Origin of the sequence: Okeania sp. SIO2C9 (assembly GCF_010672455.1) — a bacterium.
Lineage (GTDB): Bacteria > Cyanobacteriota > Cyanobacteriia > Cyanobacteriales > Microcoleaceae > Okeania.
Genome location: NZ_JAAHGO010000048.1, coordinates 1 through 57671 on the forward strand (window position 1 = coordinate 1; position 57671 = coordinate 57671).

Below are 57671 nucleotides of genomic sequence, written 5' to 3' on the forward strand. Positions count from 1 at the left end.
AGTAGACGATCACAGGTTGTTGATCATCTCTGATCACAGGACTTGTATACCCGGGTGTTTCTGTTTCCCATTCCACTGTTCCTCTCAATACTGTCAATGGTTGAGTTGGATCTGGTGGTAAACCCCCTCGACCTGTAATTACAAATGAACTACCTTCTTTTTCAGCCTGAGTAGGGGCACATATATTTTTGGCCACTAATGATTGAGCATCTATGACCGTAGCAGATAATCTAACTATTCCTTGAGTGGGGTCTACTTGAGTATTAAGTTCAACTGTGCCATCAATGCCCAAAGTTGAGGTAGCAGTAATTTGGCTATTATGATCAAGAAAGACCCCTTCTGCGTTGATAGAAATATTACCACCTTGACCTTCTACAGCATTAGCACTAATGTTGCTATTGTCAGCCCCAATAAATCGTGCATCAATATTAATATCTCCACCTGTGGCAACCTCTGTAGCGTTGGTGGTAATTGCACTGTTATTTTTTAAATCAATATCTGAAGCTTGTATAGTAATGTTACCCTGGTCTCCAGCTGTAGTTTCCGCACTAAGAGTACCATTGTTGAGTTCAATAGATTGAGCATTAATATTGAGGGAACCCGCTACCCCACGACCAGAACTACTAACAGTAACGATCGCTTGGTCTTCTACTCTTAAATTCGGTGTATTAATATTGATAGACCCAGCATTGCCATTATTAAGGGTACGAGCAGTAATGCTGCTGGGGTCACCAGAAATTGAATTTACTCGAGATAGAGTAATATTTTCAGTGGCACTAACCGTTAAATTTCCTGCCTTACCATCTCCAAAGGTACTAGCGCTGACTTCAGCTCCATCTAGAATTGTCAACCGTTCTGTTTCTATGAATGCGTTGCCTCCATCTCCACTACCTACTCCCAGAGACAAATTTCTTAAATCTTCTACACTAGCAAGAATACTACTAGCAACTCCACCATCTTCAGCACGACCAATGAGTTCAATGTCTGTTGCTCGTACTGTTAAGTCTCCACTACTACCGACACCAGATGTACCCGCTCTGACTTGAGCACCATTTCTTAAACTCAAGCGTTCAGTGTCAACAGTTAAATTTCCCCCGTCACCTGTAGCTCCATCAAACACCGAAGTAAACAAGCTACTAGGAAGTTGACCGCTAGGAATAGTACCACTCATGTCAATTTCTGTTGCTCGTACTGTTAAATCCCCACTTTGACCTACACCAAATGTTCCAGTACCTATTAACCCTCCATCTTCTAACTGTAGACTTTGGGTATGAATTGCTAAATTTCCACCATTTCCTGTTGCTCCGGATAAAACAGTTGTTAACAAACTACTAGGAACTTGGCCGTTTATACCTTGAACTAGAGGAACTAGAGGTGATATTTCTGGCAATAAATTTTCACTGCTAGCATTACCGAATAGCTCTATTTCTTTTGCATTTACTGTAATGTTTCCTCCTTGACCAGAACTGAAAACAGCAGCTTGAACTACTGCTCCGTCTCGTAGTATTAGACGTTGGGTATCTATTGTTAAGTTGCCACCATCCCCCGTAGAACCTAATGCAACTTGACTGTTTATACCACTAGAAAACTGACCATCTGGTGAAATACCCACCGCCTCTATTTCAGTGGCATTAATTTCTATATTTCCTCCCTTACCTTCACTGGAAGTAGATGCTAAAATTGAACCTCCATTTGTCAACATTAGATTTTGAGTATTAATAGTTAAATTTCCTCCATCTCCATTCCTAATTATTACCGCACTCTCATTGCTATCAGCAGTAATGGAACTGTTATTTACCTCAATATCGGTAGCATTAATTTCTATATTTCCACCTTTACCTTCCCCTTGAGTACGAGCGCTAATGGTGGCTCCACCTTCAAGAGTCAGACGGTCTGTTGTAATCAATATTTGGCCTCCGTCACCACTACCAATACCCGATGGATCTATAGGTGATAAGTCTTCAACTGCAGCTTGAATAATGCTAGGTAAGATAAAAAGATCGTTGGCAAAACTACCTTGTAAGTTAATTTCTTTTGCTGTTATGGTTACGTCTCCACTATCTCCTACACCAGACGTACCAGCTCTTACTTGTCCTCCATTTTGTAGAGTTAGAGACTGAGTATCAATAATCAGATTTCCACCTTTACCTGTAGCACCTAATAAAACCGAAGTAAAAAAGCTACTTGGCAGAAAAGCATCTTCAGAAGTACCAATAACTTCTATTTCCCTTGCCTTAACTCCCAGTTCTCCACTATCTCCGACACCAAATGTACCAGTTCCTATTTGCGCTCCGTTGCTTAATACTATGCGTCCGCTATTAACTGTTAATTTGCCACTATTTCCTGTAGCTTCCGGTATAACTAGAGCTAAAATTGCACTGGGAAATTGACCGTTTAGAGATTCTAACAGGAGTTGTTGCTGAGGAACAGTACTTTGAGATACAATAGTACCGGAGGCTTCTATTTCAGTGGCATTGACAGTTAAATTTCCTCCTTGTCCTGCACCAAAAACGTTGGCTGCCAGTTGTCCCCCATTGAAAAGCTTGAGGTTTTGAGTATTAATTGTTAGGTCTCCGCCTTTGCCTGTTGCTCCTGGTAATACATCTGTAAATATGCCACTGAGATTTTGACCATCTGCTGATATACCCATAACCTCTATTTCATTGGCGTTTACTGTCAGCTCTCCGCTTGTACCTGTGCCAAATGTAGCTGTACTTATCTGTCCTCCAGTTGTGAGTATTAAATGTGGAGTATTAGTTGTAATGCTTGCGCCACTGCCAGTTGCAGCAAATCCTACATCAGCGTCCACAAAGCTATCTGTTACTTCTAATAATTCGGAAGATATCAATGAAATGCTACCTCCTGGTTCATTACCTAAAGTATTAGCGATAATAGTTGAACCTGCTGTTATGGCCACTTGTCTACCTTGGAGTTGAATATCACCACTACCTTCTCCACTTACATCTACAACAGCACCATTTTTAATTTGTATATTCTCAAAGTTTTCTACTTCTGAATAATTAAGAGTATAATTATTGGTGTTTTCTAATCTTACTAAACTATTATTTCCAACGCTGCCTATTTCTATTCTTCCTTGTTCTGTTGTCAGTTTTCCACTGTCAATAATTACCCCTCTTCCTATTAATCCTAAAGTTTCTCCAGATGGTACTTGTAGACCAATTTCTTCTGTGGTTGATTGACTGACAATATTTCCTTGACACAGGGGACAGGATGCCCGCGCTACAGAAATTTGATTGAAAAATAGAGCTGAAGGTTCTACTGATAATAAGTTACTATTTTGAGGATTAGTAACACTAAATAATCCATTTTCTCCTAACCTAATTTCGTCAGCTGTTGTCGCAATAAATGAACCACGAATATCTAAGCTGGCATTAGGACCAAAAAATATTCCATTAGGATTGACTAAAAATAAATTTGCTTCTCCCAATACTCCTAATTTTCCTAATATATTGCTAGCATTCTCACCTGTAATTCTAGTTAATATATTTTCAATTCCTGCTGGATTTGTGAAGTAAACACTTCGATTTTCTCCAACGTTAAATTCTTGGAAACTATGAAATAAATTTGAACCTCTAATTGCTCCACCTTCTATCTGTTTTTTTAATTGATCTATGGAGTTAATAACTGAATTTTCTTTCCCTAGTGTTTGGTCGGGAATTATTTGAGTATTTCCCTGATTTTGGCAAAATAAACTAGATACAATCAGCCATATTCCTGATGTTGAACTAAGCAAAATTGGTAGAGATTTTAATTTCATAATTATTATTAAATATTAATCTATTACATCTTTATATCCCACATTCCGCACCATAAAATGTAGTATAGAATAAGGAGTCAGGAGTCAGGAGACAGCAATTCTGGAGAAAATCATAGCTGCCGTGATTGAGTAATAAATCAAGCAAGTATTTATGCGTAAATTTTTTACTCAGAATTTGATGAACGAAAAAAGTAATTGAGATGATTTGCATAGTATAAATACCTGCCAAGCTATGGATTTATATACTACTTTTGATATTACAAGTTGAAGTGCGTACTGTGGGTTATATAAAATGCGGTCATTTATAAATAGGGTTTGCTTATGGAAGTCTTTTTCTTGAGGTAGGGAGTAGGGGGTAGGGAGTAGGGAAAAAAAGATTAATTTTAAAACTGTACCTCACGCTTCCTAAAAAGTGCTGTAAGAGTAATTCTTTGAATGGCAAGACTAGATATTGTCTTTACTTAGATTAACCGAAAAGCACTTTTCTTTCTCCTGACTCCTGAATCCTGACTCCTGACTCCTGAATCCTGACTCCTCCGTCGTTATTCCCCTAATACATAACAACCTGGGTGAATTAATTGTAAACTACCTGTATTTACAGTGGGGGAAGTAGCTGTCAGGATAATATTACCCGATGTATTAATAATCCAACCCTGAGCTTGAAGAATTTCTGGTGATTTTTTACTCTGTTGTCTCTGGTAAACTAATACAGTTTGTTGCTTTATCTCTGATGATGTAGTTTTTTTCGCGCCAGTTTCCCAATCTACTACCCCTCTCAATACTGTTAAAGCTTGAGTAGGATTTGGTGGTAGACCCCCTCGACCTGTAATGACAAAGCTACTGCCTGCTATTCGATTTTGATTTGGCAAACATAGATTTTGTGCTACCACAGACTCCGCATCCACAACTTCAGGAGATAATGTCACCACCCCTTGAGTGGGGTCTACTTGAGTGTTGACATTAATGGTGCCATCAATTCCTAATGCTGAACTAGCAGTCAAATTGCTGCTGTTGTCAAAAAATAATCCCTCAGCTGTAATATTAATATTACCACCTTGACCTTCAACCGCATTAGCATTAATTTGGCTACCATCTCTACCTATAATAAACTTAGTATCAATAGTAATATTACCTCCCGTAGCATCTCCCCTAGCACTGGTAGTAATCGAACTGTTATTTTCTAAACTGATATTTGAGGAGTCAATCGTAATATTACCTTGGTCTCCAGCATTAGTTTCTGCTGCCAGAGTACCATTGTTCAATTCAATTGATGGAGCATTAACATTCAGCGAACCTGCTACACCTTCACCGGAACTACTAACAGTAACTATACCAAGGTCTTCTACCCTGAGTAGGGGTGTATTGAGTATAACTGAACCCGCATCACCATTATCTGTTGCACGAGAAGCGACCGCGCTTTCTGGACTACCGCCGATTTCTATTTCTCTATCAGTTATCATCATTCCCAATTCTTCTCTTTCATTAACATTGGGATCTATACCTGATATCAAGACACGATCACTGGCACTTACTTCTATTGTACCTGCATTACCACTGCCAAAACTAGAGGTAATAACTTGGCCGCCTGCCGTGAGATTTAAAGTGCTGACATTTAGAGAAATATTACCTCCGTCAAAATCACTGTTACTTCTTGCCGTAATTAATGCTCCATTATCAATATTCAGGATAGGAGTAGTAATTTCTATACTACCACCCTCTCCAGTTGCACCTGACTCTGTACCAGCAGTAATAGCACTAGAATCACCAGAAATGGAACTAAACCCAGAGACAGTAATGTTATTATTGGCTCGAATAGCAATGCTTCCTGCTGTTCCATCTGCCTCAGTTACAGCGTCAACTATCCCTCCATCCCGGATGATTAAACTATCAGTTTCAATAGATATGTTGCCACCGTTACCACTACTTCTAGATCCATCTAATTCTTGCACACTAGCAGATATAGTGCTAGGAAAAATACCATCTTCAGAACGGCCAGTTACTTCTATTTCCTTAGCCTTAATATTAAGTTCTCCAGCATCACCTGCACCAATAGTAAAAACGCCTACTAATGCTCCATCCTGTATACTTAAGCTCTGAGTTTCAACGGTGAGGTCACCTCCATCCCCAGTTGATTCTGCTTGAACTGAGGCAAATAATCCGCTACTGAACCCATCCTCTATACCAATAAGTTCAATTTCTTTTGCTCGCACTATTAAGCTTCCTGTCTGACCTTCTTCAAAGGTAGATGTAGCTATTTGAGATCCATCTTTTAAGCTAAGACTTTGAGTCTCAATGGTTAAAGTTCCTCCTTTTCCTGTTGCTACTCTTCCTTCTACCTCTGATGCTTGAACACCACTAGCTATCAAATTGGTCAATAGAAAACCTTCTTCATCTACTCGAAAATCTCTAGCTTCAATATATGTTGCGTGTATTGTTAAGTTTCCAGCATTACCTTCACCAAAAGTTTCTGCTGCAATTAGTGAACCATCCCTGAGAATCAAACGCTGAGTTTCAATATCAATGTTACCCCCATTTGCTGTAGATTCTTCCCTGACATCACTCAAAATATCACTACTAACTACTTCCACTACTTCTGAAGCCGTAATTTCTATATTTCCTCCTGGTTCCGATCCATTCGTACTTCCTGCAATTTCAGAAAGTTCTGTAACAATAATACGTCTGCCTTGAATTGAAATATCACCACCACCCTCATCTCCTCGAGTATCAATAACAGCAGAAACTATATTGACATCTTGAAAATTATCAACCTCTGAATAGTCCAAATCATAACCTTTATCTGTTGGATTTAACCTGACAACAGAGTTATTCCCTATACTCCCTAACTCTACCCTTCCTTGTGGGACTGTGATTATCCCCCCATCTATTTCTACATCTCCTCCTACCAAAGCTAGAGTTTGCTCCCCTTGCAACTCCAAACCCACTTCTTCCTGTATTGATTGATTAATAATTGCTCCTCTAGCTTGAGTCTCCAGTTGATTTGAGAATAAGGCTGAGGGTTCTACTGATAATAAATTACTTGTATGAGGTGCTGTGGCACTGAAGAGTCCATTTTGTCCCAGTCTAATTTCGTTAGCAGTTGTGGCAATAAATGAACCCCGAATATCTAAACTGGCATTAGGCCCAAAGAAAATGCCCTGGGGATTGACCAAAAATAAATTGGCCCCGCCATCTACTCCCAATTTGCCTAAAATACTACTGGGGTTGTTACCTGTAATTCTAGTCAGGATATTTTCTATACCGTTAGGATTGATAAAATAAACGCTTCTACCTTCTCTGATATTAAATTCTTGAAAACTATGGAATAAATTTGAGCCACGAATAGCTCCTCCTTCAATTTGGTCTTTGAGTTGATCGATGGAATTGACAATAGAACTTTCTTCACCAAGGGTGTTATCTGGAACTATCTGAGCATTTGTCTGAGCTTTCCAGTTACTGAAAAAATTCCACAAGAAAAAAGTTAGTGATACTACGAAGAGGGACGAATGGGATTTCACAACTAATTACCAATTTATTTAAGATTTATGATTTTGTAGACAAAACCTATACTATCTAAAATTTCAGTAGGTTGATTCATTAATTGATAATGGATAATGGATAATTGATAGTTACCTCGGGTTTTAACCGCTACGGAATTGAATATCAGGAGATATTATTTCTTTTCTTGGTCGATGGTCGGACAGCGCAGGTTTCGGAGCAATCCCACCCAACGGGGAAGCTGCGAAGAGAGAACTCCGTTCCGCTGACGCGAAACGCGACAGCGTTGCGTTACGCCAGTTTTGCGAAGCAAAAGCAAACGACCGCTGTCTTGATCCATTGGATATGGCGCAGGTTTCGGAGCCATCCCATCCTAACGGACTGCTCCGCAAACGACCGCTTTTTCCCTTATCCAAGGGGAGGCTTCAAGGCGCGAATTATTTAATTATTAATTATTAATTATTAATTATTCGGTAAAGGGCAGCATAACCAAAAAACATAAAAGACGACGGGAGGAAAGTTCCCGGAAGATTTATCCCCTGGTTGAATAACGACGCGCGGGTAATAAAGCGGAGTCAAAGTCTGTTATAATGGTTGGAATATGAGTAAGAACAAGGTTTGTGGCCATGACAAGATCGCGCTTTGCGGTGAGACTCCGGCGGACAGGAGACGGGAAATTAATTTCCTACGACGGCTGAATGCGAGCGCATTCCGCAGGAAAAGCAAGTAATGCAGCACTCAGCAGTTATTTATTGCTCCAATATCTTGAGTAAAACCACTCTGAAAGTAAGCTCACAGCTAAATTTTTGATTTACGCCCAGGAGTCTAGAAGTTTGTTGACAGACTTTAAGCAAATGCGGATTTATGAGGGGCTGCGTGCGGAATTTACTTCCGCACTTTAAACGCCCCGTCCCATTTGCGGTGGATTTCCCACAGAATCCAGGGTGTTTCAACCCCTGGAGATGTCAAAATATGTCCAATTTCTTATACCTTAATTGAGCGATCGCAACCTCAATTAATAAATAGTTGTCCTTTCAAATTTTTTCCAGCAAGAGCGATCAAAAAAGAGGGATATATATTGTTGTAAAATATTTATCTATTCCGGATAGATTGCATATAGTATCGTAGTTATAGATAAGTTCAATTAATTATGGATGGCCCATATTTACCCACTTACAAAGAAGAAGGTTGAAAGCTCCTCGCCTTTAGGTAGGAGATGAAAACAAAGGTGCGGGATTTATTCCGCCGAAGTGATAGAATTAAATGGTGAGGCCTGGGTTCATCTGCACCTGGAACTGTCCTAGCACGGAGAAATCCCGGCATTTAAGAAACAACGGTTGATACAGTCAACGGCAGTATGACTACATCAGTGCAAACAATGGCAGGACAGGAAGTGTACCATTTTGGCATAGTGATAGAACCTCCCGAAAGCTAAAAAAAGTAAGCACAATCTGTATGAGTTAATCTGAATACAAGTGAGTGTTTAGGGGCGTTTTGACTCGTCCCACCCGGATAAATCTCTGGGTAACAGTTAAGAAGAAGCGAGCAATGTGTATTTATACCGTTGCGTAGTATCCTCTGAGAATCCCTGTCTCTTTAGAGCAGGGAAAAGTCAAAGATTGTCAGTAGCTAGTTAATATTACTGAGAATATGAATTTTTTTTTAAATACTCACGCTAATTAGGGTTTTAACTGATTATTAGTGGGATATGATAGAGGTAACGGTAAATTATAAGTTAAAATATAAATACGATATGTAGTTAAATGCTATCTAGCCTAGTATACAACAGTATATAAACCTAGATTAAGTTAGAAGAGTTACTTAGGAGAAGGACAATGACAGATAAACAAAAAAAACCAAACCCAACACGAGAAAGTACATGGAAAAAGACTACTGCTGACAAGCCGCCAACATTGGAAAAGCTAACTGACAAGGATTTAGATTCTGTAGCTGGTGGTGGTAGTCGTCGTGGTCGTCGTGGTCGTTAATTAATGTAGTGCCTAATATCCCTGTGTGTGGTCATTTAAGTAATGACAGTAGTAGTGCAATTGATCACAGAAATTTAGTATTAACTGTAGGTATACCACTAAGAGTAAAAAAATGACATACCATCTTATTCTACCTAAAAAAATCTCATCTTTTTAAAGATAGCGATTACTAACTAGAATATCTAGAGACGCAACTATTAACCAAAAACCTTGTTAAACCTATCCATTTCCTTGATTTTTTAGTGCCCAAAATCTCAAAAATAGTCCTAAATCTGGTACAATGTAGGAAACAATGCCTTTTGGAAACAGTTCGGTAGATTTTAGCTGCCAGGCGAAGTTAGCTCGGATACCAGCACTACCCTTCTGAAAACAATTCTTCTGTTATCACTCGTAGAAGAAAGGTCTCGGACGCGCTAGTCCTTTAAGGATTAGCTTTGCGGGCAACAGCCTTTACCGTTACGGTAATGCCATACTATTATTAGAGATGTTCAGTGATGAATAGATTTGATAAGGTTAAATGTTGCACCTAATGTAATCAGCTATCTTTTAATAATTTCAAAGTTTAATAATAACTACTACAGCTAGAGTTGAAAATTTTCCTCTAGCCTGTTTTATGTGTGTTAACTCAAATTATAGCTCTACTTTTGTCAATTTTGGGCTTCATTCTTCAAGCCTACCTAATAATTACTTCCACTATCCCAGTATAACACCAAATTCTATCGCTGTAAAGAAGATTGATATAAACTATCAAGTTGTTCTATAACAGACTGAGGTTTGAAAGTAAAACGGATGTAAAAAGTCTTTGAAGCTTCTTTTACTTTTAAGACCTTTCCATAAATATGCTCGCTCATAAACGATTTATTGTTAGGATTTAATAAATTAAGCTGGATATTACTATGAGCTAATGGTAGTGAATCTTCTGAAGCATATCTGTTAATCTCTATCTCTGCTCCTCTGTGAGAAAGCTTAACTAATTTTCCCTTAAACACAGTATCACTAATATGTTTACCTTCTACAATTAAATAAAAAATAGGAATTGGTTGCTCTATAGGTAATAGAATTTCCTTTTCTTTCGGCAAAGAAAGATTATATTTACCACTAATTCCTCCCACTTCATAAATATTAATTGGATTACTAATACCTTTAGGCTTAATTTCCTTCGTACTATCTATCCTTAATTGTGAGGTACCGACCGCTGCCCTAGTAGCATTAGAAATCAGAATTTGATTTCCAGTGGCATAGCTTTCTATTCGAAAAGCCAAATTAACTTCCCAACCAATAGCAGTATATTCAGTATGTTCTTCAGAGCCAATATTTCCTACTACAGCATCCCCTGTATGAATACCAATACCCATTTCTAAAGTTGGCAACCCTAGAACTTTGATTTTTTGATTAATAGATTTCATTTCTAACTGCATTGCCAATGCACAGGCCACAGCCCTCTGCGCATCATCTTCCCTAGGTATGGGAGCGCCGAATAAAACCATTATTCCATCACCAAGTAGCTTGTCAATACTACCACCATATTTAGTGATGATTTTTAATATATCTTTGAGATAAATATTAATAATTTCTACAACACTTTCTGGGGATAGTTGCTCAGAAAAGGCCGTAAACCCTCTTAAATCAGAAGTTAATACAGTTATACATTGCCTCTTACCTCCTATTTTTAAACCCTCTTTACTTTCCAATAAATTCTTGACTATTTCATTGGAGTGATAACGAGCAAAAGTTTTTCTAATCAGACTAGCAGTGCCAGCAACATAACCTGTAATGGCAAATGAAGAAACTACTATTGCTAATAAAGGAGGCACTACAGGAAGCCACCATCCCCAAATAAACATAATATAAGTGCTAATAAAAATGATTGCAGTTTCTAGGGTTAGGTGCTTCAATAAAGTTAGTGACAAGAATTTTTTTGTTTGATTTCGCCACTGCCATGTAACTGTGGTTCCAACTCCAGACCAGATAAAAATCCATAACCATTCCTGGGGTTCAGACCAAGTTTTGATTAAGGGGCGTTCATTTAGGGCAGCACTAATAATTTGACTAATAAAATTTGCTTGTAGTTCTACTCCTGTCATTGGTCTTGGTAGAGCTAACAAATGACTACTATAGGGTGTATAGAATAGATCATTGAAGCTTTCTCCTACTGCTCCAATCAGAATTATGCGATCGCGTCCCCAGTCTGGAGGGACTTGGTTGTCAAGAATATCTGTCAGAGAAACTTTTTCAAAATGGCCACTTGGCCCTCGATAGTTAATTAATAACTGATATCCACGGGCATCGGTTCTCACATAACCACCTTCATTTTGTTGAAAAGGAGGGAAAATCTGATTTCCCACGCGCCAGTGATCGGTTCCCTCTACTATTTCTGCTGTAATATTTTCCTTTTCTAAATAAAGCAATGCTAAATGCAGGCCAAAACTATAAATAATTTCCCCATATTGATTATCTAAATAAAATAAGCCTCGCCGAGTTCTATTATCTGCATCGATAGGCGTATCATTTGCTCCTGCTTGTCCTTTTTCTTGTAAAACAGATGGTGGTCCTACTCCTTCTCCTCTATCATCCTCTACTACTTTTTGGATGCCAACTAGATTAGGAGTATTTTGAAATACTTTAACTAATTCTCGATCACCAGGGGGTACAGGTAAATTTCGGTAAAGATCTAAACCAATAGCTCTGGGTTCCATTGCTTTGAGTTTTTTGAGCACCTTGGCCAGAGTTTCATCAGGAATTATTCCCTGACCTACTCTGAGTATATCCGCTTCATCAATACCAACAATTACGATACGTTTGTCCCTTGGAGGTAAAGGTCTATTTCTCATATAGAAGTCGTATGTACCCAACTCCCATAGCTGTAATATTCCAGTTAAGCGTAGTAATATTACCAATATAGTTACGCAGGGAGCAGTTATCCACACCCCGCGCCACTGCCAAATTAATGATGTAGCTGTTGATCCACGAGAATCATAATGAGATTTCACTAATGGTTTCTCAATATGTTTAACTTTTAGGTAATCTAACAATTTATACTATCTTTGAGCAGGTTGTATTTCCTGACAACAGTCAAAGATTTTACTATCAGCATAGTCCTCTAACCCAACTGATTTTAACAGTTCTTTCCAGGCATTAGGATAAGCAACACGAGATTTTTCTAAAGTTGTAATTGTTTCGCTCCAAACTGATGATTCAGCATAGAGTTTAGCTTGCTCTAGTGGTTTTTCCTGCAGTTCTTTTAATTTAGCTTCTATTTCTGGCTTGAGAGGAGTACGTCTTAGCCATCCATTAATATAATAATCTAAAGCACGCTCCTCTGGATCGCAAATTATGCCAAAGTGCCAAACATAAGTGTTATTAGTTTCTAATTCAACTGTTTTTGGCAAACTTACTTTGACAATTCCAGGGGACTCAGGCAGAGATACACCTACTTTATATATTGGTTCTCTGATTCTATTTGTCCAATCAAATAAAGCAAATTCTGCCTTCCGTTTACTACTTTGAGGAACATAAAGGTAAACAGTTGGGTTAGGACTAACTGTTGTACCAATATTATTTTCTGGTACTACAGCAGTGAGGTTGCTTAATTCTTGCTGAATTATTGGATTACAAGGACCGCGAGACCCAGCTCCTCTAGTTCTCGATGGCGCACCTCTTGAAGTTGTTGGTGGAAATGTTACTGCCTGTAATTGTGGGCTTGATTCCACCTTAGTTTTTGCAGTTTGAGGGTGATTGACTGGAGGAGCTGAAACTAAAAGACCTACTAAAGAAAGTCCTAAAAAGTTTCGTACAAACATGATAAAGAATCACCACCGTATAAACTCAAGTTATATAGCTATTGGTATTTTTAGCTATTCTATTTTATTATAACATATAGTTTTTTTTCATTGTCGATAATTAATAGAAAAACGAACTTACAATTAAGTTTGTATAGAATGATTAAGAAAAAAAGGGAACTGCTAATTATTTAGGGATGGTAGTTAAAAAATTCAGACTTTTAGTATGGCTAGACAGAGTTTTATTCTCGCGTTTTCAAACTATAATTTTGATTCTTGAGTTTTAGCAAAAACCATCTTATTACTTTTGAATATTCACGATTATCTGTTCACATTTAATCAGATGCAGATGTTATACCAAGCGTGATAAATGTTTGCTACCAATATTAAGGTTGTTTCTAGTAGTTAGTAGTTAGTAGGAATAGTTTCAAGATCATTTTTTATTGTAAAAAAATCCATTTTTATCAAAGATAAATCTTACTTAAAGCATTTTGTTGCGCCAATTATTTGTAACATTTTTTTTCACGCTTTTTATTAGATTATATTCACTCTAATCGAAAACATACTGTAGATTTTTTTTGCAGAAAATTAACGTTTAAAGCCTCTCCTTTAAAGGAGTAAACAAGCGGTAGTTAGTGTAGCTTCCTCGCCATATCCAATCAAACAAGAGAAGAAAAATTTTTCATTATTAATCTATCCGCTTTCAAGGAGAGGTAATTATTAATTATTAATTGTTAATTATTAATTGTTGAACTATCTTCTCCCTGGTTTAAGGCTGTTATTACTGCCTGCTGACTAATATTTTGATAAACTTTCTTAAAATAATCCTTGATAGTATCAGCAGATTTACCCAAAGGAAGAGGTCCTAAAACATCTAAAACGGTCTCATTACTTGGGGGTGGTGTAATTACTACTAGGGAAGAATCTAGCTGTTTATCGTATTCCCAAAATTGCTCAAAATTTGTATATTCTTGAGTTGCTGAAGTTGGAGTTTTTTGCGTTTTTTCTGTTGTAATTTTTTCTTTTATTGTGGAATTTTCATCTTCACTTTGACCGCGTTTTTGGCGTAGAACTTCTAATATTTTTTCTTTGCTACGACCGCGTAATTGAAACAATAAAAATGGATCGTCACTAAAGCGATCGCCTAATATATAATAAACTGCTGCAATATGTTTACAAACTCTAGCTTTATCAGGGCAGTCACATTTAGCATGGATATCGTCTAAGGTAAATGGAAATAGTCTTAAACCATTAGCAGCAAAAACTTCTTCTATATTTTGAGGCATTTCTCCTGCTAATAATTTGGCAGTAAAAATTGCTCTTTGTGACATTGTTTCAATAACATAATTCCAGTCTTCATCACTAAAAGTATCTAACCATAATGATTGTTTATATGGTTCTGGAGCTGTCCCTTGAACTTGGGAAATAATTTCTTTGTCTTTAAATTCTAGACTCAGAACGTTTCCTTGTCTGGCATAATTTCTTGCTCTTTCTAATCGCTTTTTGTATCTATAGGAATTTAACAAGTCTATCCATTGTTGAGTCCACCATTCTTTATCACTTTGTGAGTTGTTGTAGTTAGTCATTTTTTTTATTAGGAAGTAAGAGGGAAGAAGGAAGAAGGAAGAAGGAAGAAGGAAGAAATTAAGTCTCAAATTTGATGAGTAAGTAGGAAGTAAGAAGGAATAAAGAATAAGTTAAACCTCAAATTCGATAACTGGCTAAGTACTTATACTATATATGTGGGTGCATCTCAATTTTGAATAAAGCCAAAAATTTATTGCTTTTAGGGAGCAGGCAACAGGGAATAGGGAATATATAAGAAAAAAGTATTTTTGCAAATATGAGATGCACTCATATATATCTACTATTATCTACTATATAGATCGTTTTCATTGACTTTTCTCAAGAGTCAAATTCTCAGGAAAATATTCAGCATAGATACTTAATTATTTACTCCTGTACGGGCGTTTTGCTCTGCAACATATAAAGCAGCAGCTCTACGTTAGCAAAGAGAAAAAATCCTTTGCTCCAATCCTCTTATTTATAAGAAGAGGTAATTCTAAATTCGCGCATTCTAAATTCTAAATTCCTGAATCTTCTTCAATTACTTTATTTCTATCAAGTATTAATAAATTTCTCAACTGGTCTGTATCTAGTTCAGTTAACCATTGTTCTCCTGCACCTACTACTTGTTCTGCTAGTTCTTTTTTACTTTCAATTAAGTCGTGTATTTTTTCTTCTAAAGTTCCGGTACAGACAAATTTATGTACCTGAACATTCCGGGTTTGACCAATTCTAAATACCCGGTCTGTAGCCTGATTTTCTACTGCTGGGTTCCACCATCTATCAAAGTGAAAAACATGATTAGCACGAGTTAAATTTAAACCAGTACCTCCCGCTTTTAAAGAAAGAATCATTACTGGTGGACCTTGAGGGTCTTGTTGGAATCTGTCTACCATTTCTTCTCTTTTATTTTTGCGAGTTGCTCCATATAAAAATGATACTTCTCTGCCTAATTTTTCTTGCAGATAAGGTTGTAAAATTTTTCCCCATTCGGCAAATTGAGTAAAAATAATAGCTCTTTCTGTTTCTGAAATTATTTCTTCTAACATGGCAGATAAACGTTGTAGTTTTCCTGAGTTTTTATCGCTAATTTCTACTTTTTTTCTACTGCCTTTTTTGATTTGTAGAAGTACGGGATGATTACAAAGTTGTTTGAGTTTTACTAATAGGGCTAAAACTTTACCTTTTCGCTGAATACCATCGGCAGCTTCAATTTCTGCTAAAGAAGTTTCAACTATGTCTTGATAAAGTTTTGCTTGGTCATTTGCTAATGGGCAAAAGATAGTATTTTCTTGTTTTTCTGGCAAGTCTTGAATAATATCTTTGTCAGTTTTTAGCCGACGTAGAATAAATGGTTGAACCAGAGAACGCAAAGTTTGTAATGAATTTGTATCTCCATATTTTTCAATAGGAATAGCAAAGCGACGTTGGAAAAATTGTTTTTTTCCTAAATATCCAGGGTTCAAAAAATCTAAAATTGACCATAATTCTGAAAGGCGATTTTCTACGGGAGTTCCTGTTAAACCAATTCTAAAGGATGCTTCTAATTTTCTCACAGCTTGAGATTGTTTTGCCTCTGGATTTTTGATATTTTGAGCTTCATCAACTATTACTGCCTGCCATTTTATTGTCTGTAATGTTTTTTCATCTCGATACAATAAAGCGTAACTGGTAATTGCTAAATGTTTGTCTTTAATTACTTTGAGAAACTCTTTACCTTTGGCACGTTTATCGCCATGATGTACCATTACTTTTAAGGTTGGTCCGAATTTTTTAACTTCTCGTTCCCAGTTCCCTAATACTGAAGTAGGGCATACTAATAATGTGGGTGCTTCTAGTAATTCTTGTTCTTGTTGATTGAGAAGAAACGCTATTGTTTGAATGGTCTTACCGAGACCCATGTCATCTGCCAAACAAGCACCCAAACCCCAACGTTCCAAAAATGTTAACCAACTTACGCCCCGTGCTTGATAAGGACGTAGTTCACCCTGAAAATTCTTCGGAGTTGGAATTTCCTCTAAAGAACGATTATTCGTCAAAGTGTCCAGAAGTTCTTGGAGTTGACCGCCAGCTTCAAAATTAACGACGGGTAACTTTTCCATAACTTGAGTGTCTCCAGTGGCCAATCGCAAAGCATCTTCTAAAGATAAGGCCATTTCGTCTTGACGACTGGCAAAGAAATTTTGGGCTGCCCGGATATCTTGGGGTTGCAGTTCGACCCACTCGCCGTTAATTTCTACTAAGGGACTATCTTTTGCCACTAATTGGTTAAATTCGGCTTTGGTTAATTTCTGACCTCCGATGGACAATTCCCACTGGAAATTAAGGAGACTTTTTAAGCCTAGTCTTTCAGTTTTTTTAATTTTTGGAGCTTGGGCACGAATACTTAGACCTAAGCGAGAAGCCCATCCTTCTCTATTAGCTAAACTAGGTGGTAGAATTACTCCTAAACCACTGTCTGTAAACCGCCAACTCCCACTTTTAATAAATTCATAAGCTTGGTGTGGAGTTAATTGACAATTTTGGGGAGTTGCTTGTTGTAAACTAGGTTCAATAGTTGGATAAATTCTTGATGCTAAACCCAAGCCACTTAGCAGTGTTTCTTGAGGAAATTTAATTGTTCGTCCTTGATAGTTGAAGTTTTCTACAGGATTTTTCCAAATTGTCTTGGCATCGACTAGAAATTCTGGCTCGTCTATTGCTTGAAGACAATATTCTAGAGTCCAGTTTTTAGAGTTTTGGGATGGTGAGTGAAGGTAAAAACAGGTAGTGAATTTATTTTCTGTAGTTTGATATTGTTGGAGTGGTGATTGCCAATGATCGAGTATTTTGCTAATTTGCTGTGTTTCTTTAGTGGCAGGTAATTTTAAAGTTGATTTTGCTGATAAGGATTTTAACCATTGTTTAATTGCGGGATTTAATGAGGCAATTTCTGTTTGAGATATTTCGGATGATATTTGTCTAATTTGTGAGTCTATTGTTTTTTGCAAGAAATCTTGGAGTAGTTCTTGACTTGCTCTGAGGTTTGGTAATCTTGAAGTGTTATTTTTGGGGATTATTTGTAAATTTTCTAAGGAATCTAAGGAAATAGGTGACTGCCAATCTAGTTGATATGTGCGACAAACAAGAGGCATTTGTAGGGTAAAATTTTTCAGTCGATTTTGGTCTGTAGCACTATCAAGTAAGGGTTGCCAAATAGCAAAACTTTGTTCATTTGATTGTTGTTCAATAGTTGGTAAAAATTTACATCTTGCTAATAAGTCAAGATTCCATCTAGCAACATGAGACCAAAACCTTAAATCTGCCCCCATGAAAGATTCAGCGATGTTGCCCAAAGGAAAAGAGCGTAAAAATTCTATTGCTTGTATAGGGTCTAGGCAAATTCCTTCTATTTGCCAGGGATAAAGATATAACTTTTCTGTGGTTTCTGAGAAATTAGTGGCAGAATGAAGTGGATATAGTTTTTGACTAGATTCTAATGATTTTGTGGGAAGAGCTAAGGTTTGGTTTGTTGTGATTTTCTGATTTTTTAAAGAAATATCGGTCTTTTCCTGGAATAGCTTCAAAAGTTCATTTCCAGTTATTGCATAAGGATTATTAGTGATTTTTCCTGTTTCACCAGCGTCATCTTCTGTAATTCTGCACCAAATCTCTCCCCAAACAAATAAATAACTTTCTTGTTCAGACTGAGCAAACCAAAAACCATGTAAAATCGCCATATTAAATATCTATCAAAAAGGTTATATTTCAACAATTAATAATTAATAATTAATCATTAATAATTACCTCTCCTTAAAAAGAAGAGGATTGACTAAAAGGAAAACTAATTCATTATTTCTCCTTTAAAGGAGAGGCTTTAAACCTTAATTATTCGGTAAGCATTTCCTGCGGAATGCGGAGCTAACAGCTAGAGGTACTGAGAACTGAGAACTGAGAACTGAGAACTGAAATAACCTTCCTCAAAATTAATAGCTGAAGTCCGCAGTTCCGACCTTATGAGGCTAGCTAATAGCTGAAGTTGTGAATACTTACGGTTATATTTTGATTACTAATCTTTTCTATAGAACTTACGCAGATACGCTATATATAGTACTCATAACTATTGTCCAATAGTTACTGAACTCTATACACAGTGTCTTTGCGTAAGTCCTGTCCTAATCAAAATTCTTGAATAATCAAATAGTAGGGAATAGGGAACAGTGGCAACAGCTTTTCTCTGTCTCTGGTTCCATCATCAACATAACAGGACTTACGCAGAACCCCCATATATAGTAGGGGCGAATGGCATCCACCCTCTACAAATAGCGTATTGTCTCAGAATTTGCGTAAGTCCTGATAAGTCAAACACCAACTCATTCCTTACTATAGAAATAAAAAATGGCATCCTAGTTAAAATAACTGGATGCAGCCTCCGTCATTGACGATAGAAGGTTGTTAAATAAAGCTATTATAGCGGTTTATGTTCATCAAAATTCTATTGGAGGTAGTAGAAATTAATAGGCATCTCTAGAAAATAGGGAAATACCAGATTGTTCCTTCTGTGGTAGATAAGTAAACCCCTTGCTCCTTCTTCCTTCTTCGATTTTATTTTTAATTTTTGGAGATGTGTAAAGAAAAGGACCCAGACATGTCAAAAGCTTAAAACTCAGACAATGCCAGATTGTTCCTTCTGTGGTAGATAAGTAAACCCCTTCTTACTTCTTAACTTCTGTGGTAGATAAGTAAATCCCTTGCTCCTTCTTCCTTCTTCCTTCTTCCTTCTTCCTTCTTCCTAACAATTGCCCCAGTAACAGTGTTACGATTTCCACAGAAGCGAAAGAATAATATGATTAGAGAAGGAAAAAAACTGGATGGAAGAGATAGACAAATCCATATCCTTTGATGGACGGGATATTAGACTAAAAGTTGGTTTATTTGCGCCTCAAGCTGGTGGTGCCGTGATGATAGAGTCAGGAGACACAGCAGTGTTAGTGACGGCCACCACCTCCAAAGGTAGAGAAGGAATAGATTTCCTACCTCTTTTGGTGGACTACGAAGAAAGACTCTACGCTGGTGGTAAAATTCCAGGTGGTTTTTTGCGTAGGGAAGGTCGCCCACCAGAAAAGGTTACACTTACTGGTCGTTTGATTGATAGGCCGCTACGCCCTTTATTTCCAAGCTGGTTGCGTAATGATATTCAAATTGTGGCCACAACTTTGTCCATGGATGAAGAAGTGCCACCAGATGTCCTAGCTGTGACAGGTGCTTCTGTAGCAGTATTACTTGCTAAATTACCATTTTATGGCCCAATGGCGGCAGTACGGGTAGGTTTGGTAGGAGACGATTTTATTATTAATCCAACTTACCGTGAAGTCAAAAATGGCGATTTAGATTTGGTTGTCGCTGGGTCTCCCCAAGGGGTGATTATGGTAGAAGCAGGGGCTAATCAATTGCCAGAACAAGATATTATTGAAGCAATTGATTTTGGTTATGAGGCAGTTTGTGACCTTATTCAAGCTCAACGAGAAATTATTGCGGAAATGGGTATAGAACTGGTTGAGTCTGAAGCTCCGGAAGTAGACCCCACTTTAGAAGACTATATCAAAGACAAAGCAACAGAGTCTATCAAACAGGTATTATCTGAATACGATCTGGATAAAAATCAGCGTGATGAAAAACTCGATGGCATCAAAGAGTCTATTGCAGAAGTGATCGCCGAACTACCTGAGGAAGAACCAGTAAAGGTATTCATTGAATCAGATAATATGGCATTAGGGAATGTCTTTAAGAGCGTCACCAAAAAACTGATGCGCAAACAAATTATTGATGAAGGTATCAGGGTTGACGGTCGTAAATTGGATGAAGTACGTCCTGTTTCTTGTCGGGTAGGAGTTTTGCCACCACGAGTCCACGGTAGTTCTCTATTTAATCGAGGTTTGACTCAAGTAATGTCTGCTGTAACTCTGGGAACGCCTGGTGATGCTCAAGAATTAGCAGACGACTTACATCCCCAAGACGAAAAACGTTATCTGCACCACTATAATTTCCCTCCTTTTTCTGTAGGAGAAACCAAACCATTACGATCGCCTGGTCGTCGTGAAATAGGTCACGGTGCTTTAGCTGAACGTGCATTGAACCCAGTCATACCAACAGGTGATATTTTTCCCTATGTTATTCGAGTGGTTTCAGAAGTGCTTTCTTCAAATGGTTCAACTTCTATGGGTTCCGTTTGTGCTTCGACCTTGGGTTTAATGGATGCTGGTGTTCCTATTACGAAACCGGTGAGTGGAGCAGCTATGGGTTTAATTCAAGAAGGTGATGAAGTTCGTATCCTCACAGATATTCAAGGTATAGAAGACTTCTTGGGTGATATGGACTTCAAAGTTGCTGGTACTGATAGCGGTATCACAGCTTTGCAGATGGATATGAAAATTACTGGTTTGCCTCTAACAGTAATTTCTGATGCAATTCATCAAGCTAAACCTGCACGGTTACATATTTTGGAGAAGATGCTTGGTACTATCGATCAAGCTCGTCCAGATATGTCACCTTATGCACCGCGACTGTTAACATTTAAGATTAGTCCAGACATGATTGGTTTAGTGATTGGACCTGGTGGTAAAACTATTAAGGGTATTACTGAAGAAACTGGTGTCAAAATTGATATTGATGATGATGGCACAGTGACTATTGCAGCGACTGATGGCGAAAAGGCTAAACAAGCTTGCAATATTATCCAAGGTATGACCAAGAAACTGAATGCTGGGGATGTTTATGTTGGTCGTGTGACTCGAATTATTCCTATTGGTGCTTTTGTGGAAGTGTTTCCAGGAAAGGAAGGAATGGTTCATATCTCTCAAATTGCTGATTATCGTGTTGGTAAAGTTGAAGATGAGTTAGCAGTTGGAGATGAAGTAATTGTTAAGGTACGAGAAATTGATGCTAAGGGTCGGGTGAATTTAACTCGTTTGAATATTCATCCTGATGAAGCTGCTGCTGCTCGTGCTAATGCAATGTCTTAAATAGGCGATCGGCACTCAGCAGTCAGCAGTAAATGTGTACGTTTGCGGAGCATTCCGGAACGGAAAGGGGATTTTAAACTCTCCTAAACTTTAACTTTCCGGTTTATAGAAACCGGGGGTTTAAACCCAGAGGTATAAAAGCTGTTAACGCAGTTCCGACCTAGGAGACTAGCTGTTTGCGTTTGCGTTTGCAAAGCATTCCGTAAGAAAGTATTCCGTCAGGAAATGCTAAAAGCTAATAGCTAGTTAAGGATAGTTACAAGTCAAAAGTCAAACGTCAGAAATGGGTATTCAACAATTAATAATTAATAATTAATAATTAATAATTACCTATGCTTGAAAAGAAGAGGATTTACTCAAAATAAAAATCTTCTTGTTTCTCCTTTAAATTAAAGGCTTTAAACCTTAATTATTTGGTAATTATTCGGTAATTATTCTGTTGTTTTTGTGTCGATAGAAAATTTAATTTTTTCTGTGGAAATATCCCATTAACTGGCACATTTTTGACTTGCTAAGTAGGTTGTTTAATAATTAATAATTAATAATTAATTATTACCTCTTCTTTAAAGGAGAAAAAAAATTTTTCCTACCGCGTCAATCCTTTTCTTTTAAAGGATAGGCTTTAAACTTTAACTATTTGGTAAAATTACAGCACTTTTGAGGAAGCGTGAGGTACAGTTTAATACTAATATCTATTCCCTATTCCCTAAACTTGTAAAACTTTGTACCTCATAAACTCCAAAATTGCTGTAAATAAAAAATGCTTAAAAGAGGGAACATAAAACATGGAATTTTGATTAAAAAATATTTCACTTTGCCTGAAGTATACGTCTTAAATTTTTATACTTATTTATAACCACTTACTTAAATTTCACAGTAATGTTTAGATTAAAAAATATTGGTTGATTATTTGACAAACATACCTATACAGTAAATTTCATATATAGAATCCCTAAGCGTATCTTCATAAATATTAAATTTTTTTAGCTAGGAGACAGGAGAAAGGAGACAGGAGGTAAGAGGGAAGAGGGAAGAAGGAAGAGGGAAGAGGGAAGATGTGGGGAGAAATAATACAAAAAATTCAACACTCCTTCAGATGATTTTTCTTCAAAATTGATGCGCGAAAAGACTTGACTAGCATAATTATATAGATATCAAATGGGTTCTATATAGCACTACGTCTTTTGGTATTTGACAATAAATTTTTTGTTTGTAGTTTTGCTTTAACCTTTGCAATACTTATATAATTGCTCAAGGTCAACTACCGAATAATTAATAATTAATAATTATTAATTAAATAATTTAGGTTAAAACCCTCCTCTTTCCAGGGGAAAAAAGCGGTCGAGGGATGGCGAGGTCCCCTCGCCATATCCAATCGACCAAGACAGCGGTCGATCTTCGGAGCTTCCCCTAGGGTGGGATGGATTGGTTTCCTAACCATATCCAATCGATCAATAGAAGAAATAATATTTCCTTATATTCAATTCCGTAACGGTTTTAACCAGAGATAATTATCCATTATCAATTATCCATTAATGAAGAGCCTGATTATAACTTTTCTACTGAACATAATATTATTTGTAGCAAACATTTATTAATTTGGTATAATACCATACATGAAAAAAGAATGTTACGAATAATCAGCACCATCGCGCATATTTTATCTGAAAGTCTATTTGACGAAGCGGTGCGACCCCGCGACGACGCAAGTCGCACCTGGTAGCGCACCAAGAGAAAAATATAATTTACAACATCAAAAATGGTATTAAATCTATTCATTCTGACTCCTGACTCCTGACTCCTGACTTCTAATAAATACCCTAATTATTTGTAGCAAATATTTATCAATTTAGTATAATATCATGGCAAAATTTAATCAACTATTTCGTCCCAGAATTAAAAAACAACTGCCATTACGTTTGGTTCTCACCTTACCAGTAGCATTACAAATATGCGCTTTTATTAGCATACTAGGATGGTTGTCATTAGTTCATAGTCAAACAGCAGTTAATGAAATTGTTAATCAGCTCCAAAAAGAAATTAGCAGTCGGGTAGAAGAACGGACAAAAACTTACACAAAGATTCCATATTTATTTATGAAAATTCATAGTTCTGCAGTAAAAACTGGCGAACTAGATTTAGAAGATTTTCCTAAATTTCAACGCTATTTATGGGAACAAGTACAACTATACGAATCAGTTCCTTTTATTTATTATGCAAATGAACAAGGAGAATTTATTGGGGTTGAAAAAAAAGAAGATGGTACAGGAATTCTCTGGATTTTAGACAAACCAAAAATCCCAAGATTAACATTTTACCACTTAGATAAAGAAGGCAAACAGGGAGATTTTATTGAGAGTAAAGAGTACGACCCTCGTACTCGCCCTTGGTATCAATCAGTTATTAAAAATATTAGTAAAAAACAATCAGGTAGAATTGGTCAACCTATTTGGTCTCCCATTTATGCGGATATTAGGCGACCGATATTAGTTACTAGCTTAATGGTTCCTATCTACACAAAAACAGAAAATATTCAAGGTATATTAGCAACAGATTTAAGCTTAGTTTCATTAAGTGGCTTTCTGCGCGATCTAGATGTTAATAAATCTGGTAAAGGGGAAGTTTTTATTGTTGATGATTCTGGCAAGCTATTTGCAACTTCAGGGGAAGAATTACCATTTAAAGTAACAGTTAATGGTCTCGAACGAATTTATGCAATAAATAGTAGAAATCCATTAATTAGAGAAACATCTCAATATTTACTAGATAATTTTGGTGATTTTTTGGCAATTAATCAAGATAAAACTTTAAAAATTACTATAGAGGAAGAAAAACATTTTGTTGAGGTAAATCACATCAAGACTCAAGGTGATTGGGAATTACTGATTTTGGTAGTACAGCCAGAATCAGACTTTTTAGAAGAAATTAATCAGAACACTCAGCGCACAATTAGATTATTGATTTTAGCATTAGTTGCTGCTGTAGTTCTCGGTTATTTTACTACTCGTTCGATTACACAACCAATTCAAAATTTGAGCAAAGTTTCTCAAGAAATTGCTAATGGTAAATTAGACCAACATCTGAATATTTTTTGGATTAAGGAACTGGCAATTTTAGCTCAATCTTTTAATCAAATGATCGAGCAACTAAGGGAGTCATTTACTGCTTTAAAACATACAAATGAAGAACTAGAGCAGCGGGTTGAGGAAAGGACTAAAGAGCTACGAATATCAGAAGAAAAATTCTCTACAGCTTTTCGCAGTACTCATCATGCAATTACTATTAAACGTCTTGAAGACCAAAGATATATTGAAGTTAATGAAAGTTTCTTGAAATTGACAAATTACACTCTAGAAGAAGTGATTAATTCTACAGTAGACGATCTGAATCTTTTGCCAAATTGTTCAGAACGTAATTTATTAAATCTCTTAGAAAAAAAAGGAATAATTCGGAATTATAAACTTGATATCAAAACTAAAGATGGTGTAATAAAAACAGTTTTATTATCAGCAGAAGTAATAGAAATTGATGGTGAAAAATATATACTGACTGTAAACAATGATATTACAGAAACTAGACTAGCTCAACAAGAATTGAGAAAAGAAAGAAGATTATTGCGAGTTTTAATTGATTCAATTCCAGATATCATATTTTATATGGATGAGAATGGAACTTATCTAGCTTGTAATAAAGCTTTTGAGGAATATTTAGGAAAAAGTAGAGAAGAAATTATTGGAAAAACAGATTTAAATTTGTTCTCTCCAGATTTTATTGAAACTACTCGTTTTTACTGTGCAAAAATACTAACTTCACCTGAAACTCATCAATATGAAGAAGTTTTAAAATATCCAGATGGGTCACTTTATGCAGTTGATACTTTGATTAGTCCTCTATTAAATGAAGAAGGAAAACTAATCGGAATTATCGGAGTTAGTCGTGATATTTCTCAACGAAAAGAAGGGGAAGAAGAACTAAAACAAGCAAAAGAATTAGCCGAGCAAGCGACTAAAGCAAAATCTCAATTCCTAGCAACAATGAGTCACGAAGTTAGAACTCCTATGAATGGAGTTTTAGGCATGACGCAACTATTAGCATCAACAGAACTTACTCCCGAACAACAAAAATATGTCACAACTATAGATATTAGTGGGAATACATTATTAACTGTAATTAACGATATTCTTGATTTCTCAAAAATTGAATCTGGTAAATTAGACATAGAAAATCGACCTCTAGATATTCGCGCCTGTATTGAAAATGTTTATGATGTTTTGGCAATAAAAGTTGAGGAAAAAAATATTGATTTATTATATTTAGTAGACCCAAATGTTCCTGCTTATATTCTTGGTGATGAAACTAGAATTAATCAGATTTTAATGAATCTTGTTAACAACGGAATTAAATTTACAGAATCAGGAGAAGTTTATATTCGAGTTTCACAAGAAAAAATCAATGATAATAGCATCAATACTAATAATAAAAATATCAGGCTAGATATTTCTGTAAGTGATACAGGAATTGGTATGAATGAAGAACAAATTAGTCGTTTATTTAAACCTTTTTCTCAAGGAGATTCTTCCACGACTCGTAGATATGGAGGTACAGGTTTAGGGTTGGCTATATCCAGTCGCTTAGTCAAATTAATGGGAGGAAATTTTTATGTTGAAAGTGAAGTTGGCAAAGGTAGTAAATTTTCATTTAATATCCAAACTAAAGCAGCTCCAGCACAACCCAAACGATATCTAAATAAACAAACTCCAGAAATTAAAAATAAGCGAGTATTATTGGTAGATGATAATCAAACTAATCTGGAAATTTTAATCTGGCAATGTCAACAATGGGAAATGTTACCTTTTGCTACAGATAATGGTAAAGAAGCAATTTCATGGATAGAAAGAGGAGACTTATTCGATCTAGCAATTCTCGATATGGCAATGCCAGAAATGGATGGTTTGACCCTAGGTTTTGAATTGCGAAAATTGAAATCTCAAGATGAATTACCACTAATTTTACTAACTTCTCTAGGAAAGTATAATGAAGATGTTGATTTGATAAATCAAGTTTTTTCCGCCCATATTTCTAAACCCGTTAAACAGTCTACTTTGTTGAAAACTATAGTTGATATTTTTGCTACTGTGAAACATACATATCACAAACAACCAGCAAAACAAGTGCAAATTAACCAGAAATTAGCAGAATATTTGCCTTTAAAAATATTGCTGGCAGAAGATAATGTAATTAATCAAGAATTTGCTATAGCAATATTAGAAAAAATGGGCTACGAAATTGATGTAGTAAATAATGGTATAGATGCGGTCGCAGCTTGTAAAAACCAAAATTATGACATTATATTTATGGATGTACAAATGCCAGAAATGGATGGTTTAGAAGCTACTCGCGAAATTATTAAGCAGTTACCATCAGAAACGCGACCGAAAATTATTGCCATGACTGCTAATGCGATGGAAGATGATCGGGATGAATGTTTGCAAGCAGGAATGGATGACTATGTTAGCAAACCGGTAAAAATTAAACTTATGCAACAAATACTAGAAAAATGGGGAACAAAAGACACTAATACTAACGATACTACTTCCAGCAGTCAAATACTTGATAGAACTGCAATGATCATATCTATGGCAGAAACTAAACCTGATTTAGTCAAGAAAATGACACACCTATATTTAGACCGGGAAGGTCCCCGACGTCTTACAGAAATTAAACAAGCGATCGCCGAAGAGAATGCTCAAGGTTTGAAACATTCTGCTCATACTCTCAAAGGTGGTAGTTCTACTTTAGGAGTTGTAGGTGTAGTAGAGATTTGCCGACAGTTGGAAACTAGAGCCAAAAATCAAGATTTTGCAGATATCGAGCATTTAGTGCAGCTATTGGAAGAACGTTATGAAGAAGCTAGGAAGGAGTTAATTAAGTTTCTATAATTCTATAAGAAGGAAGAGGGAAGAGGGAAGAGGGAAGAGGGAAGAGGGAAAAAAACGGTAGTGTGTCAAGGAAGTGTGGGAAGTGTCGGGAGGGTGGGAAGTGTCGGGAGGAGAGGGTAGGGAGACACAGAAAATAGGAGGAATAATTGTACCTGTATCTTTTTGTGCAACTCTTGCCTTTCATCCTAACTTTTTGGTCGCTCAAGCTTAAAAATTTGCACTTTTTTCGCTCCCTTTAATGCTAAAACCTCTATATATCAGTACTTTGAGATTATATTGGCCAGCCATACTTATCTCATGTCCGGTAGCATCGGTATTGTATAGCAAAGGTCATTTCAGTTATCAGTTATCAGTTATCAGTTATCAGTACCTCTTGCTTTAGCTAGAGGCTTGAAATCTGAAATATTCTCTTTTTTTATCCCCTTAAAAGGGGAGGCGCATACCCAGAATTTTTCGGTAAGGAAGGGGGAAGAGGGAAGAGGGAATGATATAAAATCCGGTTGAATACTTATCTTATGTTTGGGGGTGGGAAGTGTGGGGAGGGTGGGGAGTGTGGGGAGAAGGGGAGGTCGAGAGATTGAAGGCTCCGAAAGTGTGGATAGAATTATAAACATATACTGTATAACCGGATTCTATATGAAGAGGGAAGAAAGCTATTGAGCAAGAAAAAAATCTAAATTTCCTATAGATATTCACCCTTGGGTTTACACAAACGATTGCGTTCGGACATGATATTACTTATCCCACACTTTGCGCTCTGCACAATCAAAAAAAACTTAAATTTCCTATAGATATTCACCTTTGGGTTTACACAAACGATAAAGTGCAGAGATGATATAGCGCTAGGGATTAAGGTGTTTGACATGAATAGAAGCAGCAAACCCTTTTGTATTCCTCTGTTGCCTTGCGCGTAGCGCTATATTAGTCCTGCTCGTGTAATGCTAAATAGGGTTTGCGCATAGAAAGTCTTTTTGCTCTTTGTAGGAGACAGGAGACAGGAGACAGGAGACAGGAGACAGGAGACAGGAGTAATGGGAATTTAGAAGAGGTAGTAGAAAGAATTTTCCCAAGATTGTTCTGCCTAACTATGCGCCTAAAATACGCTCCATGCATGAGCATGAAGAGCTGATTCCCAGGTACTGCAATTCGACCCCAAAAAAGCTAAAGTCTTTATATGTCAATGCTTTTAGATTTAATCAGCAAGCCCTAAATAGGAACAAGCAATACCTAGTGAGGACATTCTGTCCTACCCATCCTCGTCCTGTCTGCGAAGGAGCAAGATGCTCCCACTACTGTGTCTGGTAACAAAAATAATTACAATGCACCACCACTGAAAATTTTTAATCTTATATCATGTCTCATTCAATAATTGTAATAAACAATCTTTACCCAACCTGGTAGAGACGTTGCATGCAACGTCCCTACATTGCGGTTAATTAATGTTACTTGATATTAGCAATATAAAGTGCTGTGGTATATTTATACAGGTAAAATTTGTCAGGCAAAAAATTAAGCAAACTAAGTATCACTTGGCTGATTTTTTTCATGTCAATCAATATTGAAAAGTATTATTGTAAGCATTTCCTGCGGAATCCGCTCGCATTCAGCTATTAGCGGTCAGCTATTCGGTGCGGAATGCGCTCGCATTCAGCTTTTTAATGAATGAAGCAAGCATTTGCTTAACTTCTACAACATTTTTCAACAAAGAATTGAAGCAAAAAAACAGCAAGCTTAAATTGTCTACTAAAGGTAATAAAGCTGTTTGCGCAGCATTCCGTAGGAAATGCTTACGTATGATTTTCTCTAAATACTCAAAACCTTATGTCTTCTAATTCCCCAAAAAAATTAATTTTAATTACAGCACTTCTCTCATTAATTTCATTAAGCGCTGCTCAATACTTACCTCAAATTAGTAATAACTTTATCCCCAGATTTTGGCAGAAATTAACAACAACAAAGACCAGCAATAATTCACTAGCTATTGCAAATCCTGCCCCCTTACTATCTAAACCACCAAAACCTCCACTACCAATATATAAAAACTTCGACATCGTAATTTATGGAGATGAACTTCAAGGAATATGTGCTGCTATCTGGGCTAAAAAAACATTAGGAAATACAGGTAAAGTTGTACTAATGCGTTCCAATTCTGAAAATGCACCTCTAGGTGGCTTACTAACACGAAGTGGATTAGCTTATTTAGACTATGATAAAACACCAGATTGGCAAAATCGACCATATTCTCAGTGCTTTCTTAACTTTTTGAAAAAAGCAAAAGTTGTCGAAGCTTGTGTTGAACCAGACAAGGCGACAAAAGCAATGAAAGAAATGTTAGAAGAGGCGGGAATTGTAGTTATTTCTCATGCTTCAATTACACCTTATGTCGAAAATAAAAAAATTAAATTTGTACAGATAAACAACACCAATATTAGAGTCAAAGCTGCTGCATTTATAGACACCACTCAAGATGCAGAATTAGCAAGAAAAGCTGGTGTATCTTACTCTTTAGGATTTGCATCACAAAACCCAAAACTACGGGATGAAACTATCGCAACTTCTATTGTTCCTACAGTGACTGGTTTAAGTATTTACGAATTCAAAAATATAGAAGCTAAAATACTGTATAACCGTCAAAAAATGGCAAAAATTAAGACAAAAATTCAAGCAGACCAAGCACCAACAAATGCTGAATTTACCCTGGCAAAATTTAGATTGCCAATAATTAAAACATATAAAGATGGCTATATTAACAGAAGTATTGCTTTAGCTGGGGCTTATCATATTCATAGAAAACACTCATTTAATCTAGATTTATCATCAGTATTTTTATTTGATAAGCTGAATATTTGTCGTGTTGGTCAACGGGAATTATCTTTGAATGGATTTTTGTTTAAATATAACAGTCAAAAAGTTAGGAAAATAGAACATAATAACTTTAAACCAACTCAAGAAATGATTACAGAAATGCAGGAACTTGAGGGTTGGTTGAGAAAAATGTCAGGGAAAGATGTCAAGGTAATTTTACCTTCTGAAGTTTATATTAGACATAGTTTAAATATTACGGATGTTATCGATCCATTGACAGGAAAAGAAATTCTTCAAGGAGGCACTTCAGCAGAAAATTCTATTGGTACTTTTTCTTATGAATTTGATTTTAGGGGTGGTGTTAAAGGCTTAGGTATCAACTATTTGCCTCTACCGAGATATAACTTTGGAATTGAAAGTGCTTTAGCTAAAAATGTGAATAATTTAGCAGTCGTCGGACGCTCATCTGGATATATAGGAATTGCCGTAGCAGTAGCAAGAATTCAAACTATGAGTATTTATCAAGGACAAGCAATAGGAGTAGCAGCAGCTATGGCAAATCAAAAAGGTATACCTTTGAATCAAATTACCTCTGCTGAAGTTCGGGAAAAATTAGAAAAATTAACTGGTAAACAGACAAAATTAAGAGGTGAAAACCGAATAGGAGACAGAGATTATAGTCATGTAAAATAATCTAAAGGGAAAAGGGAAAAGGGTATAGGGAGTAGGGAGTAATATATCTTATAGAGAATTTCATCTCAGTCAGATACAGTACTAGCGGGCAAGATACTCGCACTACAGAGATTTCAACATTAATATTTGTACCTCATATACGACCGAATCTCTTTTCATTAATTGATAATGGATAATGGCTTTGTTGCACAAAAGACGATCTGGTAAGCTATTTTTTTGCTAGTCCCTTATATCATGTTCGGATAATTACTTATAATAAAGTTTTTGTTTGTAGTTGGGCTTTAGCCCAGAAAATGCTTAGTATTAGGACTAAAGTCCAACTACGAGCCTAATTATAACTGTTCTACCGAACATGATATTACTCAAGCGATCGCTCAGTTTCAGAAGATTGATGTTTGATTTATCTATTGTTCAATAGTTATGTTGAGTTTAGATATAGTCAGAGGAAGCGATCGCTCAGTTTCAGAAGATTGATGTTTGATTTATCTATTGTCCAATAGTTATGTTGAGTTTAGATATAGTCAGAGGAAGCGATCGCTCAGTTGAGGGAGATTGATGTTTGATTTATCTATTGTCCAATAGTTATGTTGAGTTTAGATATAGTCAGAGTCAAGCGATCGCTCAGTTGAGGGAGATTGATGTTTGATTTATCTATTGTCCAATAGTTATGTTGAGTTTAGATATAGTCAGAGGAAGCGATCGCTCAGTTGAGGGAGATTGATGTTTGATTTATTTATTGTCCAATAGTTACAGCAGTTTCGGCGCATTATGAAGTAAATATCGGGAGTCTAGTCGCAGCTATATACTTTCATGCAACAAAGCCATTATTCATTATTAATTATTCATTATTAATTATTTATAATTGCTTGCCCAAAAATATAAATTGATAGAATTGCTAATAATCCACGAAAAGCTAAACTGATAACTTTGTCTGGTAATTTAGGCAGAAATCTCGTACTAAATTGAACACCTAATAAACCACCAAATCCTAATAATACTCCAGGTTCCCATAAAACATTACCTCTAATAGCATGACCTATACAAGCAGAAAAAGCCGTAATTACAATCACTCCTAAGCTAGTTTGAATAGCTACTTTAATACTTTCACCCAATAATAATATTTGCAAAGGAACCATAATTACACCACCTCCCACACCAAACACACCTGCTAATAATCCAGCCAAACTACCAGTAATAATCCTAGCAATAACCTTCATATATTTATCTGGAAGTTGATAATTTATTTCTTTGACTATTTTCTGAAACATTAATGGTAAAGGATGAGGAGTAAATGGCACAATAAATTCCACTACAAAATCTTGATTATTAGTATTTTCTGCTTTGACTTGAAGATTTTCCTGCTGATTATTTTGTAATTCTTCCTCTTGCTTTTTCTTCATTGTTATTTGTTTACGAAACTCCACTAAATAGATATTCAAAGCTAGAAATAATCCAAAAGCAAATAACAACCAACGAGAAGGAAATAAATTAGCAAAATATACCCCCAACTGAGCAGTAATCAAAGCCGGAAACCCTATTCCTAGCACTCGACTAATACTTAAATATCCCATTTTCCAGTTTTGAATACTACCAGAAGTAGCCGTAATTATAATTGATAAAGTGCTAGTAGCAACTGCTTGTATAGGTTCATATCCTAATGTCACTAATAAAGGTACGAGAATAGTACCACCACCAATACCTAAAAATCCAGCCAATACACCAGCAAATAATCCAGAAACAGCCAGAATAAATAATTCTATAAAAGTCATTTAATTTAAAATTTTCAATTTTTTATAGTAGGCAATCTAAGTTATCTAAATAAGTTCTTTTTAGAAAACTCCAGTCATTGTATCCTAATTCTTTCTTATTGCTCAAAATTTATTGCCAAAATAGATATCTGATAAATTCCATAACTATAACAGATATTCAATCCTGATGAATATAGCACTACGCATTAAGATTAAGACAGCTAAGAAACTTCAAAACATTACAGTTAAAAGTTTTGACTATAGCTGATAGCTGATAGCTTATAGTTATATTATCCCCAGATGGGCTGAGAAAAGCTTGGGAAAAAAGAGGTAAATTTCGAGGAATACGAACTATAAATACTGAAGTAAATATAGTATTTGAACTCAAATATAGAGAAAAAAAATCGCCTTTAATTACATATCATCTCGCCATTCCTGAAAGAATAAAAAGTCCTGATATTACTGAAGAATTGTTGCAGTGGAGAAGATCGCAAATAGGAAAACCTTTTAAGTTTTTAGACTTTAAATAGGGCTTGCTGATTAAATATAAAAGTATCTACAGATAAAGGTTTTAGCCTTTTTGGAGTCGAAAAAAGTGCCTGGTTTTCAGCTCTTCATGCTCAAAAAGCTAGTATTTTAGGCTCATAGTTGGGCAGAAAAATCATTCTTACAATTCTTACTCCTACCTCCTAGCTCATTCCCTTTTCTCCTGTCTCCTGTATAGCTGTCTCCTGTCTCCTACCCTCACCCATAAGACTTATGAGCGCAAACCCTAAATAAGCAGAAGGAGAAGGCGAAGTAATTACTGGGAAAAAGCCTGATAAAGATGAGAACCGCATAAATGAAAAGCTAGAATCCCCAGAATTTTTAGCAGTAAGTATCCTTGGACAATTTACCAAACATCTTCGTGATATCTATTGATGAGTGGTTCAATAATGCGCGAACTTAGAATTACCTCTCCTTGAAAAGAAGAGGATTGGGTTAAAAGGAATTTTTTTCTTCTGTTGGTCCATTGGATATGGCGCAGGTTTCGGAGTCATCCCACCCAACTGGGAAGCTCCGAAGATCGACCGCTTTTTTCTCCATGAATGGAGAGACTTTATACCTTAATTTTTCGGTAACTTTATAGCTGCCAGGGGCGATCGCTTCTTCATTCATCAATGTCAAACAAGGAACGACGTAAACCTGAATTACGAATAATAGATTCTAAAGTTCCCACTCTTAATTCTTTGGTCTAAAACTCTCGGTATACATTAATCCTTCATATAATATGCCCTAGTTCCTTTAGCATTAATTGCCTCTCCCAATCTATTTAACCCATGCACATAAGCAGCAGTTCGCATCGAAATAGATAACTCTTGAGATATTTGCCAAATTTGCTCTGTTTCTGCCAACATTCTTTCTTTCAAGCGTTGATTAATCTCATCCAAAGTCCAATACAAACCACTGCGATTTTGTACCCACTCAAAATAACTTACAGTCACACCACCAGCATTAACTAAAATATCAGGAAATACATAAATTCCACGGTCTTCTAAAATTATATCTGCAGCAGAAGTAGTCGGACCATTTGCAGCTTCAAAGATAAATTTTGCTTTAATATCTTTGACACTTTCCTCAGTAATTTGATTCTCCAAAGCAGCAGGAATTAATATATCAACATCTAAAGCTAAAAGTTCTTTATTAGTCAAAACTTGATGCTCAACAATATTACAAACACTACCTTGACAATAAACAGCTTGAATACCCTTATTAGACTCCTTATATTTTCGAATACTAGGAATATCTAAACCCTTTGAATAATAAATACCACCCTGAGAATCACTAACAGCAACCACCTTATAACCAGCTTGACAAAGTAACTCTGCCAAAAATGCTCCTACATTACCAAAACCTTGTACTGCAACTGTAGTTTTTTCCGGAATATATCCAAACTTGCACATGATAGCTTCAATCGTAAAAAAAGCACCCATTGATGTTGCCGTATTTCTGCCCAAGCTACCACCAATAGTAACAGGTTTGCCTGTAATAACTGCCGGAATTAATTGTCTGCGAATAATACTATACTCATCCATCATCCAACCCATAATCATCGGGTTAGTGTACATATCAGGTGCGGGAATATCTACATCAGGACCAATAAAATCTGCGATCGCATCAATATATCCACGACTCAAACGTTCCAATTCCATCCGAGATAATTCTTTCGGATTAACAGTAATTCCACCTTTCGCTCCACCAAAAGGTAAACTCACAACTGCACATTTAAAAGTCATCCAAAATGCGAGAGATTTTACCTCATCAATAGACACATTTGGATGATAACGAATACCACCTTTTGTTGGTCCTCTTGTATCATCATAACGAACTCGATAACCTTGAAAAACTCGTAATGAACCATCATCCATCCGGACAGGAATTGAAACTATTAAAGTAGCTTTAGGATATTTGAGGCGCTCTTTTGTATCTTCAGAAAGAGAGACATATTGTAAAGCTCTTTGTAACCTACGACTAGCATCATCAAACAAAGAATCTGACATAAATACCTATTGTTATAACTGAAATTATGTTGATATTTAGATCATAAATCTCTTGATTCACTGTAATAATTAAGAAAAATAAAGAATAACGGCGTTGCTGAAGCGCGTGTATGATATTAATCTTAATTACTTAGGAGTCAGGAGGACCGAGTCAGGAGTCAGGAGGGAAGAAAGAAGAAGAAATCCCGAGTATAAGGAGAAAGTTTTTTGGTCAGGTAAGCGGAAGGTCGTTCTATCGCGCTCTGATCCGGACAGATATCATACCTCTTTTCACCAACGCCAAAAAATCAAATCATATCAAATCCGTTGGCTTCGGAGTAATATAGTTCTATTGTCGTCATATAGTGGTTAAGGGCGAATGCCATTTGCCCCTACAATATGGACTCTTATCTTTAAATACTGAATAACACTGATGCTACCGGATTTAATATCAATTATGGCACAGCAATTATCAATTATTTCCCCCTACTCCCTACTCCCTACTTTTCTGAAGATTTCTATTAACTTACAGCACTTTTGAGGATAGTGAGGTATACTTAGGGTTTGCGTATGGAAAGTCTTTTTGCTGGGGTAGGAGACAGGAGACAGGAGACAGGAGACAGGAGAAATGGGAATTTAGAAGAGGTAGGAGTAAGAATTGTCTCTCAATTTTTCTGCCATAATCATCCTAAGATACTAGCTTTATGCAGCTCTTGCTGCCGAAAAGCTGGTACTTTTTTCAACTCTAAAACGCTAAAACCTTTATCTGTCAATACTTTTATAATTAATCAGCAAGCCCTACTTATAGGACTATTCTTATATTTCCTATTCCCTGTTCCCTCTCTTGGTGCGCGTTCCCTTGCGTCTGACGCCGACGCGGGGTCGCACCGCTGTTCCCTGTTCCCTAGAGCAATAAAACTTTGTACCTCATCAACTAGAAAACTGCTGTAAGTAAAAATGCTTGCTTTGATAGAAGTTACGTCGCGCTATCAAGTAGTCCCAATCCACAAATCCTGCTTTAAGATGTCTAATTCCCGATCTAGGATCGAATGCTGTCCGTCCATGCATTACCCTCACATTATGTATTAGCAAACAGTCTCCATCATTGAGACGGAAGCGGTACTGATATGCTGGATTTTTCATATAGTGATAGAAGATTGAGTAAGCTTGATAAAAACTTTCTGTCTTCTCAAATGGGATAGTTCGTTCACAATTTTTTTGGTTAAAGCAGATGCGATATATATTACCTTGTGTATCTAATTGAATAATCGGAGCAGTATAAGAAAAATAATAATTATTCTGGGGGTCAAACTTACGAAAAACAATCGGAGTTTCGCTCAAAATTTTGAAGTATTCAGGATACTTTTGACGAAAATCTTCACAAACCCGAAAACTATCAACCAGTATTGATTCGCCACCTTTAGCGTTATGTTCGAGGCAATAGAAAAACAGCATCAAGAACTTGCTCAATTTATAGTTATGAGCATTGTGAGGTAATACCTCTGGACCTGTCATTAAATCACCCAAATCTTTAGTATCTGGAGTAGGTTTAACATCACTCACTATCTCAAATGTAGCATTGATTGGTCCAATAGATTTTGTGAGAAAAGATTCCATTTCCTCAATACTCATATTACTTAGCAATGTAAATCCCAAGGCACAAAGTTCGTCCATCCACAATGATTGTGGACATGAATGAATGTCGTGTCTCTCTATAGGATGCTTATCGAACCAAAATCTATCCCATAATACAAGTTTTGGTTCGTTGCAGATTTGCTTTGGATCTGGGTCGTAATACCAGTTTTATATGAGGTTACATAGAATTTTAAATTCATTAAATCGATCTATATCTATCTACACCTACCTGCGGTCAATTATGCTTGAAATATTATTCTATGCAGCTTCATTTCAATTTGGTATAAGCATATTTCATCAGCCAGGAAATAGGATATATACTGCGATGAGAAGGCTTTTCATCCCAATCAATAATCAATTATTCTTCATTTAATTCCACATATAATGGCTTTGGTTGTGGATTATCTGTATAATCATAAATTCTCTGAAAAGTATCTGGATTACGAGATTTAGGATTCAAGCAATTGTCACGCAACCAGATATAGTGGAAACGTTTACCTCTGACTTTAATAAAACTTTCATTTAAAATTGTTGTACTGTTCATTAAAAACTCCTACTTTTTGGTAGCTCAAAACTAAGGAATACAAATTCAATTCAATTTGATTTTATTAAGTTTTCAACATTCTTATACCAAAATTTATATTAATTTTGGCTACATATGCTGATAGGATAAATCTAATTACTGGTATTCAGTAACAGAAAAAAAAGCATTTCCCGTCTGGAATACGAGACCATAATTACTTAAAAGTTTTTCCTCAACGGTCTCGCCGCAACCCATCCTATAGAACCCATTTGAGATCTATCTATTTATAAAGATGGGTAGTAGGGAGCAAATTTCAATCTTTTTCCCCTATTCTCGTTCCTGAATCTCCTGCCTTCACCAGGACTGAGTTCTGAAGAGCAGCCAAAAGCACGTACCCTGTGTAAAGATACCAAATGGGTTCTATAGTACCATTTATCAAAAACTTTTCTACATTTTCTTGAGCCTGGGAGTAGGGGAGTGAGGGAGAAGTAAACATAAAAATAATTAACATTAACTTGGCTAAAATTAGCAAAAAAGTTATTCTATATGTGTTAATTACTTAATAACTGAACTGTTATCTAAGTATCGCATTAATGCATGGGAATTGGTATGATTTCAGGTTAAAAATGTTTGAACACTGTCGATCGCCACTTTTGATTTTTTTTCCTACATAAGTCATCAGTCATCAGTTCATCAATTTCTGTTACTTCCGTTTTTTTCACAAATTATTTAGAATATCTATATTATCAGTCAAAAATATCAGAAAAATTATTCTCAAATATTACCTTAAAAGGGTGAAATACCTGAATCTAGATATTCCTCCCGGACATCAGCAACTGAACACTAAAAGAGATAATAATAGTAGTAATACTCTGTTTTGTCGTTTATGGTAGAAGTACTAGCAGCTTTGTCTGCATCAGCAGCAGCAGGTATCAGAATAGCCTTACCGTTACTGTTAATCGGTTTATGGCAAAATGACTTATGGTCGAAAGTACCTCTGCTGTCCAATATCTCCCCGCAAATAGTAGTGGGAGTTTTAGTTAGTTGGTCTTTATTTGAAATATTTGCCTCAAAACGGCTGTTAGGCCAACGTATTCTAAATTTAATTCAACTTCTATTCAGTCCAATAGTAGGAGCAATTATGAGTATGGCGATCGCTAAAGCTACTCATTTAGAAGACTGGATAACGATCGTGATGGGAGTAGTTGGTGGTTTACTTGCCTTAGTGCTGCAACTTGTTCAGGTAGGATGGTTTTATCGATGGCGTGGTTTGCCAGTCTGGATGCTATTAGTCCAAGATATTCTGTGTATTTGCTTGGTAATTTTTGCCTTTGACGCACCACAACAAGGAGGATTAATTGCTTTATTATTATTGTGGCTGGCCATTCGTAGCTATCAAGATTGGTATCGGTGGTCTAAAGGACTTTAAAAATAAAGGAGTGGTGTTCTTCTGCAAAGATATATTTTAAAGCTATATTCAGTAATCCCGATCTATATAATTTTAGAAAGGGCATCGCTAGATGCCAAATGTCCCTATTCTAAAGTAAGCCAGCCAAGTGTAAGGGGCCTTGACCAGTAATCAACTCCAACAACAAAGCTATAAAGCCAAGCATTGCTAACCGTCCATTCCATACTTCTGCGGTGGTAGTCAAACCCCACTGCCATTTTTCTTGGGGATACATTTTGATAATTTTTTTCATCTGGATGGCATCAGAAAAATGACGAGTAGGAGCATCGAGAGCTTCAACAACCAAATCTGCTAAATCATTGATAAATACTGGATGGGTATTTAGAGCAGGCACTCGGTAAAAATTACTAATTCCAGCTTCTTCTGCCACCTCACGATACTCCATATCAATTTCTTGCAGAGTCTCAATATGTTCGGAAACAAAGCTAATGGGAACTACTAATAAATCTTGAACCCCACCAGTTGCCAATTCTTGAATAGCTTCTTCGGTGTAAGGTTTCAACCATTCCACTGGGCCTACCCGACTCTGATAAGCTAAGGTATGAGGGTTAGAACGATTCAAAGCTTTCATAATCTTATCTACACAGTCTTCAATTTCTGCCTGATAAGGGTCTCCTGCTTCTTCAACGTAGCTAACTGGTACACCATGGGCACTGAAAAAAATATGTACTTGTTCTGAGTTTGGACAGTTATCTAATTCTTGAGCAATTAATTCTGCCATGGCCTGAATATATCCTGGTCGTTGATACCAAGAGGGAATAACAGTATAATCAGTATTCTGTAATTCTGGGTCTTTTTGCCAGAGTTGATCGAGTAGCCGAAAACTAGAACCGCTAGTGCTGATAGAATATTGAGGATAAAGTGGCAGAATTACTAACCTTTCTATTTGGTCACGCTTAATTCTAGCGAGAGCTTCTTCTGTAAAAGGATGCCAGTAACGCATTCCTATATAAGTTTGAGCGGCTAATCCTTTTTCTTCTAACTGTTTTTCGATCGCCAAAGCTTGCTGTTCGGTAATGGATCTTAATGGAGAACCACCGCCAATTTCTTTATAATTGTCCTGAGACTTTTGAAAACGTAGGGTGGATATTAGCCATGCTAAAGGTTTTTGTAGCCAAGGAAAGGGCAAACGAATAATTTCTGGGTCAGAAAATAGATTAAAGAGAAAGGGACGGACATCTTCAAGTTGCTCTGGCCCACCTAAATTAAGTAATAAAACTCCAACACGACTCATAGTATTAATCAGGCTCCAATTTTAATATTTGTTACTAAATTTAACATATTAATATTTTCTTAAGTATATTTTCTAAGACATGAAGAGTCAACTACTAGCCCAAATCTATTCCAATTGAGCGATCGACTATAAATAAAATTTATACACTTTTGACTTTTGACTTTTGACTTTTGACTTATTAATCTTATGGCAACAATTTTAAGAGACTGGAGCTATAAATATCAATGGTTATATGACGGTATTTCCCGTTTAGCAGCTATTAGTGTTGGTGGAGAAAGTAACTTTCGTCAACTAGCTTTACAGGGTTTAACTATTGAGCAAAATACTCAAATACTTGACCTTTGTTGTGGTAGTGGTCAAGCAACTAATTTTCTAGTTCAACACTCCCAAAATGTTACAGGATTAGATGCTTCTCCACTATCAATAAATAGAGCTAAAAAAAATGTACCATCGGCTAAATATGTAGAGGCATTTGCTGAGGATATGCCTTTCTCAAATAATCAATTTGATTTAGTACATACCAGTGCTGCTTTACATGAGATGAATTCTGAACAATTAAAGCAAATTATCCAAGAGGTTTACCGCATTCTTAAACCAGGAGGTATTTTTACTTTTGTTGACTTTCATCGTCCGACTAATCCTCTATTTTTGCCGGGATTAGCAATATTTTTCTGGTTATTTGAAACAGAAACTTGCTGGAATTTTATTAATACAAATATATTGGATTTATTAAAAGAAGTAGGGTTTGATTTAGTTGATAATGACTCACATAAATCACTTTTATATGCTGGTGGTAGTCTTCAGGTAGTGCAGGTGAAAAAATGATTCAATTAATAATTGGGTGTTGCACAATTGCACATGATTTTTGCCCTGCCCTCCACAAGGTAATATCACAACTCTGCTTGCTTGCCCATGTACCAATAATTTTCCCTTCCACAAAATCTGCTTTCTTTCCAACTCTCTGCTCCTTTTTGGAATTATTGAACCCTTTGCTTAGAGATGCACATGCATCCTGAGCTGATTGGAGGAGTCGCTGCCGTGACAAGATAGCGGCGTAGTATAATGCTTACCAAACACAAAAAAAATGAAGGAGAAGGTATGTGAGAAAGTCACCAAACCAAAAAACGAGCAAAGAGCACTATGGCGAATACGAGGAATTGTCCTCGCACAAGGAGGACGTTATCGGCGGGGACGTTGGGGCGGCCCGTACCGATGTAGAGCGCCCCCTAATCCGCCACTCCTTCTTCTCGCGAGTTTTCTCGCCGCGCCTCGGCGCGTATTTTGAGGTAAGGTCTTCTGAGTGCGGGGTAAAAGTTACGTGGTCTGTATCGCCGAGACGATTGTACCGATTGCTCAGCGCGGGCGCCCGCCTTGTGCGCAAGTTATTTGCGCGGGCGCCAGGAAATAGTAAATGCTACTTCCGTGTCGAGGAGGTCGCGTCGCGTCCGCGTCAGACAGACAGGGAGGGGTGAGAACACCGCGCCGTGTGCCTTTGTATCAACATATCATACTCGGCAGTTTTATGCTAGGAAGCAGCAGTAAGTTAGAAGGCATGAAGTGCTAAATTCAGTAGTATTTCCCTTGAGAAACTTTTTTTCACCGATATCTGGCACGAGGAGAGAAGTCAGAAGTTTGTTTGCGCAGCATTCCGCAGGAAAGTCAGAAGTCAGAAGTGTTCGGTGTAGTTACTAACTGACTGATAACTGATAACTGTTAACTGAAAGGACATGGGCAGACCAAAAAGAGAATTCAAAGCAGATTATTCGTACCACATGAAGAAGGAGTCAGGAGACAGGAGTCAGGAGTCAGAATGAAGAGGGAAGAAGAAGGAGTCAGAATGAGGAGAGAATCTGCTAAAAGTTTCCAAGATTTAATTGTTTGGCAAAAAGCACATCAACTCGTTTTAGAGGTGTACCGCTGTCTTCAGCAATTTTCCCAAAACAGAAACCTACGGATTAACTTCTCAATTGAGACGAGCGTCTGTATCAGTGCCAGCAAATATAGCAGAAGGCTTTCGGAAAAAGGGTTATGAGGAAGAAGGAGTCAGGAGACAGGAGTCAGGAGTCAGAATGAAAGGGGGAAGAAGGAGTCAAATGGGAGAAGAGAATCTGCTATTCGATTCTTGAATATTGCACAAGGTTCCTTAGAAGAGTCCCGATATTACTTAATTCTGGCAAATGACCTTGAATATGGGGATACTTCAGAATTGCTTCTACATCTAGAAGAAGTAAGTAAATTACTAGATTCTTATGTTGCTGCAATTGAACAACGTAGACAATCTCTTTAGTTAGGAGTCAGGAGACAGGAGACAGGAGACAGGAGACAAGAGAGGAGGAAGTTTTTTGCTCGCGGAGCGCGGAACGGAGTTCTATCGCGCTCTTATCTGGACATAATATTACGCCAAGAAACCCAGTTCTTCATTCTGACTTCTTCTTTCATTCTGACTTCTGACTCCTGACTCCTGACTCCTTCTTCTGGTATTCTGCCATGTCCTTCAACGCCCTCCTGAACCGCAAAGGACACTTTTGGGAACAAAGGTATACTTGTCATGGCTTCCCCAACTCTGACAAAGAAAGGGCCTTAAATACCATCCGTTATATTCATGGCAACCCCAAGGCAGCAGGGATGAAAGAGGGCTTTTTCTACGACTTTTCTAACTATGGCACCTATGAACAATTAACCACTGATGGTATTACCCAATGGCATCCGGCCTTTTTTGAATTAGGTCCATCCTTGTCAGAATGCGCCGATAGATACAAAGGTTTCTGTCGGCGTTACCGAAAAATTGGGTTTAAAGCCTCGCCCTTGTAGGGCGACTTTTTATTTTATTTGCAAGTGAATTGAATATATGCTATGGTATTATTAGTTGCCGGGGGGCACTCGGAAACTCTAAACGGACGTGGAGGGAAGCGTTAGACTACCGCCAAGGAAGCAGCACCCTGTGAAGCGTCAACCCGCCGAGGAGCTACGGCTTAGTAGGAATCCCCGCGCCTTTAGGCCGGGGAGGATGTCAAAAACCAAGGAAAAAACGAACCAAGAAAAGCGACTGGGGCAAGAGAATATTGAGGGGGATATTGAGTAAAGTTCCTAAAACTAAGGTATCCCCTGGTCAAATTCCCTTACCTTTTTTGGTGGAAAAAATTGTCAAGATTGAAATTCCAGCTATTGCCAAAACAGCGATGGACTTTATTAAAGCGAATCGTTTTCCCTATTATTCTGTGGAGTGGTAGGGGCAAAAAAGATATTTTTCTATAAATTATATAAACCTGCCCACTTAACATTAAGGAGTTAGGGGGCGGGTTTTTTTGATCTTCCCCTATTAGTCAAGCTGGAAAATGTGGGTGAAAAACCTAACCCCCCAACCCCCTTCCCTCGTAGGTAATACCAAGCGTGATAAATGTTTGTTACAAATGGTAGGGACGCCCTTATGCAACGTCCGTACGAAAGAAGGAAGAGGGAAGAAGGAAGAAGGGGTCATTTCAGTTATCAGTTATCAGTTATCAGTTATCAGTACCTCTGCAATAAGGAGGCTTGAAATCTGAAATATTCTCTTTTTTTATCCCCTTAAAAGGGGAGGCGCATACCCAGAATTTTTCGGTAAATATTGAAAAAAAGGGAAAAAAGATAGAGATAACTATCCCAAATGAACTGGAACAGCTATTTTTAAGCCTATCCGATCAATATCTACCTTTTTGTAGCATTCTTTTTTCAAATTGGTATAAGGGGGGAAATACTTTCATTAACTAAAGATGACGATTAACTAAAGATGACGAAGCAAGTTTTAATCATAGGTGGATATGGCAGAATTGGTAGTAGTGTTGCTAGAGATTTAGCTACTTATACTGACTCAGAAATTACTATTACTGGACGTAAACCAGAAGCAAATATCAAAGAATTTCTTGTTTCTAGACTTAGCTCTGGAGTTAAATATTTAGCTTTAGATTTAGCAGATAAAGAAAGAGTAGAAAAGATTATTCATTCTTATAGTAAATCTTCAGAAAATTTAGTTATTCATTGTGCAGGTCCTTTTCATCATCGCGATACTAATGTTCTGAAAAATTGCATCGAAGTAGGTGTTAATTATGTTGATGTTAGTGACTACCGTGGGTTTACTGGTAAAGCTTTAGAATATTCTGAAGCTGCTCAAAAAGCTGGAGTTACAGCAATTATTAATACAGGAATTTTTCCAGGAATTTCTAATAGTTTGGCTCGTCAATCTGTCGAACAATTTGATAAACCAGAAGAGATACATTTAAGTTATGTTGTAGGTGGTTCCGGTGGAGCGGGAGTCACAGTTATGCGGACCACTTTTTTGGGTTTACAAAATCCTTTTGATGTCTGGATAAATGGTAAATGGCAATCTGTTAAACCTTATAGCGATCGCCAAATTATTAATTTTCCTAAACCCTACGGAAAAATAGGTGTTTACTGGTTTGATATGCCAGAATGTTTGACTTTGCCGACTTCTTTTCCGGTGAAAACTGTAACTACAAAATTTGGTTCTTTTCCCGATTTTTATAATCATCTTACTTGGATGACTGCTCGTTTATTTCCTGTTAGTTGGTTACAAAATTCAGGGGTAATAGAATTTTTATCTCAAGTTAGTTATAAAATGACTCAAGTTACAGATAAATATAGTGGTACTGGTGTGGCAATTAAAGCGAAAGTTATTGGTAAAAAATCTGGGAAAAAGGCAGATTTTTGCTCGTCAATTATACATAAAGATACTGCAACTGTTACGGGTATTGGTGCTGGTGGTATTGCCGAATTAATTTTGTCTGGGAAATTGAATAAACCAGGTGTTTGGTCTGTGGAAAATTGTTTGTCTACGGAATTATTTGAACAAGTAATGAAGAGTCGAGGTTTTGTGAAAAATTATGGTGAAAAGTCTGTGGTTTATCGACCTTTGAACTGAATTTTTACTTCTACATCGCCGTAATTTTTTAGGCTTTCAACTTTGTCCTCGTAGTTATTATGGCGATAACCGCTACTATTCTAACTACCAACGTTATAATTCTAGTTACTATAAAGGGAATATAAAAGACTACTACTACAGTATTTTTTTGTCTATATCTCTATGAATTAAAGCACAATTAATTTTAACTTTATAGTAGCGATCAAGTAGTGAAGTACTATCCTATAGTGCTGATTATTCTGCTGCAAAAAAATATTTTACTCCAATACTTTAATCCCACTTTTAAATATAACTCTTATGGAATCTATTAAGAATATCCAGAAAAGAGGGAGTAGATAGTTATCCGGATATTACCTGCTCATGAAGAATACTTAACTGTTGGAATCTATTAAGAATATCCAGAAAAGAGGGAGTAGATAGTTATCCGGATATTACCCGCTCATGAAGAATACTTAACTGTTGGAATCTATTAAGAATATCCAGAAAAGAAGGAGTAGATAGTTATCCGGATATTACCCGCTCATGAAGAATACTTAACTGTTGGAATCTATAATGTAAAAACTTGAGGAAAATCTTCATGCAAGAAACAAAAAATAATCAACTATTTACTGAAATTTCTTCAGAAGAATCTGCCACTATTAATGGTGGTCATAATTTCGATGATTGTTACGGTTATAGTCGTTCTCAACGTTATTATCGTCGCCCTGTTAGTTATCAACTACCGTAGTTATCACTATAGTCGTCCTGTACGTTACAGCTATAGACGTTACAATTGCTACTAAAAACTAGCTATGTAATTACCAACTAAATATAGTCTAAACAAATTTCATAAATTCCTTGCTTACTATCTCAAAATAGTGAATATATATATGAAATGGCATACAATATTAAGAGATTAAAATTCATTTTTTAACAGAATAGATATTAATTTATCTGGCATTGATGTGGGAATTTTAGGGGTTGATAATTGCGGAAAATCTGTGTTATATAACTTTATTCTTACCCATTAATTAAAGCATGGTATTGGGAGTACAAGCTCCAGAAAAAACCAAAAAACAATATATATAGAAATAAAATTTGAAAATTCAAAAGAATCAATTATTAAATTAAGAATTTTTTTTGATGTAGGTGGTCAACGCGACCTCTATGCTTTGAAAAAAGATACCTTTAATCAGAGCTATTGTATTATTTATGTTGTTAGAAGTGATTTAATACTTGATATTGGTGGTACTCAAGACAATGATGTAATAATAAAATATAGAGCTGCTCTTGAACTAGATTTTGCTAATATTAGCCAATGGCAAAGAGACTTGAATTTCTGGCAAAGAAATTCATTCTCAAAGTTAATTCTAGTTGGTAATCATTTTGGTTAAATTGATAATGAAGAGACTGTCTCTCATTATTTAAGTTTACGAAATCAAAATAAATATCGCAGAAGATTTAGGAATCATTTTACAGATATTACTGGTGGTCTAGATTCTCCAAAAACATAAATCGAATGGGTTACTGGAAGTCTTGTTTCCCAAAAATTTGCTGCTCAATTAGTTCTCGAAATACTTAAATCCTTAATCTAAAAAGTAACATGAATACTGATTTATATTTTTATATTGTAAATTACAATATAAATATTCCTATTTAGATTGTCAAAAATACCAGAACAGTTGACTCGGATAGTATAGAAGGTCCAGAAGTAATTAAAAGTATTGATAAATTAAATGTTGATGGAATTGCGGAAGTTACAGAAAATAAAATAAATATTTTGTCTAGTAATTTAGACTTTTATATTGAAGTTATGACTAATAAGTTAGATGCAACTAAACGTCCGGCAAAAATAGGCATTAAAGGGAAATTACCTGCATCATCTTTAAATTACTACTTTGAAGACTGGGTTTTTGAAATTCGGAACAAAATTCAAGACTTTGCTGAAAAAATTGAACAGCCAATTCAAGAAAATCAGTTAAAAACCATAGAGTTGAATTTGCGTAATATTTATTATAAAAATCAAGACAAAAGAAAATTTTTACGCATAGGTAAACTATTAATAAAAATTTTTACTCCTGTAATACTAACCTTAATAATCATCAAATACTTTTTTAGTGAAATTGAGTGAATTTTAGTGGGATTATTAATTTCTATCAATAACGTTATTATGTTGCTAATAGAAGATAAATAAAGGAGATATATGACAGAAGAACATTCTTTTCCTTATGGATATGAAGCAAATATTCCAGTTGATAATCCTGGTAAACGTCAAGTTATTTTAGTTTTACCTACAGGTATGCCTGAGAGAATTAAGTATGATTCAGCTTATAGAAAATTAAGAGATTCAATTTTAATTAAAAATACTAATAAAACCAAAAATGGGTTGTGTATCGTAGAAGAATCTATTGATTTATACGATGAAAGTAGTCAAAGTTTTTTACAATCCTTACAGCAAAAAGGTTTGATTGAGCCGGGGAATATTCTTATTCAAAACGCCTATAATCCTAACGATTATTTAAAATTTGATGCAGAAAAAATTAAAACTGAAGTTATTTTCACAAAATGGCAACACTATACAATAGTTGCTGGTTACTTGGGTGCGAAAAAAGTTGAATTAATTAATCAAAAAGATCGAGAGTCTGATTCTAATAAAGATTTCAATTTGAAATCGAGTTTTAGTATTTTTGACTTGTTCAATATAGGTGGAGAATCTTTTACTAAAAGTGTAGAAAAAAAACTCTACAAAATATCAGCAGAATTTAAAGGATCTTTACCAGATATAGAATCGGCTAAACAATACATTTCTGAAAACTTTTTGTCTCAAGACAAAGACATTAATTTTTTAGTTAAAAATCGTGAGAAGAATAACCTAATGGTAAGCTTTGAACAAAATTCAAACTTATTTTCACAAATTGAGAACGGTTTTAGTTTAGCAATGAATATAAAAGTACCCGAATATTTAGTAGATGGAAAAGGGGAGTATAAACAAACTAACAAAAAAATTGAAAAGTTTATTACAAAAGTTGTTTTAACTTTTTCTGAATCCTAAAGAGTAAATATAAAAATAACTAAAATTTTTTCTTAAAATTATACTTCTATAAACTAATAATCCTAGTTTCTCCTTTAGATACTGTAGCTAGAACATCTATAACTTTTGGCATTAAAACTTTCAAATCTACTAAACGATTTGAAGGTGCTCGTCAAACAATTACTGCAATATTGAACTGTGGTAAATTCAACTGAAATGATAAGTTGCGGTCAACTGTAATAAACACATCAAATTGTGTTTCTGCAAGAGCAAGAAGGAGAAACAATAAAATATTTTCCTTTTATTCAACCCTCTTCCTTTTCGGGAGAGGTAATTATCAATTATCCATTATCAATTATCAATTATTGAAGCTCTATACATTCATCCAAAAGAATCTTCATTCTATGCTACTACACGAATAATTTGTTTTCCTATTTATTCTAATAATTCAATCACTTGTTCTTGAGTAACGCTAGGAAAACCATCAAGAAAATCATCAATAGACTCTCCTGCTTTTAAATAGTCAAAAAGTGTTTCTACTGGCACTCTAGTACTAGCAAAAACTTGGATAACTCCCATAATTTCAGGAGACTTACTAATTATTGAAGAGTTTTTAAACATACATAACTTCTTCATCTTGACAACTGACAACTGATAACTGATAACTGATAACTGATAACTGAAAGAGTGCCTCCCATAATTTCAGGAGATTTACTAATTATTGAAGAGTGTTCAAACATAATTTTTCGATCTTGACATTGTATATCTGTATTTTACCGAAAAATTGTGGTCTAAAGCCGACCCTTTTAAGGGGATAAAAAAATAGAATATTCTTTATGTCAATTCCAATGCTTTCCTAGGTCATGCTGTGCAAACAGCTAGGGGTACTGATAACTGATAACTGAAATGACCTCTAGAAAACTCTTTGGGAAATTTCTCCAATAAAAATACTAATGGCTAATTAATCTTCCTTTACTAATATTAGCCATTAGTAGTGAAAATTTTGATACTCAAATACTACTACCAACATTATTCTGACTTAGCAGTAAAATTTCCTTCTTTGTGAGAGCGATCGCCTACTTTTTCTATCCAGTGGAATAACCTCTTTGAGACTTGTAGTTTACCGTTGATAATTGTGTCAGATAAAACAATTGTGCTTGCCAATATGGAGATACAAATTATACTCATATGATTAATTCTATACTTAGACTAGACCGTATAGTTTGATTGTATTTAAAATATATAACTAAAAGTTTGATAATGTCAACTCAGAAAGAAAAAAATCTCAAGGAAAAAAGCTAATGACCAAAATCAAGAGGCTGAAAAAACACGGCCAAGGAGCTGTCGGCAAAGCAGAACAAATATTAAGAGGAGCAATACCAGAATTTCTCAAGAATGGTTATGCTTGTACCAGTATGGACAAAGTAGCCAAAGCATCAGGGGTATCGAAACAGACACTATATAGTCATTTCACAGATAAAGAAGGATTATTCAAAGCCTTAGTCAAGCGAGTAGCTACCAAAAAATTTAATTTTGTCTGGTCACAACCACTTGAAGGAGAACCAGAACAAGTATTGCGCAACTTAGCGGATAGATTACTCACAGAAAATATTAATGATACTGAATATTTAGAATTTGTTAGATTAATTATTGCTGAGTCAGGAAAATATCCAGATTTATCCAAGTTATTTTTAACTCAAATAGCAAAACCAGCAGTAGAAATTTTGACAAAATATTTGCAAGAACATCAAGAATTAAACCTTGACGATCCAGAAGCAACAGCTATAGTTTTTGTTGGTTCTTTAGTATACTTTATTCTGAATCAAAAAGTACTTCATGGTATGGAAGTAATGCCCATGGAAGCTAGCCCTTATATTGATAATTTAGTAGCTTTAATTTCTAGTAAAACAAAAAAAAATGCCTTGAAGAAGGTGTTAGGTAGTAGTTCAACAATTAATAATTAATAATTAATAATTACCTCTTCTTTTCAAGGAGAGGAAAACTTATTAAAAAAAGTTTAAATTACTGAGCAATAATAAATATCTTATAATATTAGATATCTCCAGAAAAAAGGGAGTAGGGAGTAGGGAGTAGAGAGTAGGGAGAAAGAATTGATAATTGCTGTGCGATAATTGATTTGATTTTTTATTATTGGAGATGTCTATTAGATATAACTTGCCAACTTAGGCTACCCTAGTGCCGCTACGCGGAAGTTACAAGTCAGAAGTCAGAAGTATTAATTGGTAAGGCTTTTACGATTTTGTAACTGGTCAGTTATTTCCGCCATTCTACCCAAGATAGTCAAAAGTCATAATTAAGATTTTATGTACTGAAAACTTTGAGGTTATATAGTAATTTCATTTAAGTTGCTTCAAAAACCTGGTCACTTTTAGGCCACAGCTCCGGAAGGCAACAGGTAACAGTTCAATAATGGATAATGGATAATGGATAATTGATAATTACCTCTCCCTAAAAGGAAGAGGATTGAATAAAAGGAAAATTAATTCATTGTTTCTCCACGGCGAGTGAGAGGATTTTTACCTTAATTATTCCCTAAGAAGGTTTGCCAGACTTTTTACTGTTAGTAAATAACCAACTCTTGTTTGACATCTCATTTGAAAACGCTATAGTAATTTCAAGCAATTATTTCAGATCATAAGTTGGAAATTATATTGTGACATCTATCTTTAAAGTAAATTGGTATTAGTATATAGTCAGCCAAGAAAGCATGACAAAAATACTTAAATTCAGTCTTCAAGACTAAGGACAAACCCCCAAATCAGGACAAAATTATCAAGTCTAATTACCATCAACGATTAAATAAAGAAAACTAATACTAAGGACAAACAAAAAAATGACTACACCAATTGTTGCCTTACAACAACCAAAAGATATTTCTCTAGGAGAAATAGAAGAAGAATTAAGTAAAATTTGGCTTAGTCAAAATGGAGGAAAAGCAGCACCCATTGCTACCAGAGCTGCTACCTTTAGCATGGTAATTTACGAACCAGAAGAATTTCAACAATTGCTAGGGGGATTAGGATTCTATGAAGGCCCCATTGATGGCATTCATGGGCCACAAACTAGGGATGGAATTAGAAATGCACAAAAGACATATCAATTGCCAATCACGGGTAGAGTAGACCCGGAAACCCTAGCTAAATTGCGCGAGGAATTTGCCAAACAACCAGGAGACCGACAACAAGTCACAAATATTAATGTCAGAGGATTTAGTTTAGCAGATGCGATCGCAGCTCAGAACCCCTGTCGTATAGTTACTCTGTGCCCAAATATTGGGGAGGAAGATACAGGGGTAACAGCTCAAGTATCTGCTTACTGCCCAATCCAGAAACAAAATACCTCAAATCTAGTTTGCAGTGAATATGTCACCCTACGGGGAACAAAATCAGCAATGGAAAGGGTAGGTGAAACAGTAGTATCATTAATGATTCCCGATCTACCTAAATTTGTATGGTGGAAAGCAACTCCCAACACAGACCAGGAATTATTTCGGAGTTTGTGTGAGAGCAGCAACTGTATAATTATGGATTCCTGTTACTTTTCTGATCCAGAATCAGAGTTTTTAAAGATGCAGGAGTTGATTGATAACGAAACCTATATTGCCGATCTCAACTGGCACCGTCTTTCAGCTTGGCAAGAATTAACTGCTGCTGCTTTTGACCCTCCCCAACGACGGGCGGCTTTATTGGAAGTTGACACTATTACACTTGACTATGAAAAAGGAAATGCTGCTCAAGCACTCATGTTTTTAGGTTGGTTTGCTAGTCGTCTTGATTGGAAACCAGTTTCTTATGCAGAAGTGGGTGGTGAGTATGATATTACTCATATAAAATTTCATGGGCAAAATAATCAAGAAATTGTTGCCGAATTAGCAGCTATTCCTACTGCTGACTTTGGTGAGATTCCTGGAGACTTAGTCGGTGTGCGTTTGGGTTCGACTAATCCTAATGCTGATATTAATTGTTGTACAATTTTGTGTTCTGAAACTACTGGTTGTATGCGTTTAGAATCTGGCGGTAAGGCGCAGTCTTGTCTGACGGAACAGGTAACAGCATTAACCGATCAGAAGGCGGAAGCGTTGATGGCGCAGCAGTTACAACGTTGGGGAAGGGATGTTTTATATGAGGAAAGTTTAGAAATGACAGCACAGATACTGAAGTTAAATGAGAAAGAGGAGTCAGGAGTGAGGAGTTAGGAGTCAGGAGTAAATGTTTAAATCTCCTTTAAACCTCTCCGCGCAGCTTTCGGTTTATAGAAAGCATTTGGGATCTATTTAAAAACAGAGGGAGAGTGTGGGAAGGGTGGGGAGTGTGGGAGCTGTGGGAACCCACCCCTCGCCCCTCCCCCTCCCAAGAGGGGAATTTCGGGAGATGGGAGGAAATTTCAACCTGCTTTGCGCGTTCCCTTTCTTGGTCAGCATTTTTGTTCAAAAGGAAGGAACTAACTAATCTGTACGGATGTTGCATGCAACGTCCCTACCTATTCCCTACCCCCTAAGCACGAAATCATAGCTAAATTCACCAACACCTGATTTTTTAATTTTGACTGATATAGCAATGTGCGCTGGCATATTTACAAATTGCAGGAGATGTCCAATAGCTAAAAGTCTTATATTATCAGCCTTTTATTCCCCCTGTTGCCTGTTGCCTGTTGCCAGATGAGCTGCGCACAGCGCTATAACTGATAACTGATAACTGTTCTAGAGGAGTGTAATAAATGAGTGAAGTCCGTAACTGGTTGAAAAGTATTCCTGCTCAAGACAAAAAAACTGCTGTTCAAATGAGAGTTGGGGAGTTATTAGAAGCTGGAAATTTCCAACAGTTATATCAATATTTGATAGATTTTGATTTTATTAAAGCTAAAATTGCTGTCGATGACCTACAGGTATTAATAGAAGATTATAACTCAATATTACACCCTTCAAAACCATCAGATATTACCGATAAACAAATAGAAGCTTTGAGATTAATTCAAGGAGTATTTCGTCTATCAGAAGATATTATCAAACAAGATAAAAAACAACTAATAGAACAACTTTGGAGTCGTTTAGTAGGCATTGAAAATCCAGATATTAAAAACTTATTAGAACGGGCAAAAAAAAGTAGAAGAACTGCTTGGTTGCGTCCTTTAGTTCCTACTTTTGCACCCCCCGATACAGAATTAATTCGTACTATCAAAGGTCATACAGAAGTTATCAATACTATAGTAGTTACAACCGATAATCAATACATAATTTCCGGTGCTAGAGATAATCAAATTAAAGTATGGAATCTGGAAACAGGAAAAGAAGAATTTACTCTCACTGGTCATAAAAAAGAAGTCACATCATTAGCAGTAACATCTGATAGAAAACTACTTATTTCAGCCTCAGCAGATGAAACAATAAAAGTTTGGGATTTAATCGAAAAAAAACCAATAATTACCCTAAATAGACATGATGCACCAGTAACTTCAGTAGTTATTACACCAGACGAAAAAGAATTTATTTCTAGTTCTGATGATGGTACTATTAAAATCTGGAATCTAGAAACAGGGGAACTTCTTCACTCTATTAAAGCTCATAAAGCAGAAGTAAAATCTGTCACAATTACACAGGATGGAAAAAAAATAATTTCAGCTTCCTTTGACAAAACTATCAAAGTTTGGAATCGAAAAACAAGGAAATTAATTAAGACACTTAAAGGTCATACTGCAGAAGTTGAAGGAGCCGCAGTTACACCAGATGGAAAGCGAGTTATTGGATACGACCTTGATGGAGAATGGGAGTTCTTGTTCGGTTGGATTTATGTTTGGGATATAAAAACAGGAGAACAAATATTTCAATTATCTGGTCATGATAGTGTAGTTGAATCTGTAGCAGTAACCCCTGATGGTAAACACTTAGTTTCTGCATCCGGTGATTCAACAATTAAAGTTTGGGATTTAGAAACAGGAAAAGAAATTGCTACTTTTAGAGACCATCGTTATTATGTAAATGATATTGTCATTACAAAGGATGGTAAACTGGCAATTTCTTGTGGTTCTGAGGCTAGTATAAAAGTTTGGGATTTAACAAAAGTTTGGGAAAATAATCGGGTAAATTATACTCCTATTGGTCATCCAGAAGAGGTCGATGCTGTTGCTATTGCTCCTAATGGTAAATGGGCAATTTCTGCTGCTTGTGACTTTAGATTAAAAGTCTGGGATTTAACAAATTTTTCTGAAGTTTGTAATATAGAAATAGAAGGCTTTCAAGTAGTACGTTGTTTTGCAATTACTCCAGATAGTAAACAGATATTTATTGGTTTTAGCAGTACAGAACCTAGTACTGAAATCAGAAAAATGAAATGTCGTAATCCCAGAACTCAACAAGAAACATTAGCTTTTTTATCCCCTTTACATTTAGGGAATTTTATGGTATTAACCCCAGAAGGTGAAGCTCTTATTTCTGGATATTGGGGAAACCGTGGAATGAAGATTTGGGATTTAGAATTAAAGCAAGAAGTTGGCTATTTAGGAGGTCATGAAGAGGAGGTATCTTGTATAGCAATAAGCCCTGATGGTAAGTATGTAATTTCAGGTTCTCACGATACAAATGTTATGGTTTGGGATTTAGAAACAGAAGAAAGAGTTTTGATTTTGACTGGTCATGATGACTTAGTTAATTCTGTTGCAGTGACTCCCGATAATAAATATGTGATTTCAGGTTCTTATGATCATGATGTGAGAGTTTGGGAGTTGGAAACAGGGGAGAAAGTTGGTGTGTTTAGAGGTCATGAAAGAATTGTATTAGATGTTGTAGGATTAGCAAAGAGTCGAGCTATCTCTGCTTCGGAAGATAAAACTTTGAAATTGTGGGATTTAACAACTAAAAAGGCGATCGCTACTTTCATTGGAAGTAGTGGATTCAAACGTTGTGCAGTTGCACCGGATGGGAGAACTATTGTTGCTGGTGATTATTTTGGGAGATTACATTTTTTATATTTGGAAGGGTGAATCAGAAGGAAGAAGGAAGAGGGAAGAGGGAAGAAGGAAAATATTGTTTTGTCTGAGTTTTACAGCGCTTTTCATTTCGGTAGACCACAGTAGGGGCGAATGGCATTCGCCCTCACTAGATTTAGTAGTAGACCGACACAACTAAAATGGTGCGTTAGATTCAATTCAAAAGTCAAAAGTCAAAAGTCAAAAGTAAGAATTTTCAAGTTAAAAGCTAATACACACCTAAAACTGTGTCAGTCTACTACAAAATTTACTACTTTAAAATTTACTGTTGTTGTTGACTTGCTGCTTTCGACTGAGCAACTGCTGCGGCAAATTCTGGATTTTGTTGTAGGTCTTCTGGAACTCCTCTTGCTTCATGTAAACCGATAGTATTTGACCAGTTAGTTTCATTATCCCATTTGATATTGCTGAGGTTGGCACCACTGAGGGTGGCATCTCTGAGGGTGGCATCTCTGAGGTTGGCACCAATGAGGTTGGCATCTCTGAGGTTGGCATCTCTGAGGTTGGCATCTCTGAGGTTGGCATCTCTGAGGTTGGCATCTCTGAGGTCGGCACCAATGAGGTAGGCACCACTGAGGTTGGCACCAATGAGGTAGGCATCAATGAGGTTGGCAACACTGAGGTTGGCACTACTGAGGTCGGCATCACTGAGGTCGGCATCACTGAGGTCGGCATCTCTGAGGTTGGCACCACTGAGGTCGGCATCACTGAGGTTGGCATCTCTGAGGTTGGAATCTCTGAGGTTGGCACCACTGAGGTCGGCATCTCTGAGAAACTTACCTACTATTTCTACAAAATTGTTAATCCCAAAACATTGACTATAACCAATAATCCTCAATAATTTTGTTTCCTCAAAATCTTCACTACCATATTGACCACAAGGATGAAAATGCAGCTGCTCCCGCAACTCCTCCTGAGACCTCCCATAACGATGCAACTTAAACAACAAAATCATCACATTCAACCCCGTATAAATATCCACCCGACGTTGCCCAGACTCAATACCCCACTGCCACAACTGCCTCGTCTTTTTCTGAGGTAAAACTTCCTCCCTCTCCTCAATAAACTCCCCTTCACACCAGTCTAGATAAAAACCATGTAACCGCTCAAACAACACCACCAACTCAACATGATTTTTCACCAACAACGCCATCAAATATTCCACAACCTCCACCGTCAAACTGCTATAACCAAACAGATCGTAAACCCGCCACTCAAATTCCTCATCAGACACCACATAAGTCTTACGTCGCTTCCCAGTTTTCTCCGTCAAATCTTCCAGACCTTCCACCATCCGTTTTGCACAGAGAAACTCACCAAAACTCTTGTGGAAAAACTCCACCGAATTTTCTGCCTTTGCTGCCGACTTCAAATAAAACGCAGCTAAAGCATTTTTCAATCCATCCTCTCGCTTATTTTGCCGAGCATTCTCAATTAAATCCTGCAACTCCTTATATCCCTGTTTCAGCAGTCGGTCTTCAATCATTTTTATTGCAGCATATTTCCCTCCAGACTGCACTACACATAACCCTGCTTCTGCCAATAAAATTTCTAAATCTTCCGGGCCCAACTTCGTAATTTCCGGATTAAGATTTTTACCCTCTTCTACTCGCTGTTTTTCCAGTACCCACTCCAACGCTTGCTCATAGACTGAGACTTTCGCCCCACCAACATCAGCATTAGCAAACATCTCTACCTGTAACTGCTTATCCCGGTGCATTGCAGCGAGCAAATACAACAACAGTGGTTCCCGTGCCAACTCCTTAACCTGCTTCGGACATTCTTGACTCCGCAAAAACTCCCGAAACTTTTCTGTTTCCTCTTGCGCAACAATAGTCTGCCACTTCTCAAACCACCGTTTCTGAATTTCGTCATCCATGGGCAAAATACTTACCCGCTCTAAATTAGGAGGCATCAACCTTTCAATTCCATAAAGTGCTAAAGGTCTTCCAGTAATTAAAACCCGATGACTGCGCTCGTTATTTTCTGCTGCCTGTTTCTGAAACTGTGCCACTTGGTCTAAAAACACCTTCAACTCATTACTTGCACCGCGCTCCAACAACAACTCATCAAACCCATCCAGCAAAAACAGAAACCGAGTATTGTGGTCTGTCAACCAACCACTATCGCTAGTAACAAAATCTCTACCCACTGCATTAGCTAGAGTCTCATCAATATTTGCAGCAAAATTTCTTATATCCCGTAACCGAATTAAAATCGGCGTATATATAGGATGTAATTCCTGACGTACCCAGTCAGCAAACATTCGGCAAAATACACTTTTTCCTCTTCCCGGCCCTGCTTGAATAAATAACACCTGTTTATCTTTCTTTTCATCCAACAAAATTGTTTTGGCCCACTCCTCAATATTCTGGGGTGTTGCTGTTTGTTCAACCTTCCCATCGGAGTTAACAGGTTTAACTTCTAGTGGTACATAAATTTGTCGAAAAGTAAAATTTTCATCAAATACTTTTTCCTGTGGTTTAGTAGCGATCGCCTCCTTCAAATAATTATCAATACTGCCATAAACCTCCAAATCTTGCTGCCATCCATACCCATAAATTCCAGCTAAT

General features: G+C 36.5%; 33 protein-coding genes and 1 pseudogene (1 of these 34 running past the window's edge). 20 read left to right on the top strand and 14 right to left on the bottom strand.

The window, feature by feature from the left end; translation table 11 throughout:
• Nucleotides 1-3778, bottom strand: a 3778-nt coding sequence (locus F6K23_RS27700; protein ID WP_293161766.1) for a filamentous hemagglutinin N-terminal domain-containing protein, incomplete at its 3' end; no start/stop codon positions are given.
• Between the two features lie 542 nt (nucleotides 3779-4320).
• Nucleotides 4321-7293 carry a filamentous hemagglutinin N-terminal domain-containing protein gene (locus F6K23_RS27705; protein WP_293161768.1) on the bottom strand — a complete coding sequence of 991 codons (2973 nt, stop codon included), beginning with the start codon at nucleotides 7291-7293 and terminating at the stop codon, nucleotides 4321-4323.
• Nucleotides 7294-9108: 1815 nt separating this feature from the next.
• Here F6K23_RS27705 and F6K23_RS27710 point away from each other — a divergent pair.
• Complete coding sequence (locus F6K23_RS27710) at nucleotides 9109-9261, top strand: hypothetical protein (protein WP_293161770.1); 153 nt, start codon at nucleotides 9109-9111, stop codon at nucleotides 9259-9261.
• A 716-nt stretch (nucleotides 9262-9977) separates the two neighbouring features.
• Here F6K23_RS27710 and F6K23_RS27715 read toward each other — a convergent pair.
• The 4 genes from F6K23_RS27715 to F6K23_RS27730 all read right to left on the bottom strand — a co-directional run bounded on the left by F6K23_RS27715 (nucleotide 9978) and on the right by F6K23_RS27730 (nucleotide 18325).
• Nucleotides 9978-12293, bottom strand: coding sequence for a CHASE2 domain-containing protein (locus tag F6K23_RS27715; RefSeq protein WP_367267841.1), 2316 nt, complete (start codon nucleotides 12291-12293; stop codon nucleotides 9978-9980).
• Nucleotides 12294-12299: 6 nt separating this feature from the next.
• Nucleotides 12300-13061, bottom strand: a complete 762-nt coding sequence (locus F6K23_RS27720) for a DUF928 domain-containing protein (RefSeq protein ID WP_293161772.1) — start codon at nucleotides 13059-13061, stop codon at nucleotides 12300-12302.
• Between the two features lie 713 nt (nucleotides 13062-13774).
• Entirely contained in the window at nucleotides 13775-14626 is an 852-nt protein-coding gene (locus F6K23_RS27725) for an SWIM zinc finger family protein (protein WP_293161774.1), read from the bottom strand.
• A gap of 498 nt (nucleotides 14627-15124) precedes the next feature.
• Entirely contained in the window at nucleotides 15125-18325 is a 3201-nt protein-coding gene (locus F6K23_RS27730) for a DEAD/DEAH box helicase (RefSeq protein ID WP_293161776.1), read from the bottom strand.
• 1131 nt (nucleotides 18326-19456) lie between these two features.
• Between F6K23_RS27730 and F6K23_RS27735 the strand changes: the two genes are divergently transcribed.
• From F6K23_RS27735 to F6K23_RS27750, 4 genes are all read left to right on the top strand, one after another.
• The gene (locus F6K23_RS27735) at nucleotides 19457-21607 is read left to right on the top strand and encodes a polyribonucleotide nucleotidyltransferase (protein WP_293161778.1); all 2151 of its coding nucleotides are present in this window, start codon (nucleotides 19457-19459) and stop codon (nucleotides 21605-21607) included.
• Nucleotides 21608-23469: 1862 nt separating this feature from the next.
• Nucleotides 23470-27546 (top strand): response regulator, encoded by a 4077-nt coding sequence (locus F6K23_RS27740; RefSeq protein ID WP_293161780.1) that lies wholly within the window; start codon nucleotides 23470-23472, stop codon nucleotides 27544-27546.
• Nucleotides 27547-27628: 82 nt separating this feature from the next.
• A complete protein-coding gene (locus F6K23_RS27745; RefSeq protein ID WP_293161782.1) occupies nucleotides 27629-27757 on the top strand; it encodes a hypothetical protein in 129 nt (42 codons plus the stop codon).
• A gap of 1610 nt (nucleotides 27758-29367) precedes the next feature.
• A complete protein-coding gene (locus tag F6K23_RS27750; protein WP_293161784.1) occupies nucleotides 29368-31044 on the top strand; it encodes an FAD-dependent oxidoreductase in 1677 nt (558 codons plus the stop codon).
• Nucleotides 31045-31892: 848 nt separating this feature from the next.
• Here F6K23_RS27750 and F6K23_RS27755 read toward each other — a convergent pair.
• The 4 genes from F6K23_RS27755 to F6K23_RS27770 form a co-directional block, all read right to left on the bottom strand.
• Nucleotides 31893-32813, bottom strand: coding sequence for a sulfite exporter TauE/SafE family protein (locus F6K23_RS27755; protein WP_293161786.1), 921 nt, complete (start codon nucleotides 32811-32813; stop codon nucleotides 31893-31895).
• A gap of 1232 nt (nucleotides 32814-34045) precedes the next feature.
• The gene (locus F6K23_RS27760) at nucleotides 34046-35332 is read right to left on the bottom strand and encodes a Glu/Leu/Phe/Val dehydrogenase (RefSeq protein ID WP_293161788.1); all 1287 of its coding nucleotides are present in this window, start codon (nucleotides 35330-35332) and stop codon (nucleotides 34046-34048) included.
• A 909-nt stretch (nucleotides 35333-36241) separates the two neighbouring features.
• Nucleotides 36242-36985 carry a TauD/TfdA family dioxygenase gene (locus F6K23_RS27765; protein ID WP_293161790.1) on the bottom strand — a complete coding sequence of 248 codons (744 nt, stop codon included), beginning with the start codon at nucleotides 36983-36985 and terminating at the stop codon, nucleotides 36242-36244.
• A 319-nt stretch (nucleotides 36986-37304) separates the two neighbouring features.
• Nucleotides 37305-37490, bottom strand: coding sequence for a hypothetical protein (locus F6K23_RS27770; protein WP_293161792.1), 186 nt, complete (start codon nucleotides 37488-37490; stop codon nucleotides 37305-37307).
• 865 nt (nucleotides 37491-38355) lie between these two features.
• On the opposite strand from F6K23_RS27770, the gene F6K23_RS27775 reads away from it, so the two are divergent.
• Nucleotides 38356-38898: a DUF4126 domain-containing protein gene (locus tag F6K23_RS27775; protein ID WP_293161794.1), complete on the top strand. Its 543-nt coding sequence runs from the start codon at nucleotides 38356-38358 to the stop codon at nucleotides 38896-38898.
• Nucleotides 38899-39007: 109 nt separating this feature from the next.
• On the opposite strand, the gene hemH is transcribed toward F6K23_RS27775, so the two are convergent.
• Nucleotides 39008-40171 (bottom strand): ferrochelatase, encoded by a 1164-nt coding sequence (gene hemH / locus F6K23_RS27780; protein ID WP_293161796.1) that lies wholly within the window; start codon nucleotides 40169-40171, stop codon nucleotides 39008-39010.
• 186 nt (nucleotides 40172-40357) lie between these two features.
• On the opposite strand from hemH, the gene F6K23_RS27785 reads away from it, so the two are divergent.
• The 11 genes and pseudogenes from F6K23_RS27785 to F6K23_RS27830 all read left to right on the top strand — a co-directional run bounded on the left by F6K23_RS27785 (nucleotide 40358) and on the right by F6K23_RS27830 (nucleotide 48117).
• Nucleotides 40358-40996 carry a class I SAM-dependent methyltransferase gene (locus tag F6K23_RS27785; RefSeq protein WP_293161798.1) on the top strand — a complete coding sequence of 213 codons (639 nt, stop codon included), beginning with the start codon at nucleotides 40358-40360 and terminating at the stop codon, nucleotides 40994-40996.
• A gap of 1012 nt (nucleotides 40997-42008) precedes the next feature.
• Nucleotides 42009-42203 (top strand): four helix bundle protein, encoded by a 195-nt coding sequence (locus tag F6K23_RS42220; RefSeq protein ID WP_367267842.1) that lies wholly within the window; start codon nucleotides 42009-42011, stop codon nucleotides 42201-42203.
• On the top strand, nucleotides 42139-42297 hold the full coding sequence (locus F6K23_RS27790; RefSeq protein WP_293161800.1) for a four helix bundle protein: 159 nt from the start codon (nucleotides 42139-42141) through the stop codon (nucleotides 42295-42297). The genes F6K23_RS42220 and F6K23_RS27790 overlap by 65 nt, the downstream gene beginning before the upstream one ends.
• A pseudogene (locus F6K23_RS27795) lies at nucleotides 42282-42458 on the top strand (four helix bundle protein); the annotation flags it as partial. The gene F6K23_RS27790 and the pseudogene F6K23_RS27795, both read left to right, overlap by 16 nt.
• A gap of 200 nt (nucleotides 42459-42658) precedes the next feature.
• On the top strand, nucleotides 42659-42982 hold the full coding sequence (locus tag F6K23_RS27800; protein ID WP_367267843.1) for a hypothetical protein: 324 nt from the start codon (nucleotides 42659-42661) through the stop codon (nucleotides 42980-42982).
• A gap of 263 nt (nucleotides 42983-43245) precedes the next feature.
• Entirely contained in the window at nucleotides 43246-43401 is a 156-nt protein-coding gene (locus tag F6K23_RS27805) for a hypothetical protein (RefSeq protein ID WP_293161802.1), read from the top strand.
• A gap of 536 nt (nucleotides 43402-43937) precedes the next feature.
• A complete protein-coding gene (locus F6K23_RS27810; RefSeq protein WP_293161804.1) occupies nucleotides 43938-45086 on the top strand; it encodes a saccharopine dehydrogenase family protein in 1149 nt (382 codons plus the stop codon).
• A gap of 577 nt (nucleotides 45087-45663) precedes the next feature.
• Nucleotides 45664-45813, top strand: coding sequence for a hypothetical protein (locus F6K23_RS27815; protein WP_293161806.1), 150 nt, complete (start codon nucleotides 45664-45666; stop codon nucleotides 45811-45813).
• 424 nt (nucleotides 45814-46237) lie between these two features.
• Nucleotides 46238-46459 carry a hypothetical protein gene (locus F6K23_RS27820; protein ID WP_293161808.1) on the top strand — a complete coding sequence of 74 codons (222 nt, stop codon included), beginning with the start codon at nucleotides 46238-46240 and terminating at the stop codon, nucleotides 46457-46459.
• A 419-nt stretch (nucleotides 46460-46878) separates the two neighbouring features.
• Nucleotides 46879-47196, top strand: a complete 318-nt coding sequence (locus F6K23_RS27825) for a hypothetical protein (protein ID WP_293161810.1) — start codon at nucleotides 46879-46881, stop codon at nucleotides 47194-47196.
• 72 nt (nucleotides 47197-47268) lie between these two features.
• Nucleotides 47269-48117, top strand: coding sequence for a hypothetical protein (locus F6K23_RS27830; RefSeq protein ID WP_293161812.1), 849 nt, complete (start codon nucleotides 47269-47271; stop codon nucleotides 48115-48117).
• A 414-nt stretch (nucleotides 48118-48531) separates the two neighbouring features.
• Here the strand turns inward: F6K23_RS27830 and F6K23_RS27835 are convergent, their stop codons facing one another.
• Together F6K23_RS27835 and F6K23_RS27840 are read right to left on the bottom strand one after the other, a co-directional pair.
• Nucleotides 48532-48717, bottom strand: coding sequence for a DUF433 domain-containing protein (locus F6K23_RS27835; protein ID WP_293161814.1), 186 nt, complete (start codon nucleotides 48715-48717; stop codon nucleotides 48532-48534).
• Nucleotides 48718-49125: 408 nt separating this feature from the next.
• A complete protein-coding gene (locus F6K23_RS27840) occupies nucleotides 49126-49284 on the bottom strand; it encodes a hypothetical protein (protein ID WP_293161816.1) in 159 nt (52 codons plus the stop codon).
• A 113-nt stretch (nucleotides 49285-49397) separates the two neighbouring features.
• Here F6K23_RS27840 and F6K23_RS27845 point away from each other — a divergent pair, with 113 nt between their 5' ends.
• The 3 genes from F6K23_RS27845 to F6K23_RS27855 all read left to right on the top strand — a co-directional run bounded on the left by F6K23_RS27845 (nucleotide 49398) and on the right by F6K23_RS27855 (nucleotide 55092).
• Nucleotides 49398-50060: a TetR/AcrR family transcriptional regulator gene (locus tag F6K23_RS27845; RefSeq protein ID WP_293161818.1), complete on the top strand. Its 663-nt coding sequence runs from the start codon at nucleotides 49398-49400 to the stop codon at nucleotides 50058-50060.
• An 890-nt stretch (nucleotides 50061-50950) separates the two neighbouring features.
• Entirely contained in the window at nucleotides 50951-52312 is a 1362-nt protein-coding gene (gene opcA / locus F6K23_RS27850) for a glucose-6-phosphate dehydrogenase assembly protein OpcA (protein ID WP_293161819.1), read from the top strand.
• Nucleotides 52313-52833: 521 nt separating this feature from the next.
• Nucleotides 52834-55092 (top strand): hypothetical protein, encoded by a 2259-nt coding sequence (locus F6K23_RS27855; protein WP_293161821.1) that lies wholly within the window; start codon nucleotides 52834-52836, stop codon nucleotides 55090-55092.
• A gap of 268 nt (nucleotides 55093-55360) precedes the next feature.
• On the opposite strand, the gene F6K23_RS27860 is transcribed toward F6K23_RS27855, so the two are convergent.
• Nucleotides 55361-57671: the 3' portion of a pentapeptide repeat-containing protein gene (locus F6K23_RS27860; protein ID WP_293161823.1), read on the bottom strand. 656 nt of this gene lie beyond the right edge of the window; only the last 2311 of its 2967 coding nucleotides appear in the window; its start codon lies beyond the right edge, outside the window; its stop codon occupies nucleotides 55361-55363.

What these genes read in the sequence shown, in the direction of transcription:
- F6K23_RS27845 (WP_293161818.1), top strand. Translation starts at nt 49,398, where the DNA reads ATGACCAAAATCAAGAGGCTGAAAAAACACGGCCAAGGAGCTGTCGGC.
- hemH (WP_293161796.1), bottom strand. Translation starts at nt 40,171, where the DNA reads ATGAGTCGTGTTGGAGTTTTATTACTTAATTTAGGTGGGCCAGAGCAA.
- F6K23_RS27775 (WP_293161794.1), top strand. Translation starts at nt 38,356, where the DNA reads ATGGTAGAAGTACTAGCAGCTTTGTCTGCATCAGCAGCAGCAGGTATC.
- F6K23_RS27735 (WP_293161778.1), top strand. Translation starts at nt 19,457, where the DNA reads ATGGAAGAGATAGACAAATCCATATCCTTTGATGGACGGGATATTAGA.
- F6K23_RS27755 (WP_293161786.1), bottom strand. Translation starts at nt 32,813, where the DNA reads ATGACTTTTATAGAATTATTTATTCTGGCTGTTTCTGGATTATTTGCT.
- F6K23_RS27710 (WP_293161770.1), top strand. Translation starts at nt 9,109, where the DNA reads ATGACAGATAAACAAAAAAAACCAAACCCAACACGAGAAAGTACATGG.
- F6K23_RS27840 (WP_293161816.1), bottom strand. Translation starts at nt 49,284, where the DNA reads ATGAGTATAATTTGTATCTCCATATTGGCAAGCACAATTGTTTTATCT.
- F6K23_RS27760 (WP_293161788.1), bottom strand. Translation starts at nt 35,332, where the DNA reads ATGTCAGATTCTTTGTTTGATGATGCTAGTCGTAGGTTACAAAGAGCT.
- F6K23_RS27725 (WP_293161774.1), bottom strand. Translation starts at nt 14,626, where the DNA reads ATGACTAACTACAACAACTCACAAAGTGATAAAGAATGGTGGACTCAA.
- F6K23_RS27800 (WP_367267843.1), top strand. Translation starts at nt 42,659, where the DNA reads ATGTCCTTCAACGCCCTCCTGAACCGCAAAGGACACTTTTGGGAACAA.
- opcA (WP_293161819.1), top strand. Translation starts at nt 50,951, where the DNA reads ATGACTACACCAATTGTTGCCTTACAACAACCAAAAGATATTTCTCTA.
- F6K23_RS27730 (WP_293161776.1), bottom strand. Translation starts at nt 18,325, where the DNA reads ATGGCGATTTTACATGGTTTTTGGTTTGCTCAGTCTGAACAAGAAAGT.
- F6K23_RS42220 (WP_367267842.1), top strand. Translation starts at nt 42,009, where the DNA reads ATGAGGAGAGAATCTGCTAAAAGTTTCCAAGATTTAATTGTTTGGCAA.
- F6K23_RS27785 (WP_293161798.1), top strand. Translation starts at nt 40,358, where the DNA reads ATGGCAACAATTTTAAGAGACTGGAGCTATAAATATCAATGGTTATAT.
- F6K23_RS27835 (WP_293161814.1), bottom strand. Translation starts at nt 48,717, where the DNA reads ATGTTTAAAAACTCTTCAATAATTAGTAAGTCTCCTGAAATTATGGGA.
- F6K23_RS27810 (WP_293161804.1), top strand. Translation starts at nt 43,938, where the DNA reads ATGACGAAGCAAGTTTTAATCATAGGTGGATATGGCAGAATTGGTAGT.
- F6K23_RS27720 (WP_293161772.1), bottom strand. Translation starts at nt 13,061, where the DNA reads ATGTTTGTACGAAACTTTTTAGGACTTTCTTTAGTAGGTCTTTTAGTT.
- F6K23_RS27830 (WP_293161812.1), top strand. Translation starts at nt 47,269, where the DNA reads ATGACAGAAGAACATTCTTTTCCTTATGGATATGAAGCAAATATTCCA.
- F6K23_RS27740 (WP_293161780.1), top strand. Translation starts at nt 23,470, where the DNA reads ATGGCAAAATTTAATCAACTATTTCGTCCCAGAATTAAAAAACAACTG.
- F6K23_RS27815 (WP_293161806.1), top strand. Translation starts at nt 45,664, where the DNA reads ATGCAAGAAACAAAAAATAATCAACTATTTACTGAAATTTCTTCAGAA.
- F6K23_RS27750 (WP_293161784.1), top strand. Translation starts at nt 29,368, where the DNA reads ATGTCTTCTAATTCCCCAAAAAAATTAATTTTAATTACAGCACTTCTC.
- F6K23_RS27770 (WP_293161792.1), bottom strand. Translation starts at nt 37,490, where the DNA reads ATGAACAGTACAACAATTTTAAATGAAAGTTTTATTAAAGTCAGAGGT.
- F6K23_RS27765 (WP_293161790.1), bottom strand. Translation starts at nt 36,985, where the DNA reads ATGGACGAACTTTGTGCCTTGGGATTTACATTGCTAAGTAATATGAGT.
- F6K23_RS27855 (WP_293161821.1), top strand. Translation starts at nt 52,834, where the DNA reads ATGAGTGAAGTCCGTAACTGGTTGAAAAGTATTCCTGCTCAAGACAAA.
- F6K23_RS27825 (WP_293161810.1), top strand. Translation starts at nt 46,879, where the DNA reads ATGACTAATAAGTTAGATGCAACTAAACGTCCGGCAAAAATAGGCATT.